Here is a 56,106-nt window from a genome sequence, read left to right as displayed (position 1 = left end):
TTCGGCAGCTTCTGCCGGTCGGCCACGTCCAGTTCGTCGTGGGACGGCGGCTTGTCAGATTTCCCGTCTTCGTCGGAAATCCAGCTTTTGACGGTATCGACAATTCCCTTGTCGTTTCCGTCGCCGGATATGGGCGCCGCATACGCTGACTGGGGCAATGCGGTGCTCGTCACCGCTGCCACCACCAGGCATGCCGCCCAACGGCCCAATCTGGGTCTCACGCCTTGCCTTTCCTAAAGCATCGCGATCTCAGAATGCCGCCAAGCCTCCTCCACCTGCAGCGATAGAAGAGCGCACGGGACGGCGCGGCGGTTCTACATAAATCACAGACGCAAAGTCAAGTGCAGCCGCATATCTGGACATTGCCGTCGGACGGGTCGCGAAAAGTCCGAAACTTCCACACTGTGGCCAGCGGATGCCGAGATCGGGTATAAGAGCTCCGTCATAACCCTGAGCTCGGATTCAGGCCACCCCGAGCCGAGCCGTCCGGTATTCGAGGTGACTTTTTCTGTGGGTGTCGAAAACCTGAAGCCGACGGCGAATTCCGAAGCCGAAGGAGACGAGAACGCGGAGGACGGCGAGCCGACCGCCGCTCGCCGTCCCGACCGTTCCGGTCTGCTCATCGCCGGCGCCGTGCTGGCGGCCTGCGGCGGGCTCGTGCTGTACGGCGTGCTCGACACCGAGGACAAGCCGGAGAAGCCCCACGTTGCGAGCGCCGCCGTGACGTACGAGGTGGCCGGCAAGGGCACGGCCGACATCACCTACCAGGCCCGCAGCGAGACCGGGCAGGCCGTCACGGTCGATGCGGCGCGACTCCCCTGGCGCGCGACCGTCGACGTGCCCCTCGGCCAGGACCCCGTCATCAGCATCGTCCTGGGCGAGAAGGGTGGGCAGGCCCGCTGCACCCTGGCCGTGCGCGGCCGGTACGTCCAGAGCGCCACCGCCTCGGGCAGGTTCGGCCGCGCCACCTGCGCCGGCGCACTGCCCGTGGCGGCCAGGTCCCCCGACGGCTCCGGCAGCTGAGGCGATCGGTCACCCGGCAACGCGAAAGGGGCGCCCCCGGCTCGCGGGGCGCCCCTTCTCGTGCGTGTGGCTGTCAGACCTGCGCGGGGTGCGGTTCGCCGGACTCGGTATCGGCGTCCGTCCTGGCGGCAGGCAGGCCGGACTTCTTCGCCCGCTTCGCCGCCCGCTTCTTCGCGCGGCGCTCCTTGCGGAGCTCCAGCATCGCGTAGAGCGTCGGGACGAGGAGCAGGGTGAGCAGCGTGGACGAGATCAGGCCGCCGATCACGACCACCGCCAGTGGCTGGGCGATGAAGCCGCCCTCGCCGGTGACTCCCAGAGCCATCGGGAGCAGGGCGAAGATCGTCGCCAGAGCCGTCATGAGGATCGGGCGGAGCCGGTGCCGGCCGCCCTCGATGACGGCCTCGACGACGCCGTGGCCCTGGCTGCGGTACTGGTTGATCAGGTCGATCAGCACGATCGCGTTGGTCACCACGATGCCGATCAGCATCAGCATGCCGATCATCGCCGGAACGCCCATCGGGGTGCCGGTGGCCACGAGGAGGCCGATGGCGCCCGTCGCCGCGAACGGGATCGAGACCAGCAGGATCAGCGGCTGCACCAGCGAGCGGAACGTCGCCACCAGCAGCATGAAGACGATCGCGATGGCTGCCAGCATGGCCAGGCCCAGGTTCTTGAACGCGTCGTCCTGGTCGGAGGACACACCACCGATCTCCGCCTTGGCGCCCGCCGGGAGCTTCAGGGCCTTGATCCTCGACTGGAGCTGGGTGCTGACCGCGCCCGTGTTGTCCCCGGTCGGCCGGGCCGTGATGGTGGCGGCACGCCGGCCGTCGATACGGGTCATGGACACGGGCCCGTCGACCAGCTTGACCGTGGCGATGTCACCGAGCTTCACCGGGCCGAGGCGCAGCGCCTTCAGCTGGGCCAGGGTGGTGGCGGGCTTGGCCGACTTCACGACGACGTCGCGCTCGGTGTCGTCGAGGATCGCCTTCGCCGCCGTCGTACCGCGCACGGCCTGCGCGACCGCGGCGCCCAGCTTCTGGTCGTCGAACCCGGCCGCGGCCGCCTTGGAGTTGGCCTTGACCGAGATCCTCGGCACGCTCTGGGAGAGGTCGCTGGCGACGTCGGTGACGTGGTCGAGGCCGGCCACGGTGGAGCGCACCCGGTCGGAGGCCTCGCTGAGCGCCTGCGCGTCGGACGCCTTCACGACGACCTTGAGGTCCTGGTTGCCGAAGCCGTCACCGGCGGACACGGTGGTCGTGCCGACGCCGTCGAGCTTCTTCAGCCCGTCCTCGATGCGCTTCTGCACGTCGCCGTAGGACGCCGAGTCCTTCAGCATGACCTGGTACGACGCCTGGTTGGTGTCGGTGCCGCCGCCGAAGGCCGCCATGAAGCCGGAGGAACCGACGGTGACCTGGTAGTCCTTGACGCCGTCGGTGGAGGCGAGCACCTTCTCGACCTTCCTGGCCTGCGCGTCCGTGGCCGCGAGGCCGGTGCCGGGCTTCAGCTCCTGCTTGACGGTGAGGACTTCCTGGTCGCCCTGGTCGAAGAAGTTGGTCTTCAGCAGTCCGGACATGCCGAACGTGAGGACCAGGACGACCACCGCGATCAGCACGCTGGTGAGGCGGCGGCGGGTGGCGAAGCGCAGGACGGGGACGTAGAGGCGCTGGAGGCGGCTCTTCGCCTCCTTCTCCTCGGCCCGGCGGCGGGCCTCCTCGGCGTCGTCGGGGGTGCCCTTGGGGGCGCGCAGGAACCAGTACGACAGGACGGGTACGACCGTCAGCGAGACGAGGAGGGAGGCCAGCAGGGCCGCCGTCACCGTGATGCTGAACGAGCCGAACAGGGCGCCCACCATGCCACCGACCAGGCCGATCGGCAGGAAGACGGCGACCGTGGTGAGGGTGGAGGAGGTGACCGCGCCGGCCACCTCGCGCACCGCGCCCAGGATCGCTTCCTTGCGCTCCTCGCCGTAGCCGAGATGCCGCTTGATGTTCTCCAGAACCACGATCGAGTCGTCGACGACCCGGCCGATGGCGATGGTCAGCGCGCCCAGGGTGAGCATGTTGAGCGACAGGTCGCGGGTCCACAGCACGATCAGGGCGAGGACGACCGACAGCGGGATGGACACCGCCGTGACCAGCGTGGAGCGGATCGACGCCAGGAAGACCAGGATGACCAGGACCGCGAAGAGCAGGCCGAGCGCGCCCTCCGTGGTCAGGCCCTTGATGGACTTGGACACGGCCGGGCCCTGGTCGCTGACGACGGTGAGCTTGGCGCCGGAACCGAGATCCTTGCGCAGGTCGGGCAGCTTGTCCTCGACCGCGTTCGAGATGGAGACCGCGCTGCCGTCGTGGTCCATGGTCACGTTGACGGCGAGGCTGGGCCGGCCGTCGGTGCGGGTGAGGGAGTCGGCCGGGGCCGGCTGCTGCTGCACGGTGGCCACGGCACCGAGGCGCACGGGCTTCCGGACGCCCTCGCCGGTGACCATCAGGTCCTTGATCTGCTGCAGCGAGGTGAAGCCGCCGCCGACCTGGACGGTGCGGTTGGCGCCGTTCTCGTCGAAGGAGCCGGCCGGGACGGTCGCGCCGCCCGCCTGCAGGGCCTGGCCGAGCGCGGCGGAGGTGAGGCCCGCCCGCGCCAGCTCGGCCTCGTTCGGGGTGACGGCGACCTGGAGGTCACGGACGCCGGTGACCTGGACGCGGCCAACGCCGTCGATGTCCTTCAGGGCCGGTACGACCGTCTTGTCGAGCTGGTCGGCGAGGGCCTGCTGGTCCTTGCCGGAGGTGACGGCGAGCACCACGGTCGGCATGTCGTCCGTGGAGCCGGCGACGACCTGCGGGTCGACGTCGTCCGGCAGCTGGGCGCGGGCCCGGTTGACGGCCTGCTGGACGTCGGAGACGAGCCGCTTGGTGTCGTTGCCGTAGTCGAAGGACGCCATGATCACGGCGTTGCCCTCGCTGGCGGTGGAGGTGACACCGGTGATGCCGTCGACGCCCTGGAGGTTGTCCTCGATGGGCTCGACGACCTGCTTCTCGACGACGTCCGGTGCGGCGCCCTGGTACGGCGCGATGACCGACACCATGGGAAGTTCGATGGTGGGCAGCAGTTGCTGCTTGATCTGGGGTATCGCGATCAGCCCGAAGACGAGCGCGATGAGCGACATCAGGCCGATCAGGGCCCGTTGCGCGAGGCTGAATCTCGACAGCCAGGACATGGGTCAGGGTCTCTCTTCTGTGAGCGGCAGAAGCTGCTGCGGGGCGTACATGTGAGCGCCCACCCCAACACCCTGAGCCATGCCCGAGGGCGAATCCGTAGGCCCCAGGTCCCGTTCCTTATCCGGTGCCTACTCCGCGCGCAGTACGCGCGGGTGGAGATCAGTCCATCCTCGGACGTACCAGTCCCGACTCGTACGCGATGACGACGAGCTGGGCCCTGTCCCGGGCGCCCAGCTTGGCCATGGCCCGGTTGACGTGCGTCTTCACCGTCAGCGGGCTCACTTCGAGGCGTTCGGCGATCTCGTCGTTGGAGTGGCCGCCTGCGACCTGGACGAGCACCTCCCGCTCCCGGCCGGTGAGCGCGTCGAGGCGCTCCGAGCGGGCGGGGTCGCGGCCCTCGTCGCCGTCGCCCTGGGCGAGGAAGCGGGCGATCAGGCCCTTGGTGGCGGCCGGGGACAGCAGCGCCTCGCCGCCCGCGGCGACCCGGATGGCGTTCAGCAGCTCCTCGGGCTCGCTGCCCTTGCCGAGGAAGCCGGAGGCCCCGGCACGCAGGGACTGCACCACGTAGTCGTCGACCTCGAAGGTGGTCAGGATGACCACGCGGACGTGGGTGAGGGACGGGTCGGCGCTGATCATGCGGGTGGCGGCGAGGCCGTCGGTGCCGGGCATCCGGATGTCCATGAGGACGACGTCGGCGCCGTGCTCCTTGGCCAGCCGGACCGCCTCGGCGCCGTCGGCGGCCTCCCCGACGACCTCCATGTCGGGCTCGGAGTCGACCAGCACCCGGAACGCGCTGCGCAGCAGTGCCTGGTCGTCGGCGAGCAGGACACGGATCGTCATGCGGGCCCTCCCGGTGCCGTCGTACGGGTCTTGACCGGCAGGATCGCATGGACGCGGAAACCGCCGCCGTAGCGGGGTCCGGTGGTGAGGGTGCCGCGCAGGGCGGTGACCCGCTCGCCCATGCCGAGCAGACCGTGCCCGCCGCCGGCCCCGGGTTCGGCGGTCGCGCCCGAGCCGTCGTCCAGGACGGTGACCTCGATGTTGGGCCCGACGCGTACGACGCTGACCTCGGCCCTGGCGTCGGTGCCCGCGTGCTTCTGCACGTTGGTCAGGGCCTCCTGGACGATCCGGTAGGCGGCCAGGTCGACGGCGGCCGGGAGCTCGGTGCCGTGGTCGGTGCGGGCCACCTCGACGGGGAGTCCGGCGCTGCGGAAGGTGCCGGCGAGGTCCTCCAGACGGCTGAGGCCGGGTGCGGGCTCGGTGGGCGCCTCGGGGTCGCCGGACTGGCGGAGCAGGCCGACGGTGGCGCGCAGTTCGCCCAGCGCGGAGCGGCTGGCCTCGCGGACGTGGGCGAGGGCCTCCTTGGCCTGGTCGGGCCGTCTGTCCATGACGTGGGCGGCGACTCCGGCCTGCACGTTGACCAGCGCGATGTGGTGGGCGACGACGTCGTGCAGATCGCGGGCGATGCGCAGCCGCTCCTCGGCGACCCGGCGGCGGGCCTCCTCCTCGCGGGTGCGCTCGGCCCGCTCGGCGCGCTCCCGCATGGCCTGGACGACCGCGCGGCGGCTGCGCACCGCGTCCCCGGCGGTGGCGCCGATGCCGGTCCAGGCGAGCACGCCCAGGTTCTCCTGCGCGTACCAGGGCAGCGGGCCGCCGAGCATGGCGGCGGCGGTCAGGACGGTCATGGTGAGCAGGCCGACGCGCCAGGTGGTGGTGCGGTCGGTGGTCGAGGCGACGGTGTAGAGGGCGACCACGGCGGACATGGCGACCGGTGCGCGCGGGTCGCCGGTGACGCACTCGATCAGGGAGAAGGTGCCGGTGACGGCGAGGACCGTCTTGGGCGCGCGGCGGCGGAAGACGAGCGCGGCGGCGCTGAGGGTCATCAGGAGCAGGCTGAGCGGGTCCGGGCTGCGCACGCCCCAGGTGACGGCGTTCTCCCCGCGGGGGTCCACGAAGGAGCCGGCGACCATGCACATCAGCACGCCCGCCGCGATCGCCCCGTCCAGGGCGAGGGGGTGCGCCTTCAGGCTGCACCGGGCGCGTTCGAGAGTGCTCACCCGGTGAGCGTACGGGGCCGGGCGGGGCGTCGGAACAGAGCGAGGCGCAGCTCACCCGCCGTCAGCTGTCGAGCGCTGTTCGCGCGACAGCAGCCGGTGAAGGTGCTGGACCTGCCGACCTCGGACGCCGGGGCCTGGGAGTCCGTCGTGTCCGTGCCCGACCTGGACGCCGCCGGCGCCCGGGTGCAGCTGATCACCGACGACGGCGCCGCCGACCTCTACGGCGACGCCATCCAGGCGAAGGACCTCAGCCACCCGGAGTGGCAGAGGTCCCGCACCACCTGGTTCACCCTGAGCCGGCCCGGGCCGGGCTCAGCCCGGGATCAGTCCGTCGTCGCTCAGCAGCTCCCGGACCTCCGCGAGCGTCGAGTCCGAGGACGGAAGGATCAGCTCCGAGGGTTCCAGGGAATCGTCCGGCAGCGGGGTGCCGAGCCGGCGGACGGCGTCGAGGAGAGCGGTGAGCGTGCGGCGGAAGCCCGCGTCGTCGCCGCTCTCCATCTCGGCCAGCAGGTCGTCGTCCAGCTTGTTCAGCTCGGTGAAGTGGACGTCGTCCAGCTTCACCTGGCCCTCCCCCATGATCCGTACGATCACGTCGGCCTCCTCGGCTCGGGGTCCCGGCGCCCGACTACTGCTTGTCGAAGCGCGGGGTGTCCTGCGGCTGCTGCTGGGACTGCCCCTGGCCGGTGCCGCCCTCGATCGCCTGCTGCGGCGAGCCTCCGGCCAGCTCCGCCTTCATGCGCTGCAGTTCCAGCTCTACATCCGTACCACCGGAGATCCGGTCCAGCTCGGCCTGGAGGTCGTCCTTGGCCATGCCGGTGGGGTCGTCCAGGGCGCCGGAGGCGAGCAGCTCGTCGATGGCGCCGGCCCGGGCCTGGAGCTGGGCGGTCTTGTCCTCGGCGCGCTGGATGGCCAGGCCGACGTCGCCCATCTCCTCGGAGATGCCGGTGAAGGCCTCGCCGATGCGGGTCTGTGCCTGGGCGGCGGTGTAGGTGGCCTTGATGGTCTCCTTCTTCGTGCGGAAGGCGTCCACCTTGGCCTGCAGGCGCTGGGCCGCCAGGGTGAGCTTCTCCTCCTCGCCCTGGAGGGTCGCGTGCTGCGTCTCGAGGTCCGTGACCTGCTGCTGGAGGGCGGCGCGGCGGGACAGCGCCTCCCGGGCCAGGTCCTCACGGCCGAGCGCGAGCGCCTTGCGGCCCTGGTCCTCCAGCTTGGAGGACTGCTGCTGCAACTGGTTGAGCTGGAGTTCCAGGCGCTTGCGGGAGGTCGCCACGTCGGCTACACCGCGGCGCACCTTCTGCAGCAGCTCCAGCTGCTTCTGATACGAGTAATCGAGGGTCTCGCGCGGGTCCTCGGCCCGGTCAAGGGCCTTGTTCGCCTTCGCGCGGAAGATCATCCCCATACGCTTCATGACACCGCTCATGGGCTTCGCGCGCCCCCTTCTGACGGACTCCAGCTCACAGATCCTGCGACAGAACCCACAGTACGGGCCCTGACTCCATTACCGCACTGTTCGGGGAGTGATGCGCTCATCCCCAAGAACGACTGCGGACGGTACCGCTCCGGCGTGAGGAGTAGGTGGACCTCCGGGTGGGCTCCTCTGGACCCTTCGGTGACGGCCGGATGAAGCGTCTGCAACGTCCCCTCTGTCCCCCTACAGACGCCCGGTGTTGCCGGATCGTTCCCCGGTGGGCTGGGGTCCATGCCCGGGGAGCCCGTACCCTTGGGTTTTGTGTTCCGTAGCCGTGCCAAGGAAGAGAAGGCCCTCGCCGACAAGGCGCAGGTGACCGACTCCAAGCAGCCCCGTGACCCGCAGGCCCCGAAGGGCAGGCCCACGCCCAAGCGCAGTGAGGCCCAGTCCCAGCGCCGCAGCGTCGCCAGTACGCCGATGACGCGCAAGGACGCCTCCAAGCGTCAGCGCGACGAGCGCCGGCAGGCGCTCGAGCGGCAGCGCCAGGCGCTGGCCGGCGGCGACGAGCGTTATCTGCCCGCCCGGGACAAGGGCCCGGTGCGCAGGTTCGCGCGCGACTGGGTCGACTCGCGGTTCAACGTGGCGGAGTTCTTCCTGCCGCTGGCCGTGGTCATCCTGGTGCTCAGCGTGGTGCGGGTGCCGGCGATCCAGAACATCGCGCTGCTGCTGTGGCTGATCGTGATCGTGCTGATCGTGCTCGACGCGGCCGTCAGCGGCTTCCGGCTGAAGACGCGGCTGGCCGAGCGCTTCCCCGACCAGAACCGCCGGGGCGCCGTCGCCTACGCCCTGATGCGCTCCCTCCAGATGCGCCGGCTCCGGCTGCCGAAGCCGCAGGTCAAGCGCGGAGAGCGGCCCTGAGCGCAGAGGCTTTCACCGGGGGCGCGGCAGACGCCTGGCTGAACAGGCTGGGCGGGCTGCGTGATGTCGTACGACAGGAGCTGGTGGCCCGGCAGCTCGACGAGCAGATAGCCGGGCGGTTCCCGGTCGGGCAGCGGCTGCGGGTGCTCGACGTGGGAATGGGCCAGGGCACGCAGGCGCTGCGACTGGCCCGGCTCGGCCACCAGGTGACCGGTGTCGAGCAGGACGCGACGATGATCGCGGCCGCGCGCGAGGCGCTCGCCGGTGAGCCGGACGGCATCCGCGAGCGGGTCCGGCTGGTGCAGGGGGACGGTCGGGACACCGGCGTGCACTTCCTGCCCGGCAGCTTCGACGTGGTGCTGTGCCACGGGGTCCTGATGTACGTCGAGGAGCCCGACCCGCTGGTGGCGGGTCTGGCCCGGATGCTCGCGCCGGGCGGACTGCTGTCCCTGCTGGTGCGCAACGGCGACGCGCTCGCCGTGCGGCCGGGTCTGTCCGGGGACTGGGCCGGCGCGCTGGCCGCCTTCGACACCACCACCTACCGCAACCGCCTCGGCCTCGAGGTGCGGGCGGACCGCCTCTCGGCGCTCACCGCGACGCTCGCCGGCATCGGCGCCCCGCTGCACGCCTGGTACGGCGTACGGGTCTTCACCGACACGGCGGCGGACGACGCGCGGATCCCGGACGACCTGGAGACGCTGCTGGCCGCCGAGGAGCGGGCCGGGCGGACGGATCCGTACCGGGGGGTCGCGGCGCTGCTGCATCTGTGCGGGGTACGGGGCTGAGTCGGGCTGCGCGGAGTACGGACTGAGTCCGTTCGGACGTACACGGCAAGCTGGGACATTCACCCCGACGGGACACTCGGGGCATGGACGCTTCCCGTACCCGTGCCCTGCGGAGGGGCACCGTCGTCCCCCTGCTCGTCGCGGCCGCACTCGTGGCCGCCGGCTGTACGACCCCGGACTCGTCGGCGAAGCAGGACGGCACGACCGCCCCGGCGTCCCTGCCCATGTCCGTGAACGACCTGCAGAACCAGTACCTGAAGGTCATCAAGCAGGTGCTGCCGTCGGTCGTGCAGATCCAGGCGAGCCAGGACCTGGGCTCCGGGGTGGTGTACGACGACCAGGGGCACATCGTCACCAACGCGCACGTGGTCGGCACCGAGAAGACCTTCAAGGTGACCACGGCCAACAGCAGGGAGCCGCTCACCGCGAGCCTGGTGTACTCCTACCCGGACCAGGACCTCGCGGTGATCAAGCTCGACAAGATGCCGGCCGGGCTGAGGGCGGCGGCGTTCGGGAACTCCGACAAGGTGCAGGTCGGTCACATCGTGCTGGCCATGGGCTCGCCGCTCGGACTGTCGTCCAGCGTGACCCAGGGCATCGTCTCGGCGACCGGACGGACCGTCAGCGAGGGCAGTACGGGCGGGGGTACGGGCGCGACCATCGCGAACATGGTGCAGACGTCGGCCGACATCAACCCCGGCAACAGCGGGGGCGCCCTGGTCAACCTCGACGGGCAGATCATCGGCATCCCGACGCTGGCCGCCACCGACCCGAACCTCGGTGGCGGCGCGGCGCCCGGCATCGGGTTCGCCATCCCGGCGTCGATGGTGCGGACGGTCGCCGACCAGATCATCAGGAGCGGCAAGGTCGTCGACTCGGGGCGGGCCGCGCTCGGCATCTCCGCGCGGACGGTCCTGGACGACAGCTACCAGCCGGCCGGGGCCGCGGTGGCCGCCGTCAGGAGCGGCGGCGCGGCCGACCGGGCGGGGCTGCGGCCCGGCGATGTGATCACCAAGCTGGGCGACGCCCCGGTCACCACCACCACGGAGCTGTCCGAGGCACTGGCGGCTCTGCGGCCGGGGCAGAGGACGACGGTGACCTACCAGCGTGACGGCGCCGAGAAGACGGTGGAGGTGACGCTGGGCGAGGTGTGAGGAGGGTGGCCGCTCGCGAGGGCGCCCCCTCCTCACCCCCCGATCGGGTTACGACGCGTCGGCGTGCAGGCTCATCGGGCCGTAGATCTCGGTGGTCTCCTCGAACAGCCGCACCTGGTCCGCGCCGCCTTCCTTCAGCGCCTTCCAGTGCTCGCCGATCCAGGACTCGGCGTCCCCCTGCGTGGTGAACTCCTCCGGCTGCACCGTGGGCTGGACCTCCGTCCCGTCGGCCTTCTCGAACCGCCACGTCCATGCCGTCATGTGGGCCTCCCTTTGATCCAACTCCTGCCCCGGAAGCGTATGCGCTCCGCCGGGTCGGCCGTTAGATCACCTCCGGTAGTACAGAAGAGTGCAGGCCGGTGGGGGCTGGTCGCGCCCACGCGGCGGAGCCGCACATCCGCACAGCCCCGCGCCCCTGCCCTGGTGCCCCTTCGGGGCCACCAGGGCGCGACACCTGCTGGGACGGGTGAAAATCGATCTCGTGGAAGTAACTCTGCTCGGTACCGGTGCCCCCGCGGGACTGCCCCGCCCCGACTGTCCCTGTGCCGTCTGTGCGACGGCGCTCGGACCGGACGCGCGGGCGGCCACCGCGCTGCTCGTGGACGGGACGCTGCTCCTCGACCTGACGCCCGGAGCGGCGTTCGCGGCCGCGCGGTCCGGGCATTCGCTGGGCGGGGTACGGCAGGTGCTGCTGTCGCATCCGCACGACGGTCCGGTGGTGGAGGTGCCGGCCGGGCTGCCGCAGCCGGGGCGGGTCCCGGACGGGCGGGAGTTGGCGCTGCTGACGGGGCATCGGGTGCGGGCCGTGGCGATGGACGCGGGCGGCACCGGGTATGCGGTGACCGGGCCGGACGGGCAGCGGCTGCTGTACCTGCCGCCGGGCGGGGCGCCGGCCGGTCTTGAGGGGGCGCCGGCGGAGACGTACCAGATGGTCCTCGCCGATGCCGTGGGACGCCCGGACGCGCTGGCCCGGCTGCGGGCGGTCGGTTCGGTGGGGCCGACCACGGACGTCGTCGCCGTCCATCTCGACCACGACGTGCCGCAGGGCGCGGAGTTGCGGCGGCGGCTCGCGGCGGCCGGCGCGCGGGCGGTGCCGGACGGTACGACGCTGACGGTCGGGGTGTACGAGGACGTGCCGGACGTGCCGCGCCGCACGCTGGTGCTGGGCGGGGCGCGCTCGGGCAAGTCCGTGGAGGCCGAGCGGCGGCTGGAGTCCTTCCCGGAGGTGCTGTACGTGGCGACGGGCGGGACGCGGGGCGGGGACACCGAGTGGGCCGAGCGGGTGGCCGTGCACCGGGAGCGCCGGCCGGGGTCGTGGCGTACGACGGAGACGACCGATCTGGTGCCGCTGCTGGGTGTGGACGGGCCGCCGGTGCTGATCGACTGTCTGTCGCTGTGGCTGACGGACGTCATGGACGCCGTGGGGGCGTGGGACGACGCGGAGTGGGCCGGGGGCGGGGAGAAGACGCTGCGCGAGCGGGTGCGGGAGCTGACGGAGGCGGTGCGGGCCACTCGGCGGACCGTGGTGGCGGTGTCCAACGAGGTCGGGTCGGGGATCGTGCCGGCCACCGCTTCCGGGCGGCGGTACCGGGATGAACTCGGGCGACTGAACTCGGCGTTCGCGACGGAGTGCGAGCAGGTGCTGCTGGTGGTGGCGGGGCAGGCCGTGGTGCTGCGGGGCTGAGCGTCAGGTGACGGCCGTGGCTTCCTTGCGGGCCACCAGGCGGTACGCGTTGGAGAGGCCGAGGTGGGGAGCCAGGGGGGCCAGGACGTGGTCCAGGATCGCGGTCACGTCCAGCACCGGGGCGGCCATGGCTCTCAGGACGGGGTGGAGGGGGGCCAGGGTCAGGGAGAGGGCCGCCGAGAGGTCGTAGGGGACGTGGGCTGCCCTGCGGTCGGTGACGAGGATCGTGCAGCCCTGGGACTCCAGTTCGGCTCGGAGGTTGGGCAGGGTCGGCAGGTGGAGATGGCGGGGCTGGCCGTGCGGGAGCCACCATCTGCCGAGGAGGCCGGCGAACGCGCTGCCCGGGTCGGGGACTTCGACGACGAGGTGGCCGCCGGGACGCAACACGGTGAGCGCGGCGCGCAGTTCGGCGCGTGGGTCCGGGGCGTGTCCCAGGTGGTGGAACATGCTGACCACGTCGTAGCGGGAGCGCAGGCGGGCCGCCAGCCCCGGGGTGGTGAGACAGCCGCGGTGGGCCTCCTCCACCCGGCCCTCCATCAGGGCCTGTTCCACGCGGGCCGTCGGGTCCACGCCGTCGAAGCTGGTATATGGGAAGAACTCCTTCGCCGCCTCCGGGAAGCGGGCGTGCCCGGTGCCCACGTCCAGCCAGCTCTCCGGTTCGCGCAGCGCCGACAGCGCGAAGGCGGCGGCGCGGTGCCTGCGGCGGACCGCGCGGTCGGAGAGGACGCGCTCGGCGAACTCCTCCAGCTGCCGCTCGTAGAAGTCCCGGTGGTAGAAGGCGAACCCCTCCGCCGTGAGCCGGGGGTTCTGGAAGACGTGCGCGCAGTCGCCGCACTCGTCGAGGACGAACGTGCCCGGCCGGTGCCGCAGCGGATCGGGGGCGCGCAGCCGGGTCCGCAGCCGACGGGAGCCGCACCAGGGGCAGTCCTCGCGGCGCGGCTCCTGGAAGGGGTCGCGTGGCTCGATGACCTGGGGGGTGAGGGGCGAGGTCTGCATGGGCGGCTCCAGGGGCGACAATCCGCTGCAAACCGGAACGTATGGGATACCCCTCCCGGGTGCAAAGACGTCGTGACCATGGGGTGGCGGTGTGGCGCGGAGGTGTTCGTTCACGGGCGGTACTGTTCGGCGAATGAGCAGCCTTAATCTGGACGACTTCACCGATCTGATCGAGCGCCCGGACGGGGGCGTGCGCCGTGACGCCGAGGCCCGCCGGGAGCGCCGGATCGTGCCGCCCGGGTCGCTCGGGCGCCTGGACGAGCTGGGCGAGTGGCTGGCCGCCGCGCAGGGCGCCGTACCGGTACGTCCGGTCGAACGGCCGCGGGTGATTCTCTTCGCGGGCGACCACGGCATCGCCGAACTCGGCGTCTCCGCACGGCCCGCGGGCAGTGCCGAGGAGCTGGTGCGGGCGGTGCTGGAGGGCGCCGCCCCGGTGTCGGTGCTCGCGCGCCGGCTCGACGTGCCGGTGCGGGTCGTGGACATGGCTCTGGACTGCCCGCCGGAGGCCTTCCCGGAGGAGGTCGTGCGGCACCGGGTGCGGCGCGGCAGCGGTCGTGTCGACATCGAGGACGCGCTGACCGCGGACGAGGCCGAGGCAGCCTTCCGGGCGGGTGTGGCGGTCGCCGACGAGGAGGCCGACTCGGGCACGGATCTGGTGGTGCTCGGCGATGTGAGCGTGGGCGGGACCACGGCGGCCGCGGCGCTGGTCGCGGCGCTGTGCGGGACCGACGCGTCCGTGGTGACCGGGCGGGGCGGGCTCGCCATCGACGACCTGGCGTGGATGCGCAAGTGTGCGGCGATCCGGGACGCGCTGCGGCGGGCGCGGCCGGTGCTCGGGGACCAGCTGCAGCTGCTCGCGACCGTGGGCGGGGCCGATCTGGCCGCGATGACCGGGTTCCTGTTGCAGTGCGCGGTGCGGAAGTTGCCGGTGATCCTGGACGGCGTGGTGGCCGCCGCGTGCGCGCTGGTCGCCCAGCGGGTCGCGTTCCGGGCGCCGGACTGGTGGCTGGCCGGGCACGACAGCGGGGAGCCGGGCCAGGCGAAGGCGCTGGACCGGATGGCACTGGAGCCGCTGCTGGAGCAGGGCGTGAAGGTCGGCGAGGGCGTGGGCGCGTTGCTGTCGCTGCCGCTGGTCCAGGCCGCGGCGGCGCTGGCCGCGGAGCTTCCCGAGAAGGAGGCGGCGGTGGAGGAGAAGGAGTAGTCCACAGCCGGAAAAGAATGGTTCGTCGGGGCGACCCCCATATGATCCTCCTCCATGGGAGATGCCCGAATTGCCGTGGAGCAGCATGCCGAGCCGGAGCGGCGGTCCAGCGGGGTCTCCCGTCGGGGCGCCGCCTTCGCCGTCTGGTATCTGCGGGCCGTCGCCTTCATCAACTTCCTCAGCGCGGTCTGGGTCTCACTGGGCCAGGACGTGCGCCGGCACAACCAGGAGAACTACTTCACGCCGTACCTGCTGACGGCCGGCTTCGCCTCGGGCGTGTTCACCGCGTTCCTGGCGATCACCATGCGCCGGCGGAAACGGGCCGCGTGGATCCTGAACCTGGTGCTGAGCGGCTCGTTCCTCGCCCTGTTCGCGTTCGCCATGGCGTTCCCGGAGATCCGGCGGTACGCGCAGAACTGGGTCTCCCTGGTGCTGACGGCCGCCTTCGTCGGCGCGCTGCTGGTCGGGCGCCGGGAGTTCTACGCCAAGGGTGACCGGTCCAACCCACGGCTCGCCGCAACCGTCGCCGTCGGCGGCGGGCTCGTCGCCTCACTGCTCGCCGGGCTGCTGATCACGGTCACCAACACGGCGCCGGACGCGGCCCGTTCGACGTTCCTGGAGCGCTGGCACTACGGCACCCTGCGGCTGGTGTCGGTGGCCGCCGAGGAATCCCGCTTCCCCGGCATCGAGCCGCCCAACTGGGCCAACGTGGCGGTCAACGTGCTCAGCACACTGCTCGTCCTCGCCGTGTTCTACGCCGCCTTCCGCTCCCGGCGTGCCGTCGACCCGCTCACCGAGGACGACGAGAAGCGGCTGCGGGCGCTGCTGGAGCGGCACGGCGAACGGGACTCGCTCGGCTACTTCGCGCTGCGCCGGGAGAAGAGCGTGGTGTGGTCGCCGACCGGGAAGGCGGCCGTCGCCTACCGCGTCGTCGGCGGGGTGAGTCTGGCCTCCGCGGATCCGCTGGGCGATCCGGAGGCATGGCCCGGGGCGATCGCACCCTGGCTGGAGGAGGCGCGGGCGCACGGGTGGATCCCGGCGGTGATGGGCGCGAGCGAGGAAGCGGGGACGGTCTACGCCCGGCACGGCCTGGACGCGCTGGAACTCGGTGACGAGGCGATCGTGGAGGTCGCCGAGTTCACGCTGGAGGGACGGGCGATGCGCACCGTGCGGCAGGCGTACAACCGGGTGAAGCGGGCCGGGTACCGGGTGCGCATCCGGCGGCACGCGGACATCCCGGCCGACGAGATGGCGTATCTCCTCAAGCGCGCCGACGACTGGCGGGACGGGGCGACCGAGCGCGGGTTCAGCATGGCGCTGGGGCGGCTCGGGGACCCCGAGGACGGCCGGTGCGTGATGCTGGAGTGCGCGGACGCCGACGGGAAGCTGCGCGCGCTCCTCTCCTTCGTCCCCTGGGGGCCGCACGGGCTGTCCCTGGACCTGATGCGACGGGACCGGGACTCCGACAACGGGCTGATGGAGTTCATGGTCATCGAGCTGTTGCGCCGGGCCCACGAGATCGAGATCACGCAGGTCTCACTCAACTTCGCCATGTTCCGATCGGTCTTCGAACGTGGGGCGCGCCTCGGTGCCGGACCGGTGCTGAGGCTGTGGCGGTCGCTGCTCAGCTTCTTCTCCCGCTGGTGGCAGATCGAGTCGCTGTACCGCGCCAACGCCAAGTACCGGCCCATCTGGGAGCCGCGGTTCCTGCTCTTCGAGAAGAGCGCGGACCTGCCGCGCATCGGCCTCGCGTCGGCGCGCGCGGAGGGCTTCCTGGAGGCGCCGGGACTGCCGAAGTGGCTGCACCGCAGGCACCTGGACACGCACCGGTGAGGAACGCTTGATGAGGACGCTCGCCCGCTGGGCCCGAGCCGAGTGGGGGCTGCTGTACGTCACCGCGCGCGAGCCCCTGCTCAAGCGCCACTGGCGGGCGATCCCCATGACGCTGGGGACGGTGTGCCTGACCGCGCTGCTGCAGTTCGTGCAGAACCGGCCGTGGGGCTACCAGATCGTGCAGGACACGGGTGCCGTACGGGCGGAGGACCCGCTGGGGCTGGCGCTGCTGCGCACTCCCCTGTCGCTGTTCGTCCCGGCGCTGGACCTGCCCGTGTGGGGGGCGCTCGCGCAGATCCTGTTCGTGTTCGGCATCGCCGAGCTGTGCCTGGGCTGGTGGCGGACGCTGGCCATCGCGTACGTGGCCACGCTCGCCGGGACGCTGTTCGCGCGCTTGGGCATCACTCTCGGCGCGCATGCCCCGTTCGGTCTGCCCTGGACGGACGCGCAGGTCGTGGACACCGGCCCGTCGGCGGCCGTGGTGGGGCTCGCCGTCTATGTGAGCTGGCGTTACGGCGCCTATGCGACGGCGGGCGCGGTGACCCTGTCGATGGTGGTGGAGGTGCTGCTCAAGGAGAACCTGGCGGGCAAGGAGCACTTGGCCGCGCTGATGGGTGTGGGGACGCTGTGCCTGGTGGCGGCGGTGCGGCACCGGTACGGGCGGCTGCCGTGGCAGCGTCAGTGGCGGTCGGGCAGGCGGACCGGGCGCGGGTCGGGCTTGCCGCCGATCCAGTCCTGAAGGGCGCGGCGGGGCCCGGCCCAGCGGCGGTCGTGGCGGTAGGCGCGCAGGGTCGCCTTGGCCCGGGCACGGGGGCGGCGGCGGTAGAAACGGCGGGCCCAGGGCGAGTCGGGGCGGGCCAGGCGGACGGCACCGACCAACGCGACCAGCGGCACGATCACGCCGAAGATCGCGACCCGGGTCTTGCCCTTGCTCAGGGCGATCAGGGAGAGGAGGAAGTTCCCCGCGATGTTGGCGATGACCGTGCCCCGGTCCTGGAGTTCCTCCGCGGACAGGTCGTTGACGCCGAACGGCGCGAACCCGGCGAGCAGCAGACCGACGAGGGCGGCGGTGAGCACGACGACCTCGACGCTCTGGCGGCCCTCCTCGGTCCAGTAGACGTCGTCGAGGTGCAGGATCAGCGCGAATTCGTCCAGGACGAGCCCCACCCCCATGCCGAAGACGACGGCGGAGATGGGCGCGGCCGCACCGTGCCGGTCGCTGGCGACGGCGCCGAAGCCGCCGACGACGGTGAGGACGACCCCGGGGACCACGTGGTGGATGTGCAGCCCGCCCGCCTTGACGTTGCCGAAGGGGCCCTTGCCGGCCCGGATCAGCCGGACGATCACACGCGTGACGAGGAAGGTGACGACGAAGGCCGTCAGGGCCAGCAGCAGCGGAAGCTTCCCCGGTTCCAGGATGTTCCGCTCCCACCAGTGCCCCATGTGCGCACTTTAGCCCCGGCCGCGGTGGGGAGCCCGGCGACGGCCCGGTAACCTGCGCCGGTGCTCAAGTCCTCCCCTCTCGACGGCCTCCGCTTCGCCTTCGGCACGCTCTCCGTGCTGCCCGTCCGGGTGCACCGGTGGGACCGGGAGGCCGCCCGCGGGGGCATGCTGAACGCCCCGGTCGTCGGACTGGTCGTCGGCTGCTGCGCCGCGGGGCTCGGGCTGCTGCTGCTCCTGCTGGGCGCCGGCCCGTTGCTCGCCGCCGTCGCCTCCGTCGCCGTACCGGCCGCGCTGACCCGCGGTCTGCACCTGGACGGGCTCGCCGACACGGCGGACGGGCTCGGCAGCGGCAAGCCCGCGGAGGACGCGCTGCGGATCATGAAGCAGTCGGACATCGGGCCGTTCGGGGTGCTGACCCTCGTCCTGGTGCTGCTGGCCCAGGTCGCCGTGCTGGCGCAGCTCTACGCCGACTCCTGGGTGCGGGGCGCCGCCGCGGCGGTGACCGCGGCGGTCGCGGCCCGGCTCGCGCTCACCCTGGCCGCGCGCACCGGGGTGCCCGCGGCCCGTCCGGAGGGTCTCGGGGCGGCGGTCGCCGGCGTCGTGCCGGTACCGGGCGCGCTGGCCGTCACGGCGGCCTTCACGATCGTCTCGGCCGCCTGGGGTACGGCGCAGGGCCCGTACGGCGCCCTCCGCGCGGCGGCCGCGGTCCTGCTGTCCCTCGCCACCGCCGAACTCCTGCTGCGCCGCTGCACCCGTCGCTTCGGCGGGGTCACCGGGGACGTCTTCGGCGCCCTCGCGGAGACGGCGGCGACGGCCGCGCTCGTGGTGCTGTCCCTGGGCCGCTAGGTCGTGTCGTCGGAGCCCAGGCCGTGGGGCAGCGGGCGGCCCCGGCCATGTCCGCGTCCGGCGGAACGCCGTAGACCAGATGGCAGACCCGCACCCCGGCCGGGTAGTGCGGGGGCGTGCGCAGGTAGGTCGCCCAGGGGCCCTCGAAGGTGACGAGGAGGTCGGCGAGCGCCGCGTACACCGGGTGCGGCGGGGTGCCGTGGTTCAGCGCGAGCGTGACGCAGCCGAGGGTCCGGGCGGCCGTGGTGAGCCGCTCGTAGTGCCCGGACTCCCCCATTCCGGACGGCACTTGGTCGAGGAACGCGCCCTGGGTGCCGTACCACTCGCGGTACCGGCGCAGATCCCGTACGACGTCCTCGTACGGCCGCCTGCCGTAGTCGGTGTCGCTGTAGCCGAGCAGGGTCACCCCCGCCGTCCGCAGCCGGGCGGCGGTCGCGGCGAAAGCCGCGTCGGGGCGGTCGCGGGGGCCGCTGGCCGGGTAACTGATGAGTGAGTTGGCCGAAGTTCGCCGTCACGTCCCTCGTGCGGGTGAACGAGGGCAGTTCCTGTGACCGTGCAGGCGCTTGGAACGAAGAGCGGCTGCGCGGGATGGCCTGGCACCAGGGGCTGGTGGTGGTCGTGGTCGACCCGGCCTACACCAGCCGCTGGGGCGGACAGCACTGGACCACGCCCCTATGGGATCAGTCCAAGAAGACCACGGTCACCCGGCATCACGCTGCCGGGGTGGCCATCGGAAGGCGCGCCCTCGGACACGGGATCCGGCGTCGGCCAGGTGTGACCCCCGCTCACCGGAGGATGAGCGCGAGGAGAGCTACCGGCCAGGCCGAATCCATACCGAGGGCGTGCGGGACCGCGAGCCCACCCAGGACAGCGGGCACGCCCACCCGGGGCGGCAAGACCCGACCGTGCCAAGGTGACCAACTCGCGCTGTTCCCAGGCCCTCAAGACCGTTCGGAGGGCCACCGGACCACGCGTCCGGACTATGGCGAGTTGGCCGACGTTGGCCAACAGCCCCAGGCACGGTGAACCACACCTACACCCCAACCTCGTGTCCGTGTCGGCCGCGAGCGGCGTGAAGTGGACCACCTCGGACAACTCCCGCGAGTCCGAGCAGCGGGTCGTGTGCAGCAGTGCGCTCACCTTCACGCCACCCAGCGGTACCTGGCCTTGTCCGCGAGCAGCTGGTCGGTCAGGGCGTCCTAGCTGGCTCTTCATCTCACTGGGCCTCGTACTGCGCGTCGGCCGCGGTCATCCGGATCGGCGTGGCCTTGTCGGTGCTGCCGGGCACGAAGACGTCGACGTAGCGCGTGAAGCCGGTGCGGGGCTTGGCAACGAAGCCGAAACTCTCCTGCAGGGAATGCGAGTTGCTGCGTACGTCCGTCGAGGATGCTGGCGTGACCGCCCGCGTAGGTGCGATCGAGGCCCACCTCGGGATGGGACCAGGTGTAGGCGTCGACCTGCGGAATGCCATACGTATTCCGCACGACTCCAGGGCCGTCTGCTCGGCGGAGCCCGCGCCGAAACGTGTCAGTGGGGATGGGACGGCCGGAGTTGTCCAGACCATGGTGTACGCGATGCCCTCGCTCTTCAGCTCTACGGTGATCGCACCGACCGGGCTGTCGCCGTCGTCGACCACCGGACCTTGTGATCAGTGCGCGGGTCGGTCGCGGCTCTCCGGCGATGCGCGGTGCGTCATGCCTGGTTCCTCCCCAGGGGATCCTCTGCGGCGAAACCGTGGAGGATCAGCGGAAATCATGCGAATCCACAGGCAGCCGGCCCGCCGGAACCCGATGAGTGTGGCTCAGCACACCGACGTCCGGGGGTGAGAAGTGGCCACGACGCCACGCACAGGTGAACACCCGCAGGCATGAGCGAACGGTCGCACGCGCGTAGTCTCGTCACGGGTGTTCGCCGACAGGGTGAAGGCCCCGGTTGCCACATGCCCCCAGGCCTGGACCTAGGGTCGGCTCTCGGGCCCGGTCGACCCACCCCTCTTCGGCCACAGCAACTTCACATCGGAAGCGAGATTTCACCACCGTGACTGCTCTGACTCTCAGCACCGCCGCGGCGCCCGGCCTCCGGGCCGACGCGATCGTGATCGGTGTCGCCAAGGGCGCCAAGGGACCCGTCGTCGCGCCCGGCGCCGACGCCGTGGACAACGCGTACGACGGCAGGCTGGCCGGCGTCCTGGAGACCCTCGGCGCCTCGGGTGCCGAGGGCGAGCTGACGAAACTGCCCGCCCCGGCCGGCTTCAAGGCGCCGCTCGTGGTGGCGGTGGGCCTGGGCGCGGAGCCCGAGAAGGACGCCGGGTACGACGCCGAGGCACTGCGCAAGGCCGCCGGCCTGGCCGCCCGGGCGCTCGCCGGGTCCAAGAAGGCCGCGTTCGCGCTGCCCATCGACGACGCGGGCTCCGTCGGCGCGATCGGGGAGGGCGTCCTGCTCGGCGCCTACGCCTTCGACACGTACAAGGACTCCGGCAAGGACGCCAAGGCCAAGAACGGCAAGGCACCGCTGGCCGAGGCCGCGCTGCTCGGCGGCAAGCCGCGGGACGCGGCCCACAAGAGCGCCGTGGCCCGGGCCGTCGCGGTCGCCGAGGAGCTGAACCGCTCCCGTGACCTGATCAACATGCCGCCGAACGACCTCACCCCGGCGATCTTCGCCGCCGAGGCGCAGACCGCGGCCAAGGAGCACGGCCTCAAGGTGCAGGTGCTCGACGACAAGGCTCTGGTCAAGGGCGGCTACGGCGGCATCCTGGGCGTCGGCGGCGGTTCGGCCGCGACCCCGCGCCTGGTCAAGCTGTCGTACACGCACCCGAAGGCGGAGAAGCACCTGGCCTTCGTCGGCAAGGGCATCACCTACGACTCGGGCGGCATCTCGCTGAAGCCGGCCGGCCACAACGAGACGATGAAGTGCGACATGAGCGGTGCCGCCGCCGTGTTCGCCGCCGTCGTCGCCGCCGCCCGCCTCGGCCTGGAGGTCAACGTCACCGGCTGGCTGGCGCTGGCCGAGAACATGCCCTCCGGTTCCGCCGTGCGCCCCGGTGACGTGCTGCGCATGTACAACGGCAAGACCGTCGAGGTGCTCAACACCGACGCCGAGGGCCGGCTGGTCCTGGCCGACGCGCTGTGGGCGGCCTCGCTGGAGAAGCCGGACGCGATCGTGGACGTGGCCACGCTGACCGGCGCGATGATGCTGGCGCTGGGCAGCCGGACGTTCGGTGTCATGGCCAACGACGACGCCTTCCGCACGGCGGTGTACGAGGCCGCGGAGGAGGTCGGCGAGCCTGCGTGGCCGATGCCGCTGCCGGAGCACCTGCGCAAGGGGATGGACTCCACCGTCGCCGACATCGCGAACATGGGTGAGCGGATGGGCGGCGGACTCGTCGCCGGTCTGTTCCTGCGCGAGTTCGTGGGCGAGGGGATCACCTGGGCGCACCTCGACATCGCGGGCCCCGCGTTCAACGAGGGCGGTCCCTTCGGGTACACGCCGAAGGGTGGTACCGGCTCCGCCGTGCGGACGCTGGTGCGGCTCGCGGAGCTCACGGCTGCGGGTGACCTGGGCTGAGTCGCCCGATGGCTCGGTCGATTCCGTAGTACGGATCCGCCGCGTGGGGGCTGTTCGCCCCCGCGCGGCGGAGCCGCATATCGATACAGCCCCGCACCCCTGTCCTTCCTTTCAAGTGAGCGTGGGGTGTCTCACACTCCAGCCCGGCGTCTCGTCCGCCTCGAACAAGTGCAAAGATGGAGCCCGGCAGGACAGGGCCCCCACCGAAGGGCCGAAGCATCAAGCGGCCGGACACCAGCCGCCAGCCGGTCATCGGAGACCGGCGTACGGCGCACATGCATGGAGGACGTGACGTGGCGAACGACGCCAGCACCGTTTTCGACCTAGTGATCCTCGGCGGTGGTAGCGGTGGTTACGCCGCGGCCCTGCGCGGGGCCCAGCTGGGCCTGGACGTCGCCCTGATCGAGAAGGACAAGGTCGGCGGCACCTGCCTGCACCGGGGATGCATCCCCACCAAGGCCCTGCTGCACGCGGGCGAGATCGCCGACCAGGCTCGCGAGAGCGAGCAGTTCGGCGTCAAGGCCACCTTCGAGGGCATCGACGTCCCGGCCGTCCACAAGTACAAGGACGGTGTCATCGCCGGCCTGTACAAGGGTCTGCAGGGTCTGATCGCCTCCCGCAAGGTGACCTACATCGAGGGTGAGGGCCGCCTGTCCTCCCCGACCTCGGTCGACGTGAACGGCCGGCGCGTCCAGGGCCGCCACGTCCTGCTGGCGACCGGCTCCGTGCCGAAGTCGCTGCCGGGCCTGGAGATCGACGGCAACCGGATCATCTCCTCCGACCACGCCCTCGTCCTGGACCGCGTGCCGAAGTCCGCGATCATCCTGGGCGGCGGTGTCATCGGCGTCGAGTTCGCCTCGGCGTGGAAGTCCTTCGGCTCGGACGTCACGGTCATCGAGGGCCTCAAGCACCTCGTCCCGGTCGAGGACGAGAACTCCTCCAAGCTTCTTGAGCGCGCGTTCCGCAAGCGCGGCATCAAGTTCAACCTGGGCACCTTCTTCCAGAAGGCCGAGTACACCCAGGACGGTGTGAAGGTCACCCTCGCGGACGGCAAGGAGTTCGAGGCCGAGGTCCTCCTCGTCGCCGTCGGCCGTGGCCCGGTCTCCCAGGGCATCGGCTACGAGGAGCAGGGTGTCGCCATGGACCGGGGCTACGTCCTGGTCGACGAGTACATGCGCACCAACGTTCCGACCATCTCCGCCGTCGGTGACCTCGTCCCGACCCTCCAGCTTGCGCACGTCGGCTTCGCCGAGGGCATCCTGGTGGCGGAGCGTCTGGCCGGTCTGAAGGTCGTTCCGATCGACTACGACGGTGTCCCGCGGGTGACGTACTGCCACCCGGAGGTCGCCTCCGTCGGTATCACCGAGGCCAAGGCCAAGGAGATCTACGGCGCGGACAAGGTCGTCGCTCTGAAGTACAACCTGGCGGGCAACGGCAAGAGCAAGATCCTCAACACCGCGGGCGAGATCAAGCTCGTCCAGGTGAAGGACGGTGCCGTGGTCGGCGTCCACATGGTCGGCGACCGCATGGGTGAGCAGGTCGGCGAGGCCCAGCTGATCTACAACTGGGAGGCGCTGCCGGCCGAGGTCGCCCAGCTCATCCACGCCCACCCGACGCAGAACGAGGCGATGGGCGAGGCGCACCTGGCGCTCGCCGGCAAGCCCCTGCACTCCCACGACTGAGCCTTCGGTCCACGGGCGCGACGACACAGACTTCCGCAAATTCGTAAGGAGAAACCGAAACCATGGCGGTTTCCGTAACCCTTCCGGCGCTCGGTGAGAGCGTCACCGAGGGCACTGTCACCCGCTGGCTGAAGGCCGAAGGCGAGCGCGTCGAGGCCGACGAGCCGCTGCTCGAGGTGTCGACCGACAAGGTCGACACCGAGATCCCCTCGCCCGCGTCCGGCGTGCTGGCCTCCATCAAGGTCGCCGAGGACGAGACCGTCGAGGTCGGCGCCGAGCTGGCGGTCATCGACGACGGCACGGGTGCGCCCGTTGCCGCTCCGGCCCCCGCGGCCGCCGAGGCTCCGGCCCCGGCCCCCGTCGCCGAGGCCCCTGCCGCTCCGGCCCCGGCCCCCGAGGCCCCGGCCGCCCCCGCCGCCACCCCGGCCGGTGGCGCCCAGGGCACGGACGTGGTCCTGCCCGCGCTCGGTGAGTCCGTCACCGAGGGCACCGTGACCCGCTGGCTGAAGTCGGTCGGCGACTCCGTCGAGGCCGACGAGCCGCTGCTCGAGGTCTCCACGGACAAGGTCGACACCGAGATCCCGGCGCCCGCCTCCGGCGTGCTGCTCGAGATCGTGGTCGGCGAGGACGAGACCGCCGAGGTCGGCGCCAAGCTCGCCGTCATCGGCGCCGCGGGTGCGGCTCCGGCCGCCGCCCCGGCTCCCGCTGCCCCGGCCCCGGCCCCGGCCCCCGCTGCCCCGGCCCCGGCCCCCGCTGCCCCGGCCCCGGCCCCGGCTGCCCCGGCCCCGGCCCCGGCCGCTCCGGCGCCCGCCCCGGTCGCCGCCGCCCCGGCTCCGGCCGCCCCGGCCCCCGCGCCGGTGGCTCCGGCTCCGGTCACCCCGGCCCCGGCCGCCGCCCAGGCGACCGACGAGGGCGCCTACGTCACCCCGCTGGTGCGCAAGCTCGCCGCCGAGAACGGCGTCGACCTGGCCACCGTCAAGGGCACCGGCGTCGGCGGCCGCATCCGCAAGCAGGACGTCATCGCCGCCGCCGAGGCCGCGAAGGCCGCTGCCGCCGCTCCGGCTCCGGCCGCCGCTCCGGCCGCCGCCAAGAAGGCCCCGGCGCTCGAGGTCTCCCCGCTGCGCGGCCAGACCGTCAAGATGCCCCGCATCCGCAAGGTCATCGGCGACAACATGGTCAAGGCGCTGCACGAGCAGGCCCAGCTGTCGTCGGTCGTCGAGGTCGACGTCACCCGCCTGATGAAGCTGCGCGGCAAGGCGAAGGACTCCTTCGCCGCCCGTGAGGGCGTCAAGCTCTCCCCGATGCCGTTCTTCGTCAAGGCCGCCGCCCAGGCGCTGAAGGCCCACCCGGTCATCAACGCCCGGATCAACGAGGCCGAGGGCACGATCACCTACTTCGACACCGAGAACGTCGGTATCGCGGTGGACTCGGAGAAGGGCCTGATGACCCCGGTCATCAAGGGTGCGGGCGACCTGAACATCGCCGGCATCGCCAAGGCCACGGCCGACCTGGCGGGCAAGGTCCGCGCCAACAAGATCACCCCGGACGAGCTGTCCGGCGCGACCTTCACCATCTCCAACACCGGTTCGCGTGGCGCGCTGTTCGACACGATCATCGTGCCGCCGAACCAGGTCGCGATCCTCGGCATCGGTGCCACGGTCAAGCGTCCGGCCGTCATCGAGACGGAGGAGGGCACGGTCATCGGCGTCCGCGACATGACCTACCTGACCCTCTCCTACGACCACCGCCTGGTCGACGGCGCCGACGCGGCCCGTTACCTGACGGCGGTCAAGGCGATCCTGGAGGCGGGCGAGTTCGAGGTCGAGCTCGGCCTCTGATTCCCTGATCAGGCAGTACGAAGCCCCGCCCGGAACCTTCCGGGCGGGGCTTCACCTTTGAACGGGACAAGCCGCAACGCCCCAGGGGCGCGGGGAACTGCGCGAGCAACCACAGACAACCCGCTGTCGCCCGAAGACCGTCCGCACCGAGCCGTCAGGCGCCGCAGGCCCCATGTGCGCCTCGTCTCACCTGCACGAAAGCACCCCCATGCATCCCCTCGAAGCGGCGCACGGCTTTATTGTCTAAGCGTCAGCCCCTCCCGAAGGAGCCCTCATGACCGCCCCCGTCATCCACTCGCTGCGCGAACAGATCCGCGAGCACATCGTGGAGGGAATCGTCAGCGGTCGCTGGCAGCCGGGCGAGCGCATCGTGGAGCGGCGGATCGCCACCGAGCTGGAGGTCAGCCAGACACCGGTCCGGGAGGCCCTGCGCGAGCTGGAGTCCCTGCGGCTGATCGAGTCCGCGCCGAACAAGGGCGTACGCGTACGGAACCTGACCGCGGCCGACCTGGAGGAGAGCTACCCCGTCCGAGCCGGCCTGGAGGCCATCGCGGCGGAGCTGGCGGCCGAACGCCTCGCGGAGGACTGCTCGGCCCTGGAACCGCACGTCCTGGCCCTGTACGAGGCCGACCGCAAGGCCGACGGCACGGCCCAGGTCCGCCACACGGTCGGCTTCCACCGCGAGCTGGTCCGCGCGGCGAACAACTCGGTGCTGCTGCACACCTGGGAGGGCCTGGGCATCGAGGTCTTCACGGCGCTGTCGATCCGCTGGCTCGGCACGGTCCAGCAGTCGTACGCGGAGGAGCACGAGGAACTGGTGCAGGCCTTCAAGCGCCGGGATCCGCGCATCGCCGAGCTGGTGAAGGCCCACGTCCTGGGCTGCGCCCCGAGGGCTTGATTCACCCGAGCATACCGTCGCTCACCTGCGAAAACCTCGACCTGAAGCGGCACCGGGTGCCCATTTCAAAGGCACCGGGTGCCTACTTTCTCGAAATCGAGAAGTTTTGCCCCGTACCCCTTTGATCGATCATCGATCAGGGAGTTACAGTCGCCGACGGACTTCCACCGAAGTCCGCTGCCCTGTCCTGCCAAAGACCAAGGGCACCCCCGAACCCTTACCGATGAGGGAACCCCCTTCGACTGAGGAAGGCGGCGACATGACCGACCCCAACGCCATCCAGCCGAGCGCGCTCGACCAGCTCCCCGACCGCGACCCCGAGGAGACCGCCGAATGGCAGGCCTCCCTGGACGCCGTCGCCCGGGAGGCCGGGCCGCACCGCGCCGCATACCTGATGCGGCGCACGCTGGAGCGCGCCGAGGCGGGCGGCATCGCGCTGCCGAAGCTCCTCGAGACCGACTACGTCAACACCATCCCCACCGCCGCCGAGCCGGGCGTTCCCGGTGACGAGGCGATGGAGTCCCGGATCACCGCGTGGAACCGCTGGAACGCGGCCGCCATGGTGACCCGCGGCTCGAAGTACGGCGTCGGCGGCCACATCGCCACCTTCGCCTCCGCGGCCTGGCTCTACGAGACCGGCTTCAACCACTTCTTCCAGGGCAAGGAGGCCGACGGGTCCGGCGACCAGCTCTACATCCAGGGCCACGCCTCCCCCGGCATCTACGCCCGCGCCTTCCTGGACGGCCGGCTGAACGAGGGCCACCTCGACAACTTCCGCCAGGAGTCCGGCGGCAACGGCCTGCCCTCGTACCCGCACCCGCGCCGCCTGCCCTGGCTGTGGGAGTTCCCGACGGTGTCGATGGGCCTCGGCCCGCTGTCGGCGATCTACCAGGCGCGCTTCAACCGCTACCTCACCAACCGCACCATCAAGGACGTCTCCGCCTCGCACGTGTGGGCGTTCCTCGGCGACGGCGAGATGGACGAGCCGGAGTCGACGGCGGCCCTCGCGCTCGCCGCCCGTGAGGAGCTGGACAACCTCACCTTCGTCATCAACTGCAACCTGCAGCGCCTCGACGGCCCGGTGCGCGCCAACTTCAAGATCGTGCAGGAGCTGGAGGCCCAGTTCCGCGGCGCCGGCTGGAACGTCATCAAGACGCTGTGGGGCTCGGCCTGGGACGAGCTGTTCCAGCTCGACACCACCGGCGCGCTGGTACGCCGCCTGCGCGAGGTACCGGACGCGCAGATCCAGACGTACCAGACCCGCGACGCCGCCTACATCCGCGCCGACTTCTTCGGCAAGGACCCGGCGCTCGCCGAGATGGCGAAGCTGCTGAGCGACGACAAGATCCTCGAGTGCTTCCACCTCTCGCGCGGTGGTCACGAGGCCCGCAAGGTCTACGCCGCGTACAAGGCCGCCGTCGAGCACAAGGGCGCGCCGACCGTGATCCTGGCCCAGACGGTCAAGGGCCACACCCTCGGCGAGGGCTTCGCGTCGAAGAACGCCAACCACCAGATGAAGAAGCTGACGGTGGACGAGTTCAAGACGATGCGGGACCTGCTCGACCTGCCGATCAAGGACAGTGACTTCGCCGACGGCGTGGTGCCCTACGGCCACCCGGGCGCCGACTCCCCCGAGGTCCGCTACCTCCAGGAGCGCCGCGCGGCCCTCGGCGGCCCGGCCCCGGCCCGCCGCACGCACGCGCTGGCCCCGCTGCCCGCCCCCGCCGAGAAGGCCTTCGCCTCCTTCGACAAGGGCTCCGGCTCCCAGAACGTGGCCACCACCATGGCCTTCGTCCGCCTGGTCAAGGACCTGGTCCGCGACAAGGAGACCGGTAGGCGCTGGGTGCCGATCGTCCCCGACGAGGCGCGCACCTTCGGTATGGAGAGCCTCTTCCCGTCTCTGGGCATCTACTCGCCCAAGGGCCAGACGTACGAGCCGGTCGACCGCGACCAGCTGATGTACTACAAGGAGGCCAAGAACGGCCAGATCCTCAACGAGGGGATCACCGAGGCCGGTTCGATGGCCGACTTCATCGCCGCGTCCACCGCGTACGCCACGCACGGCGAAGCGATGATCCCGTTCTACATCTTCTACTCGATGTTCGGCTGGCAGCGCACCGCCGACCAGATGTGGCAGCTCGGCGACCAGCTCGGCCGCGGCTTCCTCGTCGGCGCGACGGCGGGCCGTACGACCCTGACGGGCGAGGGCCTCCAGCACGCCGACGGCCACTCCCCGGTGATCGCGGCCACCAACCCGGCCGCCCTCACCTACGACCCGGCGTTCGCGTACGAGATCGCGGTCGTCGTCCGTGAGGGTCTGCGCCGGATGTACGGCGAGGCCAAGCCGGGCGAGGACCAGAACGTCTTCTACTACCTGACGGTCTACAACGAGCCGATGCCGCAGCCGGCCAAGCCGGCCGGGCTCGGTATCGACGAGGGCATCGTCAAGGGTCTGTACCGCTTCAACACGGCGGAGTCCGCGGGCGTGACCGCCCCGGCCAACGCCCCGCGCATCCAGCTGCTCGGCTCCGGTACGGCGATCCACTGGACCCTGCAGGCGCAGCGGCTGCTCGCCGAGGAGTGGGGCGTGGCCGCCGACGTGTGGTCCGCGACCTCCTGGTCCGAGCTGCGCCGCGACGCGCTGGAGGCCGACGCGGCCCTGCTGCGCGGCGAGGAGCGTGTGCCCTACGTCCGTCAGGCGCTGCAGGGCGCCGAGGGCCCGGTCCTGGCCGTCTCCGACTACATGCGCCAGGTCCCGGACCAGATCGCGCAGTGGGTCGAGCAGGACTGGTCCTCGCTGGGCGCCGACGGCTTCGGCCTGTCCGACACCCGCGAGGCGGCCCGCCGCCACTTCGGCGTCGACGCGGAGTCGATCGTCGTCGCGGCCCTGGCCCAGCTCGCCAAGCGCGGCGAGGTCAAGGCGACCGCGGTGAAGGAAGCCCGGGAGAAGTACGGGCTGTAGTCACCTGAGTCCTGGGAAGGGGTACGGCAGCCGCCGTACCCCTTCTTTGTCAGTGGCCCCCGGCATCATGAAACGCATGCGTGCGGCCCGGCTCATCAAGATGGTGCTCCTCCTCCAGTCCCGGCCCGCCATGACCGCCGCCGAGCTGGCCCGGGAGCTGGAGGTGTCGGAGCGGACGGTCACGCGGGACGCGCAGGCGCTGTCGGAGGCCGGGGTGCCCGTGTACGCCGATCGGGGGCGGGCCGGCGGGTACCGGCTGATCGGCGGGTACCGCACACGGCTGACAGGGCTCGCGCGCAGCGAGGCCGAGGCCCTGTTCCTGAGCGGGGTGCCGGGGGCGCTGCGGGACATGGGGCTGGACGACGTCGCCTCCGCCGCCCGGCTGAAGGTCTCCGCGGCCCTGCTGCCCTCCCTGCGGGACGCCCCGGACAGCGCCGCCCAGCGGTTCCATCTGGACGCGCCCGCCTGGTTCCGGGAGCCGGAGACGCCCGCGCTGCTGCCCGTGATCGCCGAGGCGGTGTGGGGCGACCGGCGGATCGGGGCCGTGTACCGGCGCCCGGGCGCGGAGCCGGAGGGGCGCGCCGGTTCCGAGGGGGTGAGCGCGCGGAGGCCCGAAGGGCTGAGCACGGTCGCCCCCTCGGAACCGGCTGAGGCGCCCCGGAGGCGGAGCGCCGATGAAGCTGCCGCGGTCGTCGAGCGGGACCTGGAGCCGTACGGGCTCGTGCTGAAGGCGGGTGTCTGGTACCTGTGTGCGCGGGTGGGCGACGGCGGCGCCTTCCGGACGTACCGGATCGACCGGTTCGACGCCGTCGAGGCCCGTGACGAGCGCTTCAGCCGTGATCCGGAGTTCGGCCTCCCCCGGTACTGGGCCGAGCAGGCCGAGCGGTTCGCCCGGTCGATCCTGCACGCCGAGGTCGTCGTACGGCTGTCCCCGGGCGGCGTGCGCAGGCTGCCGTACGCCGTCGATCCGCTCTCCGCGCGCGAGGCGCTCGCGGGCGCGGGCGAGCCGGACGCCGAGGGGTGGGTGACGGTGACCGTGCCGGTGGAGTCGGAGGAGGTCGCGCACACCCAGCTGACGGCGCTGGGCCCGGAGGGCGAGGTGCTGGCACCGGGGAGCCTGCGGGAGCGGTTCGCGGCGGACGCGGCTGCGCTTGCCGCGCGCTACGGGCGTGGAGCCGTCTCATAACGATCCGCAGCAGTCCGTGCGACTCCGCGTGCGCCCCACCGGCTCAGGCCCGATGCTGGACCCGTGATGGAAGAGTCGGAATTCTGGGAGCTGATCGACACCACCCGCGAGGCCGCCGAGGGCGACCCCGAGGAGCAGGCCGACCTGCTCGTGGACCGGCTGCTCCAGCTGGACCCGGAGACGGTCCTGGACTTCGCCCGTCACTTCGAGTCCCGCTACAACCGCGCCTACCACTGGGACCTGTGGGGCGCCGCCTGGGTGCTGCTGGGCGGGGCCAGCGACGACGCGTTCGACTACTTCCGGTGCTGGCTCATCGGCCAGGGCCGGGAGGTCTTCGAGGGCGCCCTGCACGCCCCGGACTCGCTGGCCGAGCTGCTGGAGGACTTCGACGAGGAGATCGACGGCGACGGCGAGGAGCTGGGGTACGCGGCGGACGAGGCATACGAGCAGCTCACCGGCACCGTCGCCCCGGACCTCGGCATCGCGTCCACGAGCGACGAACCGGAGGGCACCCCGATCGACTTCGAGAACGAGGCGGCCCTCGCCGAGCTGTACCCCCGGCTTTCGGCGCGTTTCAAGAGCTGACTCCGGGCGCGTGCAACGGCGGCGCCGCGTTGGCCCGGTCGAGTGCCGAGGCCGTCGCGGCGGCCGGGCCGACCACGACCGCGGCGACCACGCAGACGACGGTCCAGGGGCGGCGTACCGCCCGGGTCCACACGGAGGCCGCCGGCCCGGACTGCCGGGCCTGCTCGTCCTGCTGACGCGCACCGCTCATCGTCTCCCCACCTCCGGTCGCCGCATCTCCCGCTGAGTGCGTGCCTCGACGGTAGGGCGGCGACCTCAGGGGGTGCGGTGAGTCGCCTGTGGCGTGCCTGTGGGCACGGGTACGGCGGGGACACGGCCCTGCAGGCGGGCGGCGGTCTGCCGGATCTCCGGGAGCCTGGCGGTCAGGGCGGCGCCCGGGCAGCTGGTCATGAAGCCGTCGTTGTGGCCGGCCACGGCGGGCAGGGTGGCGGTGCTGCCGGCCGTGTAGCGGCTGAGGCCGTTGCTGGAGACCAGGTGGGTGCGGGAGCGCGGGTCGACGTCGGCGAGGCCGAGCTTCCAGGCGGCGAGGGCGGCGATCGCGTCGGTCATGGCCTGCGGCACGGCGGCGCCGGCGGTGAAGGTGCCGAGGGCGGCGATGCCGGTGGTGCGGTGGTTGAAGCCCTGGGTGTGGGCGCCGGTGACAGGCCGGTCGACGCCGCCGGCGCGGCCCTCGTAGATGGTGCCGCAGCGGTCGACGAGGAAGTTGTAGCCGATGTCGTCCCAGCTGCGGGGGCCGGTCTGGCCGGCGTACAGGTCGCGGATGATGCGGGGCGCCTCGGCGCAGTCGTAGTGGTTGGGCGAGTCGGTGTGGTGGACGAAGACGGCGACCACCTTGTCGTCGTAGCGCGGGGGCGGCTGGCTGTGCGTGGCCGCGGTGCGGTCCAGCCAGGCGGCGCGGGGCACGATCAGCGGCCGGGGGGCGTGGTGGGCCGGCTGGGGCCGGTCCGCGGCCGGCTGGCCGATGCGGATCTCGCCAGGGCGCTCGACACCGCGGGAGAACAGGGCCAGTGCGAGGACGGCGGTCAGGCCGGGCAGACAGCCCAGTAGCACCAGTACGGCACTGGGCACGCGCACGGCCCGTCGCTTCCGCGTCCCTCGCGATCTTCGCAAGAAAGGCATGAGCCCACTGTCGGGCCGGTCCGCCGGGCTCGCGATGTGTGCTGTGCCACCCGGTGGAACCATCGTCCTGGTGGAGGACGTTTCTGGGGATATACGCACACGTGGCCGGTTCGGCGTCCGGTGGCCTCTCCCGCGCGCGCGTGACTGATCATCGGGCCCGCCCCGGCCGTATTAGGGGGTCCGAGAGAAAGGCGGCTCCGTGGACCTGCTCGACCTGGTGCTCGCACTGGTGATCCTCGTCTACGCGGCGTCCGGTTACCGGCGCGGGCTGGTGGCCGGATGTGTGTCCCTGGCCGGGTTCGTGGGCGGCGCGGTCGTCGGTGTGTGGGTGCTGCCGTGGGTGACCGGCATGGTGGCGCGCGGCTCGTCGGCCGCGACCGTGCTGGCGGTGCTGACGGTGCTGGTGCCGGGGGTGGTGGGGCACGAGCTGGCGGGCCGGCTGGCGCTGCGGCTGCGGCGCGAGCTGGACCGGGAGGGCCGGGGTCCGCTGCGGGTCGCGGACGGGATAGGGGGTGCGGCGGCCAACTCGGTCGCGGTGCTGATCGTGGCCTGGGTCGCGGCGAGCGTGCTGGGCGCGTCCTCGTCCCAGACCCTGACGACGGCCATACGGAACTCGGCGTTGCTGGGCGCGGTGCAGCAGACGATGCCGGAGACGACGCCCGTGTGGTTCTCGCGGGCGACGTCCGCACTGACCGAGGCGGGCTTCCCGCAGGTCTTCAACCCGTTCGAGAACGAGTCGACGGCCCAGGTGCCCCGGCCCACGGGCGACAGTGTGACGCCGGCCGCGACCGAGGCCGCCAAGCGGAGCACGGTGAAGATCGAGGGCGCCTCCGGCACCGAGGGCCGGGAGGGCAGCGGCTTCGTGTACACGCCGCGGCACGTGATGACGAACGCCCACGTGGTGGCGGGCATCGACCACCCGAGCGTGCGGGTGGGCGGGGTCGGGCGGTCGTACGAGGCCCGGGTGGTGCTCTTCGACCCCGACCGGGACGTGGCGGTGCTGTACGTGCCCGAACTGCGCGCCCCGGTGCTGCGGTTCGACCGGAACGCCACGCGCGGCGACTCGGCGGTGGTCGCGGGCTATCCGCAGGACGGGAACCTGAACCTGCAGGCGGCGACGGTGGCGAACCGGGTGCGGGCGACGGGCCAGAACATCTACAACAACCACACGGTCACCCGGGAGATCTACTCGATCCGCTCGACGGTCCGGCCGGGCAACTCCGGCGGCCCGCTGCTGACCACCGACGGGCGGGTGTTCGGCGTGGTCTTCGCCCGCTCGACCTCGGACGCCGAGACGGGGTACGTGCTGACGGCGGCCGAGGTGGCGGGCGACGCCGGACGCGCGGGCACGGCGACTGCACCGGTGGACACGGGGCAGCTGGTCACGTCGTAGGGCTCCCGGTCCGGGGACTCAGAGGGGGCGGCCCATCACCACGTCGTCGACGTACTTCCCCTCGATCAGGAATTCCTCCGGCAGCACTCCCTCGACCACGAAGCCCTCGGCCTCGTAGAGCCTGCGGGCCGGGGCGTTGTGCCCGAGCACGCGCAGGGTGATGCGGCGTGCGCCGCGCCTGCGCGCCTCCTCGATCGCGGCCCGGAGCAGCGCGCGGCCGATGCCCTTGCCGCGGGCGGCGTCGGAGACGACCAGGCCCTGGATCTGGCGGATGTGCGCCTGGGAGGGCAGTGCACTCGGGTGGACCAGTCTGAGGTAACCGACGACGCGCCCCTCGGCCTCGGCGACGAGGTAGTCCCGCGGCAGGTGGCGCCCGTCGAAGAAGGGCTGGTACGGCGGCTGCGGCGCGGGCAGCACGGCGTGCAGCGGGGACCAGGCGGCCCGGTCGAGGAGGGCCAGCTCCGCCTCGTCGGCGGGCAGGGCGACTCGTATGAACGGCTCCGGCATGACCGCCACCTTAGGCGGGACGGGGAAGGATGGGGCGCATGGAACCTTCGCGAATCGCGGTGGCCGGTGCGTCCGGTCTCATCGGCAGCGCCCTGGTGCGGTCCCTGACCGCGGACGGGCACGAGGTGGTGCGCCTGGTCCGCCGTGCGCCCCGGGACGGGAGCGAGGTCCGCTGGGACCCCGAGCGCCAGCAGGTGGACGCGGCCGGGCTGGTCGGCTGCGACGTGGTGGTCAACCTCGCGGGGGCGGGGATCGGCGACCGGCGCTGGACACCGGAGTACAAGCGGCTGGTCCGGGACAGCCGGGTGCTCGGCACGGCGGCGCTGGCGGAGGCGGTGGCCTCGCTGGACACACCGCCGCGGGTCTTCGTGAACGGCAGCGCGATCGGCTTCTACGGCGACACGGGCGACCGGGCCGTGGACGAGGACGCGCCGCCCGGGGACGGGTTCCTGCCGTCGCTGTGCGTGGAGTGGGAGGAGGCGGCGGCGCCCGTGCAGGAGGCGGGCGTGCGGACGGTGTTCGTGCGCACGGGGCTGGTGGTGGCGCGCGGCGGCGGGGCCTGGGGGCGGCTGTTCCCGCTGTTCAAGGCCGGACTCGGGGGGCGGATGGGCGACGGACGCCAGTACTGGTCGTATGTCGCGCTGCACGACGAGGTGGCCGCGATCCGGTATCTCATCGACCAGGACACGCTGTCCGGGCCGTTCAACCTGACCGCGCCCCAGCCGCTGACGAACCGTGAGATCACCGAGGCGATGGGGCGGGTGCTGCACCGGCCGACACTGTTCGCCGTGCCGGCGCCGGTGCTGCGGACGGCGCTGGGCGAGATGGCAGGGGAGGTGCTGGGCAGCCTGCGGGTGGTGCCGAAGCGGCTGCTGGAGTCGGGGTTCACCTTTGCGTTCCCCGGGATCGACGACGCGATCCGGGCGGCCTGAGCGGACGCCGTGCACGCGGCCTGACATGACGTCAAGAAGCTCCTGGGATCTCCCGTGACCGTATGCGACCGCCGTGCGACCGTGCCCTGTTGATGCGCGACTGTTCCTGACCGATCACGGCCCTAACCTCGACCCGAACTCGGGTATCCCTGGAGCCTGTTGGGGGCATGACGTCTCCACCGGCCGCGCAACCACAGGAGGGGCCTCGTGCTTGAGCCCGCGTACCAGGTGGACGTCGTCATCGTGGGAGCCGGAACCGCCGGTCTCTCGGCGGCTCATCGGCTCACCAGCGCAGGAGTAACGACCGTAGTCCTGGAGGCCGCCCCTTACGTGGGCGGCCGCATGTCGACCGAGAAGGTCGACGGCTTCCGGCTCGACCGCATCGGACAGCTGCTGTCCACGTCCTATCCCGAGCTCCGCCGCACCCCGGGGCTCGACTCACTCACCCTGCGCCGCTTCGCGCCGGGCGTGCTGCTGCACCGCGACGGACACACCCACCGCGCGGGCGCACCGGCGACCGGAGGGAGCGCAAGGGGCGCACTCCATGTGGTGCGCGCCCTGGCGAGCGCCCCCAGGGGCTCGGCGGCCGCACCGGGCCGGACCGGTGCGCCGGTGGGCGGCGCGGTCGACCAGGCTCGCCTCGGCACCGCCCTGGGCCGGATCGCCGCCACTCCCGTCGAACGCCTGCTGTCCCGGCCCGAACAGCCCGCCGCACAGGCCCTCGCGGCCCGCGGGGTGCCCGCCCGGACCGTCGACGGCTTCCTGCGTCCGCTGCTCGCCGCGCTGTTGTGCGACCCGGAGCTGACCACGTCCAGCCGGTGCGCCGACCTTGCGCTGCACTCCTTCGCGAGCGGCCGGCTGTGCGTGCCGGAGGGCGGTGCGGAGGTGCTGCCGGAGCTGCTGGCCGGCGCGCTGCCGCCCGGCACCGTGCGCACCGGGGTGCGGGTCACCTCCGTGTCCACGACCTCGGTGACCACGGCCGAGCACGGTGAGATCCGCTGCCGTGCGGTGCTGCTGGCGACCGACGCGCGGGCCGCGGCCGAGCTGCTGCCGGGGCTCAGGGTGCCGGACTTCCATCCGGTGACGGTCGTTCACCACACCACGGACGAGCCGGCCACGGTGCTCACGACGGGCACGTCGCTGCTGCTGGACGCCGACCGCGGCGGACCGGTCGCGCACACGGCGGTGGTCAGCAACGTCGACCCGAGCCGCGCGCCGGCCGGCCGCGTGCTGATCTCGTCGACCGTGCTGGGCACCCCGCCCGACGCCGTCGACACCGCCGTCCGCATCCACCTCTCGCGCCTCTACGGCACCTCGACCCGCCGCTGGGAGACGCTCGCCGTGCACCACACCCCGCAGGCGGTACCGGCGATGCGTCCCCCGCACGACCTGCGCCGCCCGGTACGCCTGCTGGCCGGCCTGTACGTCTGCGGCGACCACCGCGACACCAGCACCGTCCAGGGCGCCCTGCACTCGGCCCACCGGGCCGCGGCGGCGATCCTGGCGGACCTGGGAGCGGCGGGACCGATGCACAGGGCGGATCCGGCACCCACGCTGCCACGAGCGGCCTAGGAAGGCGCTCAGCCCAGTGCGGCGACCCTCTCCCGGTACCCCCTCACCGGTGCCGCGTCCTTGTACGGCTCCAAGCGGCGTTCGAAGTCCTTCACGTACTCGATCGCGCGAGCGCTCCGCATCTCCGCCGCCTGGCCGGCGGCCTCGGCGGCCAGTGTGCAGGCCTGGTCGAGTTCGCCGAGGCCGAGCCGGGCGGTGGCGAGGACGACCCGGCAGAACAGGCGGCTGCGGGCGTAGGAGGGCGCGCGCAGCTGGAGGGAGCGCTCCGCGTGCTGGGCGGCGGCCCGGAACTGCTGCAGGTCGCGGTGGCAGTGCCCCAACTCGTCGGCGAGCTGCGCCTCGTCGAAGAACCGGGCCCAGTACGGCACCTCGTCCCCGGGCCGGGCCGCCTCCAGGGCGCGCTCGGCCCGCACCAGCGCCCCGGTGCACGCCCGCACCTCCCCGAGCACCCCGTGTGCGCGGGCCTCGGAGGCGTGCAGCAGCGCCTGCACGACCGGCGGTGCGCCGGTGCCGACCCCCTGCTGGGCCACCCGCGCCAGCTGTACGGCCTCCCTGCCGTGCCCGAGGTAGACGGCCTGGCGGCTCATGGTGACCAGCACGTAGGAGCCGTAGGACCGGTCACCGGCCGCCTGGGCCAGGCGCAGGGCCTGCACGAAGTAGCGCTGGGCGAGTCCGTGCGCGGCGATGTCGTACGAGGTCCAGCCGGCGAGCCGGGTGAGGTCGGCGGCCGCGGCGAACAGGCGGCGGCCGGTCTGCTCGTCGTAGGCGCCGCGCAGCATCGGCTCGCACTCGTGCTCCAGGTAGCGCACGAGGGCCTGCCGGGCGTGGCCGCCGCCGTAGGCGTCGTCGAGGGTGCGGAACAGCTCCCCGACCGAGCGCAGCGCGGCGATGTCGCCGCCGGTGACCTTGTGGCCGGGGGCGCGCGCGGCGTGTCCGCGGGGCCGGGGCGGAGCCGGTACGGCCTCCGGCCGGTCCCTGGTGACGGCGCGGACCTGGGCGGGCACCCGGGGTGCCGGCTCCCGGGCCACCCTGTCGTCGGCCTTGCCGATCAGCCAGTCCCGGCTGGGCACGACCAGCCCCGCCGGGGTGAAGGCGATCTTGCGCAGCTCGGCGTGGCTGCCGGAGTCCTTGCGCCACAGCCCGCTGACGATGTCGACGGCCTCCTCGGGGGTGGCCGCGAACTCGAGCCCGGCGTACACCGGCGCACAGGCGTCCAGGCCGAGATCCTGGGCCGTGAGCCGGCGTCCGAGCCGGCGTGTGAACACCTCGGCGATCAGGGCGGGCGTGGTGCCCCGGGGCTGCTGCCCGCGCAGCCAGCGGGTGACCGAGGTCTTGTCATATCTGAGGTCCAGCCCGTGCTCCAGACCGAGCTGGTCGACGCGACGGGCCAGACCCGCGTTGGAGAACCCCGCTTCTGCGATGAGCGCGGCGAGCTGGCGGTTGGGGGTGCGCTGCGCGGGTCGGTCCGTCATCTGCGGTGCGGTCTCCTGCCTTCCGGCGCCTGAAGTGCCGGGATTGCCTGTGAGCAGCCCTTATGGCCTCGTGAACGGCGCGAATGTAGCGGAGAGTGAGTAGACGATCACATACTTCGCCGCGCATTCATCCGATCGTGTGAGGATTGCCCCCAGGGCTGACGTGCGCCGGGCGGACGTACAGTGGCGTGGGCGCGTTACGTGCCTGACACACCCATTGCTGAGGGAGGCGCTTGCCGTGAGTGAGTTGCGGTTCGTCCACATGGGGTTCGGCGCGGACGCCGTCGAGTACCAGGAGGCGTGGGACGAGCAGCGCCGGGTGCACGCGGCCCGGTTCGCCGACGAGATCCCCGACACCGTGCTGCTCCTGGAGCACCCCCCGGTGTACACGGCGGGCCGCCGGACCGAGGACAGCGAGCGTCCGCTGGACGGCACCCCGGTCATCGACGTGGACCGCGGCGGCAAGATCACCTGGCACGGCCCCGGCCAGCTGGTGGGCTACCCGATCCAGAAGCTGCCCCGCCCGGTGGACGTCGTCGCCCACGTGCGCCGCCTCGAGGAGGCGCTCATCCGCACCTGCACCGAGTTCGGCGTGGAGACCACCCGGGTCGAGGGCCGCAGCGGTGTGTGGGTGCTCGGCGACCCGGTCGAACAGCGCCCGGCCCTCGGCGGACTCTCCCTCGACTTCGACCCGCGGCTCCAGGACGAGGAGTTCGACCCCCGCCTGAACGGCCCGGAGTACGCCCCCTCCAACGCCGGCCAGCGCCGCGAGGACCGCAAGATCGCCGCGATCGGCATCCGCGTCGCCAAGGGCGTCACGATGCACGGCTTCTCCTTCAACGTGAACCCGGACAACCGCTGGTTCGACCGGATCATCCCGTGCGGCATCCGTGACGCGGGGGTGGCCTCGCTGGCCGGCGAACTGGGCCGCGAGATCACCATCGAGGAGGTCCTGCCGGTGGCGGAGCGCCACCTGCGGGACATCCTGGAGAACGCGGAGCCGAAGCCGAGGGAGATCGAGAAGGCATCCGCGTGATCGGGGAATGCGCCCCATGGCTGTGAGGTTGGCCTCACCCGTAGGGCTCAGTAAACACGGGCGTACCCTGGTGTGCGCCGAAGAATCGAAGACTACGTCTAAGCAATCAGCAGGGAGCCGGTCGTGTCCGCAGTCGCACCCGACGGACGCAAGATGCTGCGCCTGGAGGTCCGCAACAGCCAGACCCCCATCGAGCGCAAGCCCGAGTGGATCAAGACTCGGGCGAAAATGGGCCCCGAGTACACGGCGATGCAGAAGCTCGTGAAGAGCGAGGGTCTGCACACCGTCTGCCAGGAAGCCGGCTGCCCGAACATCTACGAATGCTGGGAGGACCGCGAGGCGACCTTCCTCATCGGTGGCGACCAGTGCACCCGGCGCTGTGACTTCTGCCAGATCGACACCGGCAAGCCCGAGGCCCTCGACCGTGACGAGCCTCGCCGGGTCGGCGAGTCCGTGGTCACCATGGACCTGAACTACGCCACCATCACCGGCGTCGCCCGCGACGACCTGGAGGACGGCGGCGCCTGGCTGTACGCCGAGACCGTGCGCCAGATCCACCAGCAGACCGCCGGGCGCGAGGCCGGCCGGACCAAGGTCGAGCTGCTGGCCCCCGACTTCAACGCGGTCCCCGAGCAGCTCGCCGAGGTCTTCTCCTCCCGGCCCGAGGTCTTCGCGCACAACGTCGAGACCGTGCCGCGGATCTTCAAGCGGATCCGCCCCGGCTTCCGCTACGAGCGCTCGCTGAAGGTCATCACCGAGGCCCGCGACTTCGGCCTGGTCACCAAGTCCAACCTGATCCTCGGCATGGGCGAGACCCGCGAAGAGGTCAGCGAGGCGCTCAGGCAGCTGCACGAGGCGGGCTGCGAGCTGGTCACCATCACGCAGTACCTGCGCCCCTCCGTGCGCCACCACCCGGTGGAGCGCTGGGTGAAGCCGCAGGAGTTCGTCGAGCTGCAGCAGGAGGCCGAGCAGATCGGCTTCTCCGGTGTGATGTCCGGTCCGCTGGTCCGGTCCTCGTACCGCGCCGGGCGCCTGTACCGGATGGCGATCGAACAGCGTCAGTCAGCTGCTCCGCAGCAGGGCGGCAGCAACATCGCCACCCAGGCTGTGTGAATTCACGCACAAGCTATTACTGGCCAGTAATGGCCGAGTCGACGCGGTCCTGACCGTCCTCGCTGATGAGGGCGACCGTCAGGGCCGCGTCATTGTTTCGGCGCTCTGTATCAAGGCTTCATTGGCGTTTGACCGGTCGGTCACGCCCTGGTAACACCAATCAGTGACTCTGATATCACGCGACGTACACCCGACCGAGGGGGGACCTCGATCATGCAGGCCGCGCCCGTCCGCGCCACCGCCATTCCGTCCTTCACCGACGCGCTCCGCGCCGTGGAGTCCCTGCTCATGAGCGGTGGCCAGCGCACCGCCCGCCGCAACGCCTGGACCTCCGTGCTGGAGGACCGCCGCCGCGCCAAGGACCGGGTCGAGGCGCAGCGCGTGCTCGATCAGGCCTCCACCCGCTCCTGAAACCTCTCCCGCCGGGCACTGCCGTCGTGGGCACTCCCGGGGGCACGTAGACTTCGTGGCATGGCGAGGAAGGAAACCGCGGCGGACGCCGCGAACGCAGGGCGACTGAAGCAGATCGCCCTTACGTACAAGATGACCCGTAAGGCCGACAAGAAAATCGGTCTTGTACTGGCGGCCGTCGGTATCGGCACCCTCGGTGTCTTCCTCGCGATCGGCTTCCTGATCGGACACCCGGTCTATCTCGGCATCCTGGGTCTGCTGCTGGCCTTCCTGGCGGCGGCGATCGTTTTCGGCCGCCGCGCCGAGCGTGCCGCGTTCGGGCAGATGGAGGGCCAGCCGGGCGCCGCCGCGGCCGTGCTGGACAACATCGGCCGGGGCTGGACGACGACTCCGGCGGTGGCGATGAACCGCAGCCAGGACGTGGTGCACCGCGCGGTCGGCAAGGCTGGCATCGTGCTGGTCGCCGAGGGCAACCCGAACCGGGTGAAGAGCCTGCTGGCCGCCGAGAAGAAGAAGATGAACCGCATCGTCGCGGACGTGCCGGTGCACGACGTGATCGTGGGCAACGGCGAGGGCCAGATCGAGCTGAAGAAGCTGCGCACGACCATGCTGAAGTACCCGCGCGTGCTGACCGGCCCCCAGGTGACCACGACCAACGACCGGCTGCGCGCCATGGGCGACCTGATGAGCAACATGCCGCTGCCGAAGGGTCCGATGCCGAAGGGCATGCGGATGCCGAAGGGCGGGCCGAAGGCCCGCTAGTCCTCCTCGTACGAGAAAGGGGGCGCCCGACCAGTGGTCGGGCGCCCCCTTCGTCGTACGAGGTTTCGTCGTACGAGGTTCAGCTCCGGACTTCCACGGTCTTCGCGATCCGGTCGTGCAGGCCGCGGCCGTCCCGGTCCCAGATCAGGGCGGGGATCGCCAGGCACAGCAGGACGGTGCGCAGCAGGGCGCGCAGCGGGTTGACCGTGCCGGTCTGCAGGGCCACGACCCGGATGCCGAAGAGGCGCTTGCCCGGGGTGAAGCCGATCGTGCCGACCGTCAGGGCGCTCATCACGAAGAAGATGAGCAGGGCCCAGTTGCTGGTGGCGGGGCTGTTGCCGTGCGTGATCAGGCCGTATGCGATCATCACGCACAGGCCCCAGTCCACCGCCAGGGCGCCGAGCCGCCTGCCGGGCCGTGCGATCGAGTTCGGTCCGTCCTCCGGGAGGCCGAGCTGCTCGCCCCGGTATCCGAAGTCGGCACCGGCTTCTTCCATGGCCGCGCGCGGCCCGGAGAGCCACGACCCCATTGCTTGCCTGTTGTCCACCCGTCCACGGTACGCGCCCGGAATCGGGCCGGGCGCACAGGGGTGTGTCGGCGCTACGGTGGAACAGTGGCCGGTTAACTTCTGCGAAACAAATGGGTCACGCCCGAGAAATCACCCGTCCCTAGGGTCGGAAGCAGCGTGTGCCACCGCACTGGCCGCACGAACGATCTACCACCCCGGCGGGACGGTCGGGAGTAGGAGGAGCTGGATGTTCCAGAACGCCGACGAGGCCAAGAAGTTCATCGCGGACGAGGACGTCAAGTTCGTCGACGTCAGGTTCTGCGACCTGCCGGGCGTCATGCAGCACTTCACCGTGCCCGTCGAGGCGTTCGACCCGGACGAGGAGCTGGCCTTCGACGGATCGTCGATCCGTGGTTTCCAGGCCATCCACGAGTCCGACATGGCCCTGCGCGCCGACCTCTCCACGGCCCGTGTGGACCCGTTCCGCCGCGACAAGACCCTCAACATCAACTTCTTCATCCACGACCCGATCACGGGTGAGCAGTACTCCCGTGACCCGCGCAACGTGGCCAAGAAGGCCGAGGCCTACCTCGCGTCGACCGGTATCGCGGACACCGCGTACTTCGGTCCCGAGGCCGAGTTCTACGTCTTCGACTCCGTGCGCTTCGCGACCGGCGCGAACGAGTCCTTCTACCACATCGACTCCGAGGCGGGTGCCTGGAACACCGGCGCCGTGGAGAACAACCGTGGCTACAAGGTCCGCTACAAGGGCGGCTACTTCCCGGTCCCGCCGGTCGACCACTTCGCCGACCTGCGCGCCGAGATCTCCCTGGAGCTGGACAAGCAGGGCCTGAAGGTCGAGCGCCAGCACCACGAGGTGGGCACCGCCGGCCAGGCCGAGATCAACTACAAGTTCAACACGCTGCTCGCCGCGGCCGACGACCTCCAGCTCTTCAAGTACATCGTGAAGAACGTGGCCTGGCGCAACGGCAAGACCGCGACCTTCATGCCGAAGCCGATCTTCGGTGACAACGGCTCGGGCATGCACGTGCACCAGTCGCTGTGGACCAACGGCGACCCGCTGTTCTACGACGAGGCCGGCTACGCGGGCCTGTCGGACACCGCCCGCTACTACATCGGCGGCATCCTCAGGCACGCCCCGTCGCTGCTGGCCTTCACCAACCCGACGGTGAACTCCTACCACCGTCTGGTCCCGGGCTTCGAGGCCCCGATCAACCTGGTGTACTCGCAGCGCAACCGCTCCGCCGCGATGCGTATCCCGATCACGGGCTCCAACCCGAAGGCGAAGCGCGTCGAGTTCCGCGCGCCCGACTCCTCCGGCAACCCGTACCTCGCCTTCTCCGCCCTGCTCCTCGCGGGCCTGGACGGCATCAAGAACAAGATCGAGCCCGCCGAGCCGATCGACAAGGACCTCTACGAGCTGGCTCCCGAGGAGCACGCGAACGTGGCCCAGGTCCCGACCTCGCTGCCGGCCGTCCTCGACTCGCTCGAGGCCGACCACGAGTTCCTCCTCCAGGGCGACGTGTTCACGCCGGACCTGATCGAGACGTGGATCGACCTCAAGCGCACCACCGAGATCGCGCCGCTGCAGCTGCGTCCGCACCCGCACGAGTTCGAGCTGTACTTCGACGTGTGATATCGCCCCAGGTCAGAGCGGGTAACCGCTCCCCTGGGCCGGCTGTGGGCCGTCGGCCGGCTCTCCCCGCACGGGAGAGCCGGCCGACGGCTTTTCGGCTCCAGGTCCGGTCGATGGCTTTGCGGGCTCGATCCATGCCGTGCTCGCGCGACTCTTCGAACCGCTCCCGGTCGGTCAGCGGGAGGGCTTGGCCGCCGGCGGGTCGAGGGCTTCCAGCGTGCCCGCGGGCGCGCCGCCCGGGATGACGCCGCCCAAGGTATAGACGCAGGTGCCCGTCTGTCCGGGCGGACACGTGGTGGTCGCCGCCGCCAGTTGCGACCGGGGGGTGGGCACCGTCGGGAGCGTCGTCCAGATGTTGGAGACGGGGTTGTACGACTCCACCGTGCCCACGGCTCCGGAGACGGTACCGCCCACGGCGTAGACACAGGTGCCGGTCTGCCCCGCCGGGCAGGGAGCGGCCGTCGCCGGCAGGGCCGCCCGGCGTGTGGGCAGTGAGGCCACCGGGCTCCAGGCGTTGGTGGTGGGGTTGTACGACTCGACCGTGCCCACGATGGTGTTGCCGGGATCGAAACCGCCCACGGCGTAGACACAGGTGCCGGTCTGCCCCGACGGGCACGGGGCGGCCGCCGCCGCCAGAAGCAGCCGAGGCGTGTGCGAGGCCACCGTGCTCCAGGCGTTGGTGGCCGGGTTGTACGACTCCACCGTGCCCACGGCCAGCCCGTTGTCGTTGCCGCCGACCGCGTAGACACAGGTGCCCGTCTGCCCCAGCGGACAGGGGGCTGCCGCCGCCGCCAGTTGCGCCCGGGGTGTGGTCAGGGAGGTCACCGTGCTCCAGGCGTTGGTGGCCGGGTTGTACGACTCCACCGTGCCCACGATGGTGTTGCCGGCGTCGAAACCGCCCACGGCGTAGACACAGGTGCCGGTCTGCCCCGCCGGGCACGGGGCTGCCGCCGCCGCCAGGTCGCGACGAGGTGTGGTCAGCGAACGCAGCGTCGACCAGGCATTGGTACGCCGGTTGTACGACTCGACGGTGCCCGGGCTGGTGCCGCCGTTGCCGTTGCCGCCCACGGCGTAGACGCAGGTGCCGGTCTGCCCCGTCGGGCACGGCGCGGATGCCGCCGCCAGCCCCCAGCGGGCCGTGGGCATCGACGGCAGTGTCGTCCACACCGTCCCATTGGTGGCCGCCGCCGGCAGCACTCCCACCAGGACCGCCACCAGGGCAAGGAGCAGTGCGAGCCGCAGACGGCTCCGCCGATCCCGCTTGCACGGGATCGATTGGGTCACTGGTGGCAACGTCGGTCTCCTCGCCGTCGGCTGAGCGCATGGATGCCGATGTAGTACAGGGACCGGTGGCCGCCTGGCCGTCACGACCGGCCGAGTCGTCCGGCTTCGACCGGTACAGCCGAATCACCTCACCTCAACGGCCGACAGCCCAGACACGGCCCAAGAGCACGAGAAGGCCCCCTCCGGACGACAACATCGCAGGTGGGGGACTCGATCGAACGACCCCTGACCGGCTGAATCGGTCGGGGGCCGTTCTCGTGTGCGCTGTCCGTCGACCGGCTCGGGCCGATCGTTGATCAGGCGGTGTCGGTGGCCGGGTCAGCAGCCGGTGTCGGTGGCCGGGTTGGTGCAGGTGTTGCGGCCGGGTCCGCCGTCGTTGGTGTTGGTACCGCTGCCGCCGTCCAGGGTGTCGTTGCCGTTGTTGCCCTGGAGGGTGTCGTTGTCGGCGCCGCCGTTGATCTGGTCGTTGCCGTCGTCGCCGACGAGGGTGTCGTCGTTGTCGTCACCGTTGATGGTGTCGTTGCCGGTGCCGCCTTCGATGCGGTCGTTGCCGGCATTGCCGCTGAGCGTGTCGTTGCCCGCGCCGCCGCAGATGAGGTCGTTGCCGCCGGCGCCGTCGACGACGTCGTTCCCGCCGAGCGCGAAGATCACGTCGTTGCCGGGGGTGCCGGTCAGGTGGTCGTTGCCGTTCGTGCCGGTGATGGTGGCCGTGGCGGTCGCGCAGTTGGCGGGAGCCACCTCGTAGGTGATGGTCACCTGCGCCGATGCCGAAGCGGGTCCGGAAGTACCGCCCGCCGGGACGAAGTTCGACCCGCCACCTCCGCCACCGGGCCCGAAGGTGCCGTCCGAGGCGATCAGGGCGCAGCTTCCTCCCCCGCCGCCGCCGAACCAGCCGCCGCCTCCTCCTCCGCCGCCGTAGACGCCGCCGCTCCGGCCGCCGGCACCGCCTTGACCCGCGGTGCCGGATGTACCGCCGACCGAGCAGCCGGCTCCGGCGCCGCCGCCGGCTGTCGGGGTTCCGCCACCGCCGCCCTTGCCGCCGTTCGGTCGCTCGCCGCCGGGCTCTCCGGTGTCTCCGGCGTCTCCGCCGGTGGCCTCGGGGACGGCGATCGCGACGCCGCGTCCACCACCTCCGCCGCCGCCCGCGACGATGACGCGGGGGTCGGTGCCGGGGACGCCGGTCAGTACACAGCCGGTGTCGGCCGAGCTACAGGTGCGGACGTCGCTGGAACCGCCGCCGGTACCACCCGGGAAAGCAGCGTCGCTGATGCCACCGCCGGTGTCGACGTTGACGTAGAGGGTGCTGCCGGGCGTCACGGTGACGGTGCCGCTCACGGTGGCGCCGTTCCCGCCCGCGCCACCAGTGAGCCCGTCCTGGCCTTTGGCGCCGGTGGCCGTGACGGACAGTTGGGTGACGCCTGCCGGGACGGTGAACGGCTGGTCGGCGCCCGCGCCGAAGGTGGTGGTCACGGGCGCCGCCGCGGCGGGCGCCGCCGTGGGCAGCACCAGTGCCGCCGCCGGGAGTACGGCAGTGGCGAGCATGAGAGCGGTGCGGTGAGCCACGCGTCGCGCCCGCCCGCCCCCGGTACCGCGTTGTTGGAATACCGCGTGCTGCGGGGTCAGTCTCAAGATCAGGGACTCCTCGACAGGGGCGCGGCACCACAGCGCGCCACGGACGTCGGTCGATGCTCCGGCCCCACGCGAGGGACCACCCGGTGATCTAGCCACGTCCGTTCCGTGAGGCACCCGGGACACACCGTCGTACCGCGTTGTGATCAACCGACCAGCGCACATCATGATCCGAACCGATGCCTCGCCCGAGTCACACGATCTGTGCGCTGCGTCGGCGCTCGTCCCGAGCTCGTGACACCGACCGTTCCGGTGATGCCGTGGACGCGGGCACGGGGGCGGTACGGCCCGGATCCCGGATGTGCGACTCGGCGCCGCAACGGGCGGTTGTGGTCTCGGTCGCCGTCTCGCCCGTGCTGCGATCCGTCCTGCAAGGCGGTGCGGAGCGGCATCCGTGGAGGGCAACGGGACCGTAGGTGTGCGCCAGCCGAACCACCTCGGCGCGGGTCTGGAAACAGCCCGCCCACGCAACGCCAAACCTGCAGGTCACAGAAGTGGACTTAGGCCGCTGTAAATCCGCCGGCTCCGCCTGCCGGCGTGAGGGCCGCCACCGGGAACGCTCCCGGTGGCGGCCCTCGGCCGTTGTTTCCGGCCGGCGTCCTTCCGGCCGCGGCCGTCAGCCCACGACGACCACCACGACGGGGGTGTTGAACCCGTTGTTGAAGCCGAAGCCGTTGTTGAAGCCGAAGCCGTTGTTGAAGCCGAAGAAGCCGTTGCCGAAGCAGTCGCCCCGCCAGTTGCAGCCACGGTTGGTGGACACCTGGGTCGGGGTGGCTGCCGACGCGGTACCTGCCGTGCTGATCGCGGCTCCGCCGATCATCAGAACGCCGACGGCGGACACTGCGGCGAGACGCCTCGCACGATGTGCATTCATGGATCCACCTTCCTTCCAACCCCTCGTGCGGCTTTCCGGGCACGAGACGGATGGCCGCGACCAGGGGGTGCAGAGTCCGGCGCGGGTAGGGGGGCGCCGCACGACGAGTGGGAGAAACAGGGCAGACGACGTCGGACACCCTGCGGTGCGGCTCTCACCGAAAATGCTAGCCGCCCGGCGACCACCCAGCATCCCGGGCAACCTTTGCCGCTTCCCATGCTTCCTACTCTCGGGGGATCATCCTCCTGGTTCTGTCCGACGAGAGAGGTTGAACGGGGATGACCGAACAGAACGACTGGGAGCGCGAGTTCGATCACAGATGGGCGAACTCTGCCGAGCACAAGGAGCCCTCCGCACGGGCCCGGATGCTCGCCGCCCGCTGGAAGGAGAGCCCGCCGGATCCGGCGCCGTTCCGCGCCGACCCGGACCCGGTGGGGCCGCGGCGGTCGTCGTGGGTGTCGACGGTCGTGGTGCTGGGCTGCGTGGCCGCGGTGATAGTGCTGCTCGGGTACGCGCAGATGCGTTCTCCGTACTAGAAGTATCGGGAGTTCAGGGGATGCGGGAGGGGACCCGGGTCGCGCAACGGCTGACCGAGGGCTCGGTGCTGCGGGACGTGATCGACACGAGCGACCCGAGCGCCTGGCTGTGGCTGGACGAGCAGGTGCGGGCGGACGAGTGGTACTTCCCTCCGTACGGCGTCCCCGAGTGGGAGGAGACCCCCGGCGGGCGGTCGCTGACGGCCGCCCTGCGGGCCCACGGCCCGCTCACCGAGGGGCAGCTCGTGCTCGCCCTGTGCCACCGGGACGGCCGGATCCGGCACCGGGCACTGGGCCGGGTCGCCGGGCGGCCGGCGCTGCTGCCGCTGGTGGCCGTGCGGTGCACGGACTGGGCTCAGCCGGTGCGGGAGCGGGCCAGGGAGCGGCTGGCCGAGGCGCTGGACGCGGAGACGGCCGCACGGCTCGCTCCGCTGGTCCGGCGCCTCGCCGACCGTCACCGGGGCGACTTCGCCCTCGGCCTGCTGGGCGAGGTGCTGCGGCGGGCGCCCGCTGAGCAGCTGGCGCCCCTCCTCGTCTCCCCCGACCGCCCGGTACGCCGCTTCGCGTACGGCCTCGCCGTCGAGGAGGGACGCCTGTCCCCCGCCGAGCTGGCCCGCGCGGCCGCTCGGGACGACGACGCCGTTGTCCAGAACCTGTGCGCCGAGGCCGCCCTGGCCGCCGTGGAGGAGAAGGACGCGGAGGTGGTGCTGGGGGCTCTGCTCGGTGCCCGCAGCCCGCGGGCCCGGTCCGCGGGGGTGACCGCGCTGCGGCGCCTGGAGCGGCCCGGGCAGGCCGTCGGGTTCCTGGCGGACCGGTCCGCGCTGGTGCGGGCCTGTGCCCGGTATGTCGTACGGCAGCACGGGACCGATCCGCTGCCCTGGTACCGGGACCGGTGCGCCGACCCCGGTGACCCCGCGCTGCCGCCGGGTGCCGCGATCGGGCTCGCGGAGTGCGGGACCCGCGCGGACGCCGCCCTGCTGTGGCCGCTGCTGGACCACCCGGTGCCCGCCGTGCGGGCCAGGGCGGTGGCCGGGCTGCGCACGCTGGACGTGACGGACCTGCCGCGGATGCGGCGGCTGCTGGACGATCCGGCGCCCGGGGTCGTCGGCGAGGCCACCCTCGCCCTGCTCCCGTCGGCCGGACTGCTGCCCGAGGCGTGGCTGGCGGAGCGGCTGGCGGCGGGGCGCCCGCACCGGGTACGGGTGTCGGCGTACCGGTTGCTGGACGCGCACGGAGGTGTCGTACGGCTGCGGGCGGCCGTGGCGCTGCTCGGTGACGCGGACGAGCGGCTGCGCACACGGGCCGAGCTGACCGTGCGGCGGGTCCGGTGGTGGGGAGCGGACGCCGAGGTCGCGGAGTTGCTCGACCGGGCCCGCGCCCACCTGGGCTGAGGCGCCCGGACTCACAGGAAGCCTTTGCTGCCCCTAGGTCTGCTCGCGACCTCCTTATGGGATTCCGCAGGTGCACACTGGACATCGGGACGAGTGCCTGACTGCGGGGTGATGCAAGATGCAGAGCCGCTTCCGGAGCGATCGGCGTCTGACCGTGCGGATGACGGTCACGATGTTCCTGCTAGGGCTGCTGTACGTGGCCTTCGTCGCCGCGTTGATCGTGTTGCTGAAGTCCTGGCTGCTGGTCGTGGTCCTGGTCGGGGCGATGTTCGTGGCGCAGTTCTGGTTCTCCGACCGCATCGCGATGTTCGCCATGCACGGGCAGGTCGTGGAGCGCGACGAGTATCCCGAGCTGCACGCGGTGGTCGACCGGCTGTGCGCGATCGCTGACATGCCGAAGCCGGTGGTCGCCGTCTCCAACATGGACATGCCGAACGCGTTCGCGACCGGGCGCAATCCCGACCACGCCGTGGTCTGTGTGACCACCGGGCTGCTGCGGCGGCTGGAGCCCACCGAGCTGGAGGGCGTCCTCGCGCACGAGCTGTCGCACGTGGCGCACAAGGACGTCGCCGTGATCACGATCGCGTCCTTCCTCGGGGTGATCGCGGGACTGATCGTCCGGTTCGCCTTCTACTCGCAGCTCTTCGGCGGCCGCAGGGACCAGAACACCGCCGTCGTGTTCGCGGCCGTGATGGGGGTCTCGGCGGCCGTGTACGCGATCAGCTTCCTGCTGATCCGGGCCCTGTCCCGGTACCGGGAACTGGCGGCGGACCGGGCGGCCGCGCTGCTGACCGGCCGGCCCTCGGCGCTGGCGTCGGCGCTCACCAAGGTCTCCGGGGACATCGCCCGGATCCCGACCAAGGACCTGCGCACGGCCCAGGCCTTCAACGCCTTCTACTTCACCCCGGCGACGGGCAAGGAGCCCGGCATCGAGCGCTTCTTCTCCACCCACCCGACCCTGGAGCAGCGGCTGGAGCAGCTCGGGCGGATCTCCGCGGAGCTGGGTGAGGCGGCCGCTCCCGGAAAGGCGGGCTGAACACGTGAGACGGCCGCGGAAGGCGGGCTGAGAACTTGAGACAGCTGCGGAAGGCGGGCTGAACCTTGGGGCTGCTGGACATCCTGCTCGGGCGCACGAAGCCCGTCGCGCCCGACCTCGACCAGCTGTTCGCGCTGCCGTCGGCGGCCGTGACGCTCCAGGCCGCGGCCGGGTTCACGCCGACCGGCGACGGCGCGGTGTGCTTCGCCACGGTCGAGGGCGCGGCCTTCGAACAGACCCACCGGGAGGTCCAGGCGCTGCTCGAGGCGGACGCGGAGCGGTGGGGGTCCCCCCGCTCGAGCGAAGCCGAGAGTGGGGGAGGCCTTCCGGTGGAGTTCACCCAGGACGGCTACGGCTACTCCTGGCTGGTCTCCCGACGGACCCCCGACCAGCTGCCCGAGCTGGTCAACGACCTGCACGCGGTGAACAGCTCCATGGAGGTCAACGGCTTCGGGCCGCAGCTGCTGTGCTCCCTCGCCGCGTTCCGGGACGAGCGGGAACGGCGCCTGGCCCTCGTCTACCTCTACAAGCGCGGCACCTTCTACCCCTTCGCACCCCTGCCCGGCGCCGCGGAACGCCGGGACAGCGCGCTGGAGTTGCAGGTGAAGGCCGTGCTCGGGAACGACCTCAGGATCGAGCAGGACCTGAGCCGCTGGTTCCCGGTGTGGGGAGCCCCCGGCCTGTGACCGGGGGCTCGGCTGCTCACCTGCTCTTCTCGCGCTCCTGACGCCGGGCCTCGAAGGGCCGCTCGCGCCGGTAGCGACGCTCCCACCTGGCCTGCCGGTCCCGGCGCTCGCGGTAGGCCTGGTAGGTGGCGGGCGCGCCCGGCTGTCCTCCTCCGGCGGACGGGGTTTCGCCCCGCCCGTACCGCACGTACAGGAAGAGCACGGCCACGGCGGCGAGCCACCAGGTGTGGTTTCCGAATCCGAGGATCACCAGGACGGCGGTCCCGGACAGGACGACGGTGCCCATGACGGTCCTCCGTTCGCGTGGATGTGTGATCGGCGTGAATCCAGCGTAGGGACGCGGTCACTCGGAGTGCATCCCGATTTCCGTGAGTGAATGGGTGTCATGAGCGAGCCGATCTCCTTCACTCACGAGTACGACGGCGAACGCCTCGACGGTCTGTACGGCGGCCGCCCCGGACGGGCCACCGTCGCCCTCCTGCACGGCGCGGGCAACGGCAGCAAGGAGCGGCTGCTGCCGCTGCTCACCGAGGCCGCCGCGCACGGCTGCCGCGCCCTGGCCTTCGACTTCTCCGGGCACGGCGAAAGCAGCGGTGCCCTCGCCGAGTTGAGCCTGCGCCGACGGTTCGAGCAGGCGGTGGCGGTGCTGGACGCGCACGCTCCGGCGGACGACCCGCTGATTCTGGTCGGGTTCAGCATGAGCGGGCAGACGGTCGCGGATCTCGTACGGCACTACGGCCCTCGGGTGGCCGCCGTGGGCCTGTGCGCGCCCGCCGTGTACGCGCCGGAGGCCCATGACGTGCCCTTCGGGAACGATGGGGGTCCCTCCCGCTCGAGCGAAGCCGAGAGTGGGGGAGGAACGTTCAGCGAGATCATCCGTACGCCCGGCAGCTGGCGGAACTCCCCCGCTCTCACGGCCCTGCGGGCGTACGAGGGCCGGGCGGTGCTCGCGGTACCGGGCACGGACGAGGTGATCCCGCCGGAGGTGACGGAGGCCGTCCAGGACGCGCTGGCCACGAGCGCCCAGTACACGCGCTTCGAACTCCCTTACGCCGAGCACCGGTTGGGGCTGTGGTTCCGCGACCATGCCGAGGACCGGCGGGAGTTCGTCGCGGCTCTGCTCGGCGGGCTGGAGGAGCGGGGCTGGGCGGCGACAAGGCGGTGGGTGGCCGAGCGGCTTCCGCAGGGCCGCACGGTCGCCGACTCCAGCCCGCTGTCCGGGGGTTGGTCCTCGCAGATGCGCGGACTCACCCTCGACGACGGGGAGGAGCTGGTGCTGCGCACGTTCGTGAAGCCCTTCTTCCGGCGGCACGCCCCGGGCCTGCTGTCCCGGGAGGCGGGTGTTCTCAGCCTGCTGGCGGGGCAGGAGGGCATCCCGGCCCCGGCGCTGGTCGCCGTGGACGCCACCGGTGAACACTGCGACCATCCCTCGCTGTTGATGACCCGGCTACCGGGTCTGATACGGGTGGACGAGGAGGACCCGGAGTCCCTGGACCGGCGCCTTGACCTGCTCGCCGCCCAGCTGGTGCGGATCCACACGGTCGTACCGCGGGAGCGGCCGCGCCCCTACCAGGCGTGGACCTCGCCCATGGGGGTCCCCCGGCTCGAGCGAAGCCGAGAGTGGGGAAGGGTGCGCACCCCGGGAGGTGGGATGTGGGAGCGGGCGGTGGACGTGATCCGCCGCGACCCGCCGCCGTACGAGGGCCGCTTCCTGCACCGGGACTACCATCCCGGGAACGTGCTCTTCACGGGCGCCGGGGACGGACTGCGCATCAGCGGGGTCGTCGACTGGGTGGAGACCTCGTGGGGTCCCGCCGACCTGGACGTCGCCCACTGCTCGACCGCCCTGGCCCTGCTGCACGGCCCGGCGTACGGTCTCGCCTTCCGGGACCGGTACGAGGAGCGGGGCGGCGCGGGGCTCGCGGACGGGCCGGACCACCTGTACTGGCGGCTGCTGGACGCCCTGGCCTACTCCCCCGACGCGCAGAAGCTGGCCGGACCGTGGCGTGAGCTGGGGCGCACGGATCTGACGCCGGAGGTGCTGGCCGGGCGGCTGGAGGCGTATGTGCGCGGGCTGCTGGAGCGGTACGGCTGAGCGGCCGGTCACACCCCCGGCTCGGCCGGCACCACCCCCGCGGCGATGGCCGCGCCGAGGGTGGCGTGGTCGGCGGCGGTCCGGTCGGCGTAGGACACGGCGAAGTCGGCGACGGCGTGGTCGAAGGTGTCGGCGGTGCCGAGGTAGGCGGCGATGGCGATGCGGTCGCCGGAGCGGGCGTGGGCGCGGGCCAGGGTGGTGCCGCAGAGGCGGGCGTAGGCGAGCAGGCCGGCCGGGTCCAGGCCGGCGACCTCGGCGGAGCCCTTCATGTCGCGCAGCTGGCGCCAGTAGAAGGAGCGGCCCTGCGGCCCGCTCATCCAGCCGAGGAAGATGTCGGTGGCGGACTGCAGCAGCCGCTGCCCGGCGACCACCCGGTGCCCGGGATGGACGTACGGCCCGCTCGGCAGATGCTCCTCGAGCACCGAGGAGCGCGCCTCCTTGATCTGCAGGAACAGCGGGTCGTCGGCGTCGCGCCCGGACAGCAGCACGATGAAGCAACGCGTGCCGACGCTGCCGACGCCGACGACCTTGCGGGCGGCGTCGACGAAGCGGTAGCGGTCGAGGAGGTGGCGGCGCTCCTCGGCGAGGGTGGAGCGGTAGTCGCAGAAGATCTTGCGCAGGGAGGCCATGTCCGGCGGGCCGGCGGGTTCCAGGAGCGGCGGGTCGTGGATGATCCGGCGCCGGCCGTCGACCACCTCGGTCAGGCTGCCCAGCGCCTGGAGGCTGGTGCGGCGGCGGGCCCGGGTGAGGGTGGACTCCAGGCGGCGCCGGCGGCGGGCGGAGCGGATGAGCGGCAGCAGGCTCTCGGCGTCGACCTGCTCGTACCAGACGGCCAGTTCTCCGAGTCCGGCCATGCGGCGCATGGCGGTGCGGTACCCGGCGGCGGCCGCCCGGGCCGCGGCCCGTTCCCCGGCCTTGGTGTGCCCGTTCTCCCGGGCGGCCACGGTCACACTGGCCGCGAGCCGTTTGACGTCCCACTCGAAGGGCCCGGGGTGGGTCTCGTCGAAGTCGTTGAGGTCGAAGAGCAGGCTGCGTTCCGGGGAGGCGTAGAGCCCGAAGTTGAGCAGGTGGGCGTCGCCGCACAGCTGCACGGTGAGCCCGGTGTGCGGCTGGGTGGCGAGGTCGGCGGTCATCACCGCGGCGGCGCCGCGCAGGAAGGCCAGCGGTGAGCCGGCCATCCGCCCGTACCGGATCGGCAGCAGCTCCGGCAGCCGGTCCCGGCCCTGCCGGTCCAGTACGGCGACGGGGTCGCGCCGATCGGCGGACGGGAGCCAGAGGGCGTGCGCGGAGCGGGGGGCGTGCTTTCGGGCCTCTTTGCCGCGCCGGGCCCGGTCCTCGGGGGTACCGCGCCGGAAACGGTCCTCGGGGATGTTCATACGGCAGCCTCTCTCTGCGGGGGCCTCGCCCTTCCCGTCACCTCCTGTTCGCAGTGAAGGGCGTGGGGGTGGGCGTGCGCATGCCGGGTACGGCGATCGGGTGACGGGACCGACTGTCAGTGGCGTCGGCGACGATGCGGGCAAGGCATGGTGAGCGACCGGGAGGTCGGCATGGGTGACGGACGGCGGCACATCGACGTGGCGGAGCGGCGGGCCCGGCTCGCCCTGCGGCACCGTCTGGCGGGCCCGGCGCGGGCGGCGCGGCCCGAGGAGGTCGCCGAATCGCTGGTGGCCCTGCACGGCACGGACCCGGCGACGGTGTACCTGGCGGTGGCGGCGCGGCTCGCCGACCCGGCGAAGGCGGTTCCGGAGACGGAGCGGGCGCTGTACGAGGACCGTACGCTGGTCCGGATGCACGGCATGCGGCACACGGTGTTCGTGTTCCCGACCGGACTGACGGCCGTCGTCCACGCGTCGACGGGTCTGACGGTGGCCGCCCGCGAACGGGCCTCGCTGCTCAAGGGCATGGCCAAGGCGGGTGCCCCGGACGCGGACTGGCTGGCGGAGGTCGAGGCGTCCACGCTGGCCGCGCTGGCCCGGCGCGGCCAGGCGACGGCGGCGGAGCTGGCGGCGGACGAGCCGCGCCTGCGCGAGCAGTTCGTGTACGCGGCCGGGAAGAGCTACGAGGGCGTCCACACGGTCTCCTCCCGCCTGCTGCGTGTGCTCGGCGTCGAGGGCAAGGTGGTCCGCGGCCGCCCGCTCGGTTCCTGGACGTCCGGTCAGTTCCGCTGGGCGCCGGCGCCCGAGCATCCCGAACTGGACGCGGCGCGGGCCCAGGCGGACCTGCTGGCCCGCTGGCTGCGGGCCTGCGGCCCGGCGACGGAGGCGGACCTGAAGTGGTGGACCGGTTGGCGGGTCACCGAGGTCCGGCGCGCCCTGTCCGCGATCGGCGCGCAGGAGGTGTCCCTGGACGAGGGCACGGGTTACGTCGCCGACGGCGACGCGGAGCCGGCCCCGGTCCCCGGGGAATCCTGGGCGGCCCTGCTCCCCGGGCTGGACCCGACGGCCATGGCCTGGCAGCAGCGCGACTGGTACCTCGCCCCGGACCTGCGCCCCCATCTCTTCGACCGCAGCGGCAACGTGGGCCCGACGGTGTGGTGGGACGGCAGGGTGGTGGGCGGCTGGGCCCAGCGGGCGGACGGGGAGATCGTCTGGCGCATCCCCGAGCCGGGCGTACGCCGGGAGGCCGAGGCGGCGGTCGCGGCGGAGGCTGAGCGGTTGCGGGCGTGGCTGGGGACGACGAAGGTGACTCCGCGCTTCCGGACGCCCCTGGAGCGGGAGTTGTCGGCGTGAGGTGCCGGGTGGCCCCCCCCGGCGCGCGCGGGGGCCCCCGCCCCCCCCCGCACCGCGCGGTCGGCCGGACAGCCCGATTCGGACACCCCATC

The 56,106-nt window shown here is 72.0% G+C and carries 50 protein-coding genes and 1 pseudogene; 31 read left to right on the top strand and 20 right to left on the bottom strand.

Annotation, left to right across the window (positions count from 1 at the left end; genetic code table 11):
• The first annotated feature begins 510 nt into the window (after window positions 1-510).
• Complete coding sequence (locus ACIRVH_RS19570; RefSeq protein ID WP_403954705.1) at window positions 511-1,023, top strand: hypothetical protein; 513 nt, start codon at window positions 511-513, stop codon at window positions 1,021-1,023.
• Between the two features lie 73 nt (window positions 1,024-1,096).
• Here the strand turns inward: ACIRVH_RS19570 and ACIRVH_RS19565 are convergent, their stop codons facing one another.
• The 3 genes from ACIRVH_RS19565 to ACIRVH_RS19555 all read right to left on the bottom strand — a co-directional run bounded on the left by ACIRVH_RS19565 (window position 1,097) and on the right by ACIRVH_RS19555 (window position 6,292).
• The gene (locus ACIRVH_RS19565) at window positions 1,097-4,234 is read right to left on the bottom strand and encodes an efflux RND transporter permease subunit (RefSeq protein ID WP_403954702.1); all 3,138 of its coding nucleotides are present in this window, start codon (window positions 4,232-4,234) and stop codon (window positions 1,097-1,099) included.
• A gap of 160 nt (window positions 4,235-4,394) precedes the next feature.
• On the bottom strand, window positions 4,395-5,075 hold the full coding sequence (locus tag ACIRVH_RS19560; RefSeq protein WP_403954699.1) for a response regulator: 681 nt from the start codon (window positions 5,073-5,075) through the stop codon (window positions 4,395-4,397).
• A complete protein-coding gene (locus ACIRVH_RS19555) occupies window positions 5,072-6,292 on the bottom strand; it encodes a sensor histidine kinase (protein ID WP_403954697.1) in 1,221 nt (406 codons plus the stop codon). Before ACIRVH_RS19555 ends, ACIRVH_RS19560 begins: the two co-directional genes overlap by 4 nt.
• A gap of 90 nt (window positions 6,293-6,382) precedes the next feature.
• Here ACIRVH_RS19555 and ACIRVH_RS19550 point away from each other — a divergent pair.
• Window positions 6,383-6,589 (top strand): annotated as a pseudogene (locus ACIRVH_RS19550) (hypothetical protein); the annotation flags it as partial.
• Between the two features lie 15 nt (window positions 6,590-6,604).
• Here ACIRVH_RS19550 and ACIRVH_RS19545 read toward each other — a convergent pair.
• Window positions 6,605-6,883 carry a hypothetical protein gene (locus ACIRVH_RS19545; RefSeq protein WP_403954694.1) on the bottom strand — a complete coding sequence of 93 codons (279 nt, stop codon included), beginning with the start codon at window positions 6,881-6,883 and terminating at the stop codon, window positions 6,605-6,607.
• A gap of 34 nt (window positions 6,884-6,917) precedes the next feature.
• Entirely contained in the window at window positions 6,918-7,709 is a 792-nt protein-coding gene (locus ACIRVH_RS19540) for a PspA/IM30 family protein (RefSeq protein WP_386574365.1), read from the bottom strand.
• 279 nt (window positions 7,710-7,988) lie between these two features.
• Between ACIRVH_RS19540 and ACIRVH_RS19535 the strand changes: the two genes are divergently transcribed.
• From ACIRVH_RS19535 to ACIRVH_RS19525, 3 genes are all read left to right on the top strand, one after another.
• Complete coding sequence (locus ACIRVH_RS19535) at window positions 7,989-8,615, top strand: DUF3043 domain-containing protein (protein ID WP_403954691.1); 627 nt, start codon at window positions 7,989-7,991, stop codon at window positions 8,613-8,615.
• A gap of 83 nt (window positions 8,616-8,698) precedes the next feature.
• The gene (locus ACIRVH_RS19530) at window positions 8,699-9,400 is read left to right on the top strand and encodes a class I SAM-dependent methyltransferase (protein ID WP_403954689.1); all 702 of its coding nucleotides are present in this window, start codon (window positions 8,699-8,701) and stop codon (window positions 9,398-9,400) included.
• A gap of 83 nt (window positions 9,401-9,483) precedes the next feature.
• Complete coding sequence (locus ACIRVH_RS19525; RefSeq protein ID WP_403954686.1) at window positions 9,484-10,554, top strand: S1C family serine protease; 1,071 nt, start codon at window positions 9,484-9,486, stop codon at window positions 10,552-10,554.
• Window positions 10,555-10,602: 48 nt separating this feature from the next.
• Here the strand turns inward: ACIRVH_RS19525 and ACIRVH_RS19520 are convergent, their stop codons facing one another.
• On the bottom strand, window positions 10,603-10,815 hold the full coding sequence (locus tag ACIRVH_RS19520) for a hypothetical protein (protein WP_403954684.1): 213 nt from the start codon (window positions 10,813-10,815) through the stop codon (window positions 10,603-10,605).
• Between the two features lie 220 nt (window positions 10,816-11,035).
• Between ACIRVH_RS19520 and ACIRVH_RS19515 the strand changes: the two genes are divergently transcribed.
• On the top strand, window positions 11,036-12,238 hold the full coding sequence (locus ACIRVH_RS19515; protein ID WP_403954681.1) for a bifunctional adenosylcobinamide kinase/adenosylcobinamide-phosphate guanylyltransferase: 1,203 nt from the start codon (window positions 11,036-11,038) through the stop codon (window positions 12,236-12,238).
• A gap of 3 nt (window positions 12,239-12,241) precedes the next feature.
• Here the strand turns inward: ACIRVH_RS19515 and ACIRVH_RS19510 are convergent, their stop codons facing one another.
• Window positions 12,242-13,234 (bottom strand): class I SAM-dependent methyltransferase, encoded by a 993-nt coding sequence (locus ACIRVH_RS19510; protein WP_403954678.1) that lies wholly within the window; start codon window positions 13,232-13,234, stop codon window positions 12,242-12,244.
• A 133-nt stretch (window positions 13,235-13,367) separates the two neighbouring features.
• Between ACIRVH_RS19510 and cobT the strand changes: the two genes are divergently transcribed.
• Genes cobT through ACIRVH_RS19495 form a run of 3 tightly spaced genes read left to right on the top strand, consistent with a single transcriptional unit; the run spans window position 13,368 to window position 17,007 of the window.
• Window positions 13,368-14,435, top strand: coding sequence for a nicotinate-nucleotide--dimethylbenzimidazole phosphoribosyltransferase (gene cobT, locus ACIRVH_RS19505; protein WP_403954675.1), 1,068 nt, complete (start codon window positions 13,368-13,370; stop codon window positions 14,433-14,435).
• A 54-nt stretch (window positions 14,436-14,489) separates the two neighbouring features.
• Window positions 14,490-16,268, top strand: a complete 1,779-nt coding sequence (locus ACIRVH_RS19500; protein ID WP_403954672.1) for a phosphatidylglycerol lysyltransferase domain-containing protein — start codon at window positions 14,490-14,492, stop codon at window positions 16,266-16,268.
• A gap of 10 nt (window positions 16,269-16,278) precedes the next feature.
• Window positions 16,279-17,007, top strand: a complete 729-nt coding sequence (locus tag ACIRVH_RS19495) for a hypothetical protein (protein WP_403954669.1) — start codon at window positions 16,279-16,281, stop codon at window positions 17,005-17,007.
• Here ACIRVH_RS19495 and ACIRVH_RS19490 read toward each other — a convergent pair.
• Entirely contained in the window at window positions 16,947-17,711 is a 765-nt protein-coding gene (locus tag ACIRVH_RS19490; RefSeq protein ID WP_403954667.1) for a hypothetical protein, read from the bottom strand. The two genes, ACIRVH_RS19495 and ACIRVH_RS19490, sit on opposite strands and share 61 nt — an antisense overlap.
• A 60-nt stretch (window positions 17,712-17,771) precedes the next feature.
• Here ACIRVH_RS19490 and ACIRVH_RS19485 point away from each other — a divergent pair, with 60 nt between their 5' ends.
• Window positions 17,772-18,557 (top strand): adenosylcobinamide-GDP ribazoletransferase, encoded by a 786-nt coding sequence (locus ACIRVH_RS19485; protein WP_403954664.1) that lies wholly within the window; start codon window positions 17,772-17,774, stop codon window positions 18,555-18,557.
• Here ACIRVH_RS19485 and ACIRVH_RS19480 read toward each other — a convergent pair.
• Complete coding sequence (locus ACIRVH_RS19480; protein WP_403954943.1) at window positions 18,481-19,044, bottom strand: spherulation-specific family 4 protein; 564 nt, start codon at window positions 19,042-19,044, stop codon at window positions 18,481-18,483. The genes ACIRVH_RS19485 and ACIRVH_RS19480 overlap by 77 nt on opposite strands.
• A gap of 729 nt (window positions 19,045-19,773) precedes the next feature.
• Complete coding sequence (locus tag ACIRVH_RS19475) at window positions 19,774-20,193, bottom strand: hypothetical protein (protein ID WP_403954661.1); 420 nt, start codon at window positions 20,191-20,193, stop codon at window positions 19,774-19,776.
• Window positions 20,194-20,594: 401 nt separating this feature from the next.
• Between ACIRVH_RS19475 and ACIRVH_RS19470 the strand changes: the two genes are divergently transcribed.
• The 7 genes from ACIRVH_RS19470 (at window position 20,595) to ACIRVH_RS19440 (ending at window position 31,272) form a co-directional block, all read left to right on the top strand.
• Window positions 20,595-22,121 carry a leucyl aminopeptidase gene (locus ACIRVH_RS19470; protein ID WP_403954659.1) on the top strand — a complete coding sequence of 509 codons (1,527 nt, stop codon included), beginning with the start codon at window positions 20,595-20,597 and terminating at the stop codon, window positions 22,119-22,121.
• Between the two features lie 293 nt (window positions 22,122-22,414).
• Entirely contained in the window at window positions 22,415-23,803 is a 1,389-nt protein-coding gene (gene lpdA / locus ACIRVH_RS19465) for a dihydrolipoyl dehydrogenase (RefSeq protein ID WP_403954657.1), read from the top strand.
• Between the two features lie 62 nt (window positions 23,804-23,865).
• Complete coding sequence (sucB, locus tag ACIRVH_RS19460) at window positions 23,866-25,641, top strand: 2-oxoglutarate dehydrogenase, E2 component, dihydrolipoamide succinyltransferase (protein ID WP_403954654.1); 1,776 nt, start codon at window positions 23,866-23,868, stop codon at window positions 25,639-25,641.
• A 274-nt stretch (window positions 25,642-25,915) separates the two neighbouring features.
• Window positions 25,916-26,539, top strand: coding sequence for a GntR family transcriptional regulator (locus ACIRVH_RS19455; RefSeq protein WP_403954652.1), 624 nt, complete (start codon window positions 25,916-25,918; stop codon window positions 26,537-26,539).
• A 259-nt stretch (window positions 26,540-26,798) separates the two neighbouring features.
• Complete coding sequence (gene aceE / locus ACIRVH_RS19450; protein WP_403954650.1) at window positions 26,799-29,501, top strand: pyruvate dehydrogenase (acetyl-transferring), homodimeric type; 2,703 nt, start codon at window positions 26,799-26,801, stop codon at window positions 29,499-29,501.
• Window positions 29,502-29,577: 76 nt separating this feature from the next.
• On the top strand, window positions 29,578-30,687 hold the full coding sequence (locus tag ACIRVH_RS19445) for a helix-turn-helix transcriptional regulator (RefSeq protein ID WP_403954647.1): 1,110 nt from the start codon (window positions 29,578-29,580) through the stop codon (window positions 30,685-30,687).
• A 66-nt stretch (window positions 30,688-30,753) separates the two neighbouring features.
• A complete protein-coding gene (locus ACIRVH_RS19440) occupies window positions 30,754-31,272 on the top strand; it encodes a DUF4240 domain-containing protein (RefSeq protein WP_403954941.1) in 519 nt (172 codons plus the stop codon).
• Here the strand turns inward: ACIRVH_RS19440 and ACIRVH_RS19435 are convergent.
• Together ACIRVH_RS19435 and ACIRVH_RS19430 are read right to left on the bottom strand one after the other, a co-directional pair.
• The gene (locus tag ACIRVH_RS19435) at window positions 31,262-31,462 is read right to left on the bottom strand and encodes a hypothetical protein (RefSeq protein ID WP_403954645.1); all 201 of its coding nucleotides are present in this window, start codon (window positions 31,460-31,462) and stop codon (window positions 31,262-31,264) included. The two genes, ACIRVH_RS19440 and ACIRVH_RS19435, sit on opposite strands and share 11 nt — an antisense overlap.
• 65 nt (window positions 31,463-31,527) lie before the next feature.
• Window positions 31,528-32,454 carry a peptidoglycan recognition protein gene (locus ACIRVH_RS19430; protein WP_403954643.1) on the bottom strand — a complete coding sequence of 309 codons (927 nt, stop codon included), beginning with the start codon at window positions 32,452-32,454 and terminating at the stop codon, window positions 31,528-31,530.
• Between the two features lie 136 nt (window positions 32,455-32,590).
• Between ACIRVH_RS19430 and ACIRVH_RS19425 the strand changes: the two genes are divergently transcribed.
• Window positions 32,591-33,784 (top strand): MarP family serine protease, encoded by a 1,194-nt coding sequence (locus ACIRVH_RS19425; RefSeq protein WP_403954641.1) that lies wholly within the window; start codon window positions 32,591-32,593, stop codon window positions 33,782-33,784.
• A gap of 18 nt (window positions 33,785-33,802) precedes the next feature.
• Here the strand turns inward: ACIRVH_RS19425 and ACIRVH_RS19420 are convergent, their stop codons facing one another.
• Entirely contained in the window at window positions 33,803-34,291 is a 489-nt protein-coding gene (locus tag ACIRVH_RS19420) for a GNAT family N-acetyltransferase (RefSeq protein ID WP_403954638.1), read from the bottom strand.
• A 38-nt stretch (window positions 34,292-34,329) separates the two neighbouring features.
• Between ACIRVH_RS19420 and ACIRVH_RS19415 the strand changes: the two genes are divergently transcribed.
• Both ACIRVH_RS19415 and ACIRVH_RS19410 read left to right on the top strand, forming a co-directional pair.
• The gene (locus ACIRVH_RS19415) at window positions 34,330-35,223 is read left to right on the top strand and encodes a TIGR01777 family oxidoreductase (RefSeq protein ID WP_403954635.1); all 894 of its coding nucleotides are present in this window, start codon (window positions 34,330-34,332) and stop codon (window positions 35,221-35,223) included.
• A 207-nt stretch (window positions 35,224-35,430) separates the two neighbouring features.
• On the top strand, window positions 35,431-36,795 hold the full coding sequence (locus tag ACIRVH_RS19410; RefSeq protein WP_403954633.1) for an NAD(P)/FAD-dependent oxidoreductase: 1,365 nt from the start codon (window positions 35,431-35,433) through the stop codon (window positions 36,793-36,795).
• 8 nt (window positions 36,796-36,803) lie between these two features.
• On the opposite strand, the gene ACIRVH_RS19405 is transcribed toward ACIRVH_RS19410, so the two are convergent.
• On the bottom strand, window positions 36,804-38,267 hold the full coding sequence (locus ACIRVH_RS19405) for a regulator (RefSeq protein WP_403954631.1): 1,464 nt from the start codon (window positions 38,265-38,267) through the stop codon (window positions 36,804-36,806).
• A 238-nt stretch (window positions 38,268-38,505) separates the two neighbouring features.
• On the opposite strand from ACIRVH_RS19405, the gene lipB reads away from it, so the two are divergent.
• From lipB to ACIRVH_RS19385, 4 genes are all read left to right on the top strand, one after another.
• Window positions 38,506-39,303 (top strand): lipoyl(octanoyl) transferase LipB, encoded by a 798-nt coding sequence (gene lipB / locus ACIRVH_RS19400; protein WP_403954629.1) that lies wholly within the window; start codon window positions 38,506-38,508, stop codon window positions 39,301-39,303.
• A gap of 123 nt (window positions 39,304-39,426) precedes the next feature.
• Window positions 39,427-40,416, top strand: a complete 990-nt coding sequence (gene lipA, locus ACIRVH_RS19395) for a lipoyl synthase (RefSeq protein WP_403954627.1) — start codon at window positions 39,427-39,429, stop codon at window positions 40,414-40,416.
• A gap of 213 nt (window positions 40,417-40,629) precedes the next feature.
• A complete protein-coding gene (locus ACIRVH_RS19390) occupies window positions 40,630-40,827 on the top strand; it encodes a hypothetical protein (protein ID WP_403954623.1) in 198 nt (65 codons plus the stop codon).
• 60 nt (window positions 40,828-40,887) lie between these two features.
• Complete coding sequence (locus tag ACIRVH_RS19385; protein ID WP_403954622.1) at window positions 40,888-41,589, top strand: DUF4191 domain-containing protein; 702 nt, start codon at window positions 40,888-40,890, stop codon at window positions 41,587-41,589.
• 79 nt (window positions 41,590-41,668) lie between these two features.
• Here ACIRVH_RS19385 and ACIRVH_RS19380 read toward each other — a convergent pair whose 3' ends face one another.
• The gene (locus tag ACIRVH_RS19380; RefSeq protein WP_403954620.1) at window positions 41,669-42,136 is read right to left on the bottom strand and encodes an RDD family protein; all 468 of its coding nucleotides are present in this window, start codon (window positions 42,134-42,136) and stop codon (window positions 41,669-41,671) included.
• A gap of 208 nt (window positions 42,137-42,344) precedes the next feature.
• Here ACIRVH_RS19380 and glnA point away from each other — a divergent pair, with 208 nt between their 5' ends.
• A complete protein-coding gene (gene glnA, locus ACIRVH_RS19375) occupies window positions 42,345-43,754 on the top strand; it encodes a type I glutamate--ammonia ligase (RefSeq protein WP_403954617.1) in 1,410 nt (469 codons plus the stop codon).
• A 174-nt stretch (window positions 43,755-43,928) separates the two neighbouring features.
• On the opposite strand, the gene ACIRVH_RS19370 is transcribed toward glnA, so the two are convergent.
• The 3 genes from ACIRVH_RS19370 to ACIRVH_RS19360 all read right to left on the bottom strand — a co-directional run bounded on the left by ACIRVH_RS19370 (window position 43,929) and on the right by ACIRVH_RS19360 (window position 47,541).
• Window positions 43,929-45,038, bottom strand: coding sequence for a Kelch repeat-containing protein (locus ACIRVH_RS19370; RefSeq protein ID WP_403954615.1), 1,110 nt, complete (start codon window positions 45,036-45,038; stop codon window positions 43,929-43,931).
• Between the two features lie 318 nt (window positions 45,039-45,356).
• Window positions 45,357-46,601 (bottom strand): calcium-binding protein, encoded by a 1,245-nt coding sequence (locus tag ACIRVH_RS19365; RefSeq protein WP_403954612.1) that lies wholly within the window; start codon window positions 46,599-46,601, stop codon window positions 45,357-45,359.
• A 682-nt stretch (window positions 46,602-47,283) separates the two neighbouring features.
• A complete protein-coding gene (locus ACIRVH_RS19360; RefSeq protein ID WP_403954610.1) occupies window positions 47,284-47,541 on the bottom strand; it encodes a hypothetical protein in 258 nt (85 codons plus the stop codon).
• A gap of 278 nt (window positions 47,542-47,819) precedes the next feature.
• Between ACIRVH_RS19360 and ACIRVH_RS19355 the strand changes: the two genes are divergently transcribed.
• The 4 genes from ACIRVH_RS19355 to ACIRVH_RS19340 all read left to right on the top strand — a co-directional run bounded on the left by ACIRVH_RS19355 (window position 47,820) and on the right by ACIRVH_RS19340 (window position 51,190).
• On the top strand, window positions 47,820-48,077 hold the full coding sequence (locus tag ACIRVH_RS19355; protein ID WP_403954607.1) for a hypothetical protein: 258 nt from the start codon (window positions 47,820-47,822) through the stop codon (window positions 48,075-48,077).
• Between the two features lie 20 nt (window positions 48,078-48,097).
• Window positions 48,098-49,468 (top strand): hypothetical protein, encoded by a 1,371-nt coding sequence (locus ACIRVH_RS19350; protein WP_403954604.1) that lies wholly within the window; start codon window positions 48,098-48,100, stop codon window positions 49,466-49,468.
• Window positions 49,469-49,586: 118 nt separating this feature from the next.
• Entirely contained in the window at window positions 49,587-50,504 is a 918-nt protein-coding gene (gene htpX, locus ACIRVH_RS19345) for a zinc metalloprotease HtpX (protein WP_403954601.1), read from the top strand.
• A 65-nt stretch (window positions 50,505-50,569) separates the two neighbouring features.
• Window positions 50,570-51,190 carry a hypothetical protein gene (locus ACIRVH_RS19340; protein ID WP_403954598.1) on the top strand — a complete coding sequence of 207 codons (621 nt, stop codon included), beginning with the start codon at window positions 50,570-50,572 and terminating at the stop codon, window positions 51,188-51,190.
• A gap of 16 nt (window positions 51,191-51,206) precedes the next feature.
• Here the strand turns inward: ACIRVH_RS19340 and ACIRVH_RS19335 are convergent, their stop codons facing one another.
• Window positions 51,207-51,476: a hypothetical protein gene (locus ACIRVH_RS19335; RefSeq protein WP_403954595.1), complete on the bottom strand. Its 270-nt coding sequence runs from the start codon at window positions 51,474-51,476 to the stop codon at window positions 51,207-51,209.
• Between the two features lie 99 nt (window positions 51,477-51,575).
• On the opposite strand from ACIRVH_RS19335, the gene ACIRVH_RS19330 reads away from it, so the two are divergent.
• Window positions 51,576-53,285 carry an alpha/beta fold hydrolase gene (locus ACIRVH_RS19330; protein ID WP_403954593.1) on the top strand — a complete coding sequence of 570 codons (1,710 nt, stop codon included), beginning with the start codon at window positions 51,576-51,578 and terminating at the stop codon, window positions 53,283-53,285.
• A gap of 8 nt (window positions 53,286-53,293) precedes the next feature.
• Here the strand turns inward: ACIRVH_RS19330 and ACIRVH_RS19325 are convergent, their stop codons facing one another.
• Complete coding sequence (locus ACIRVH_RS19325; RefSeq protein WP_403954590.1) at window positions 53,294-54,661, bottom strand: DUF2252 domain-containing protein; 1,368 nt, start codon at window positions 54,659-54,661, stop codon at window positions 53,294-53,296.
• 171 nt (window positions 54,662-54,832) lie between these two features.
• On the opposite strand from ACIRVH_RS19325, the gene ACIRVH_RS19320 reads away from it, so the two are divergent.
• Window positions 54,833-56,014: a winged helix DNA-binding domain-containing protein gene (locus ACIRVH_RS19320; RefSeq protein ID WP_403954587.1), complete on the top strand. Its 1,182-nt coding sequence runs from the start codon at window positions 54,833-54,835 to the stop codon at window positions 56,012-56,014.
• Window positions 56,015-56,106 lie beyond the last annotated feature (92 nt).

This window comes from Streptomyces sp. NPDC101165 (assembly GCF_044768135.1).
Taxonomy (GTDB): domain Bacteria; phylum Actinomycetota; class Actinomycetes; order Streptomycetales; family Streptomycetaceae; genus Streptomyces.
Note: the sequence above shows the minus strand (reverse complement) of the source record. Positions and strands in the feature narration are given on the sequence as shown.

What these genes read in the sequence shown, in the direction of transcription:
- ACIRVH_RS19440 (WP_403954941.1), top strand. Translation starts at nt 30,754, where the DNA reads ATGGAAGAGTCGGAATTCTGGGAGCTGATCGACACCACCCGCGAGGCC.
- ACIRVH_RS19510 (WP_403954678.1), bottom strand. Translation starts at nt 13,234, where the DNA reads ATGCAGACCTCGCCCCTCACCCCCCAGGTCATCGAGCCACGCGACCCC.
- ACIRVH_RS19430 (WP_403954643.1), bottom strand. Translation starts at nt 32,454, where the DNA reads ATGGTTCCACCGGGTGGCACAGCACACATCGCGAGCCCGGCGGACCGG.
- ACIRVH_RS19520 (WP_403954684.1), bottom strand. Translation starts at nt 10,815, where the DNA reads ATGACGGCATGGACGTGGCGGTTCGAGAAGGCCGACGGGACGGAGGTC.
- ACIRVH_RS19420 (WP_403954638.1), bottom strand. Translation starts at nt 34,291, where the DNA reads ATGCCGGAGCCGTTCATACGAGTCGCCCTGCCCGCCGACGAGGCGGAG.
- ACIRVH_RS19330 (WP_403954593.1), top strand. Translation starts at nt 51,576, where the DNA reads ATGAGCGAGCCGATCTCCTTCACTCACGAGTACGACGGCGAACGCCTC.
- ACIRVH_RS19535 (WP_403954691.1), top strand. Translation starts at nt 7,989, where the DNA reads ATGCCCGGGGAGCCCGTACCCTTGGGTTTTGTGTTCCGTAGCCGTGCC.
- ACIRVH_RS19500 (WP_403954672.1), top strand. Translation starts at nt 14,490, where the DNA reads ATGGGAGATGCCCGAATTGCCGTGGAGCAGCATGCCGAGCCGGAGCGG.
- ACIRVH_RS19415 (WP_403954635.1), top strand. Translation starts at nt 34,330, where the DNA reads ATGGAACCTTCGCGAATCGCGGTGGCCGGTGCGTCCGGTCTCATCGGC.
- sucB (WP_403954654.1), top strand. Translation starts at nt 23,866, where the DNA reads ATGGCGGTTTCCGTAACCCTTCCGGCGCTCGGTGAGAGCGTCACCGAG.
- ACIRVH_RS19525 (WP_403954686.1), top strand. Translation starts at nt 9,484, where the DNA reads ATGGACGCTTCCCGTACCCGTGCCCTGCGGAGGGGCACCGTCGTCCCC.
- ACIRVH_RS19560 (WP_403954699.1), bottom strand. Translation starts at nt 5,075, where the DNA reads ATGACGATCCGTGTCCTGCTCGCCGACGACCAGGCACTGCTGCGCAGC.
- aceE (WP_403954650.1), top strand. Translation starts at nt 26,799, where the DNA reads ATGACCGACCCCAACGCCATCCAGCCGAGCGCGCTCGACCAGCTCCCC.
- ACIRVH_RS19390 (WP_403954623.1), top strand. Translation starts at nt 40,630, where the DNA reads ATGCAGGCCGCGCCCGTCCGCGCCACCGCCATTCCGTCCTTCACCGAC.
- ACIRVH_RS19360 (WP_403954610.1), bottom strand. Translation starts at nt 47,541, where the DNA reads ATGAATGCACATCGTGCGAGGCGTCTCGCCGCAGTGTCCGCCGTCGGC.
- ACIRVH_RS19325 (WP_403954590.1), bottom strand. Translation starts at nt 54,661, where the DNA reads ATGAACATCCCCGAGGACCGTTTCCGGCGCGGTACCCCCGAGGACCGG.
- cobT (WP_403954675.1), top strand. Translation starts at nt 13,368, where the DNA reads ATGAGCAGCCTTAATCTGGACGACTTCACCGATCTGATCGAGCGCCCG.
- glnA (WP_403954617.1), top strand. Translation starts at nt 42,345, where the DNA reads ATGTTCCAGAACGCCGACGAGGCCAAGAAGTTCATCGCGGACGAGGAC.
- ACIRVH_RS19495 (WP_403954669.1), top strand. Translation starts at nt 16,279, where the DNA reads ATGAGGACGCTCGCCCGCTGGGCCCGAGCCGAGTGGGGGCTGCTGTAC.
- ACIRVH_RS19435 (WP_403954645.1), bottom strand. Translation starts at nt 31,462, where the DNA reads ATGAGCGGTGCGCGTCAGCAGGACGAGCAGGCCCGGCAGTCCGGGCCG.
- ACIRVH_RS19350 (WP_403954604.1), top strand. Translation starts at nt 48,098, where the DNA reads ATGCGGGAGGGGACCCGGGTCGCGCAACGGCTGACCGAGGGCTCGGTG.
- htpX (WP_403954601.1), top strand. Translation starts at nt 49,587, where the DNA reads ATGCAGAGCCGCTTCCGGAGCGATCGGCGTCTGACCGTGCGGATGACG.
- ACIRVH_RS19445 (WP_403954647.1), top strand. Translation starts at nt 29,578, where the DNA reads ATGCGTGCGGCCCGGCTCATCAAGATGGTGCTCCTCCTCCAGTCCCGG.
- ACIRVH_RS19405 (WP_403954631.1), bottom strand. Translation starts at nt 38,267, where the DNA reads ATGACGGACCGACCCGCGCAGCGCACCCCCAACCGCCAGCTCGCCGCG.
- ACIRVH_RS19540 (WP_386574365.1), bottom strand. Translation starts at nt 7,709, where the DNA reads ATGAGCGGTGTCATGAAGCGTATGGGGATGATCTTCCGCGCGAAGGCG.
- ACIRVH_RS19385 (WP_403954622.1), top strand. Translation starts at nt 40,888, where the DNA reads ATGGCGAGGAAGGAAACCGCGGCGGACGCCGCGAACGCAGGGCGACTG.
- ACIRVH_RS19335 (WP_403954595.1), bottom strand. Translation starts at nt 51,476, where the DNA reads ATGGGCACCGTCGTCCTGTCCGGGACCGCCGTCCTGGTGATCCTCGGA.
- ACIRVH_RS19565 (WP_403954702.1), bottom strand. Translation starts at nt 4,234, where the DNA reads ATGTCCTGGCTGTCGAGATTCAGCCTCGCGCAACGGGCCCTGATCGGC.
- ACIRVH_RS19455 (WP_403954652.1), top strand. Translation starts at nt 25,916, where the DNA reads ATGACCGCCCCCGTCATCCACTCGCTGCGCGAACAGATCCGCGAGCAC.
- ACIRVH_RS19320 (WP_403954587.1), top strand. Translation starts at nt 54,833, where the DNA reads ATGGGTGACGGACGGCGGCACATCGACGTGGCGGAGCGGCGGGCCCGG.
- ACIRVH_RS19355 (WP_403954607.1), top strand. Translation starts at nt 47,820, where the DNA reads ATGACCGAACAGAACGACTGGGAGCGCGAGTTCGATCACAGATGGGCG.
- ACIRVH_RS19490 (WP_403954667.1), bottom strand. Translation starts at nt 17,711, where the DNA reads ATGGGGCACTGGTGGGAGCGGAACATCCTGGAACCGGGGAAGCTTCCG.